Annotated in this window: 40 protein-coding genes and 3 pseudogenes; 22 read left to right on the forward strand and 21 right to left on the reverse strand. The window is 70.5% G+C overall.

Features of this window, described 5'->3' with window-relative positions; all coding sequences use genetic code 11:
- Positions 1 to 201: 201 nt before the first annotated feature.
- The 5 genes from DKT69_RS09650 to DKT69_RS09670 form a co-directional block, all read right to left on the reverse strand.
- Positions 202 to 663 carry an SAM-dependent methyltransferase gene (locus DKT69_RS09650; protein ID WP_109801243.1) on the reverse strand — a complete coding sequence of 154 codons (462 nt, stop codon included), beginning with the start codon at positions 661 to 663 and terminating at the stop codon, positions 202 to 204.
- 74 nt (positions 664 to 737) lie between these two features.
- The gene (locus tag DKT69_RS09655; RefSeq protein ID WP_109801244.1) at positions 738 to 1,211 is read right to left on the reverse strand and encodes a hypothetical protein; all 474 of its coding nucleotides are present in this window, start codon (positions 1,209 to 1,211) and stop codon (positions 738 to 740) included.
- A gap of 35 nt (positions 1,212 to 1,246) precedes the next feature.
- Positions 1,247 to 2,092 carry an ABC transporter permease gene (locus DKT69_RS09660; protein WP_109801245.1) on the reverse strand — a complete coding sequence of 282 codons (846 nt, stop codon included), beginning with the start codon at positions 2,090 to 2,092 and terminating at the stop codon, positions 1,247 to 1,249.
- Positions 2,089 to 3,099, reverse strand: coding sequence for an ATP-binding cassette domain-containing protein (locus DKT69_RS09665; protein ID WP_109801246.1), 1,011 nt, complete (start codon positions 3,097 to 3,099; stop codon positions 2,089 to 2,091). Before DKT69_RS09665 ends, DKT69_RS09660 begins: the two co-directional genes overlap by 4 nt.
- Positions 3,089 to 3,364, reverse strand: a complete 276-nt coding sequence (locus tag DKT69_RS09670) for an antibiotic biosynthesis monooxygenase (protein WP_236647450.1) — start codon at positions 3,362 to 3,364, stop codon at positions 3,089 to 3,091. The genes DKT69_RS09665 and DKT69_RS09670 overlap by 11 nt, the downstream gene beginning before the upstream one ends.
- A gap of 75 nt (positions 3,365 to 3,439) precedes the next feature.
- Here DKT69_RS09670 and DKT69_RS09675 point away from each other — a divergent pair, with 75 nt between their 5' ends.
- Positions 3,440 to 4,072 carry a TetR/AcrR family transcriptional regulator gene (locus DKT69_RS09675; RefSeq protein ID WP_109801248.1) on the forward strand — a complete coding sequence of 211 codons (633 nt, stop codon included), beginning with the start codon at positions 3,440 to 3,442 and terminating at the stop codon, positions 4,070 to 4,072.
- Between the two features lie 4 nt (positions 4,073 to 4,076).
- Here DKT69_RS09675 and DKT69_RS41000 read toward each other — a convergent pair whose 3' ends face one another.
- From DKT69_RS41000 to DKT69_RS09690, 3 genes and pseudogenes are all read right to left on the reverse strand, one after another.
- Positions 4,077 to 4,589, reverse strand: a complete 513-nt coding sequence (locus DKT69_RS41000) for an HAD-IA family hydrolase (protein ID WP_109801249.1) — start codon at positions 4,587 to 4,589, stop codon at positions 4,077 to 4,079.
- A 273-nt stretch (positions 4,590 to 4,862) separates the two neighbouring features.
- The gene (locus tag DKT69_RS09685; protein WP_109801250.1) at positions 4,863 to 5,330 is read right to left on the reverse strand and encodes a hypothetical protein; all 468 of its coding nucleotides are present in this window, start codon (positions 5,328 to 5,330) and stop codon (positions 4,863 to 4,865) included.
- 349 nt (positions 5,331 to 5,679) lie between these two features.
- Positions 5,680 to 6,099 (reverse strand): annotated as a pseudogene (locus DKT69_RS09690) (DDE-type integrase/transposase/recombinase); the annotation flags it as partial.
- Between the two features lie 16 nt (positions 6,100 to 6,115).
- On the opposite strand from DKT69_RS09690, the pseudogene DKT69_RS09695 reads away from it, so the two are divergent.
- Positions 6,116 to 6,310: pseudogene (locus tag DKT69_RS09695) on the forward strand (transposase); the annotation flags it as partial.
- A gap of 80 nt (positions 6,311 to 6,390) precedes the next feature.
- Here DKT69_RS09695 and DKT69_RS09700 read toward each other — a convergent pair.
- From DKT69_RS09700 to DKT69_RS09715, 4 genes are all read right to left on the reverse strand, one after another.
- The gene (locus tag DKT69_RS09700) at positions 6,391 to 6,843 is read right to left on the reverse strand and encodes a ribosomal maturation YjgA family protein (RefSeq protein ID WP_109801252.1); all 453 of its coding nucleotides are present in this window, start codon (positions 6,841 to 6,843) and stop codon (positions 6,391 to 6,393) included.
- A 60-nt stretch (positions 6,844 to 6,903) separates the two neighbouring features.
- Entirely contained in the window at positions 6,904 to 7,362 is a 459-nt protein-coding gene (locus tag DKT69_RS09705) for a hypothetical protein (RefSeq protein WP_109801253.1), read from the reverse strand.
- 343 nt (positions 7,363 to 7,705) lie between these two features.
- On the reverse strand, positions 7,706 to 8,140 hold the full coding sequence (locus DKT69_RS09710) for a hypothetical protein (RefSeq protein ID WP_109801254.1): 435 nt from the start codon (positions 8,138 to 8,140) through the stop codon (positions 7,706 to 7,708).
- 169 nt (positions 8,141 to 8,309) lie between these two features.
- A complete protein-coding gene (locus DKT69_RS09715) occupies positions 8,310 to 8,612 on the reverse strand; it encodes a hypothetical protein (RefSeq protein WP_201749559.1) in 303 nt (100 codons plus the stop codon).
- Positions 8,613 to 8,865: 253 nt separating this feature from the next.
- Here DKT69_RS09715 and DKT69_RS38895 point away from each other — a divergent pair, with 253 nt between their 5' ends.
- Together DKT69_RS38895 and DKT69_RS39625 are read left to right on the forward strand one after the other, a co-directional pair.
- Positions 8,866 to 9,015 carry a hypothetical protein gene (locus DKT69_RS38895; RefSeq protein ID WP_201749560.1) on the forward strand — a complete coding sequence of 50 codons (150 nt, stop codon included), beginning with the start codon at positions 8,866 to 8,868 and terminating at the stop codon, positions 9,013 to 9,015.
- A 249-nt stretch (positions 9,016 to 9,264) separates the two neighbouring features.
- Complete coding sequence (locus DKT69_RS39625; protein WP_236647468.1) at positions 9,265 to 10,770, forward strand: ricin-type beta-trefoil lectin domain protein; 1,506 nt, start codon at positions 9,265 to 9,267, stop codon at positions 10,768 to 10,770.
- A gap of 190 nt (positions 10,771 to 10,960) precedes the next feature.
- On the opposite strand, the gene DKT69_RS38225 is transcribed toward DKT69_RS39625, so the two are convergent.
- A complete protein-coding gene (locus DKT69_RS38225) occupies positions 10,961 to 11,119 on the reverse strand; it encodes a type 2 periplasmic-binding domain-containing protein (protein WP_161557790.1) in 159 nt (52 codons plus the stop codon).
- A gap of 696 nt (positions 11,120 to 11,815) precedes the next feature.
- Between DKT69_RS38225 and DKT69_RS09725 the strand changes: the two genes are divergently transcribed.
- Positions 11,816 to 13,900 carry an NPCBM/NEW2 domain-containing protein gene (locus tag DKT69_RS09725; RefSeq protein ID WP_201749561.1) on the forward strand — a complete coding sequence of 695 codons (2,085 nt, stop codon included), beginning with the start codon at positions 11,816 to 11,818 and terminating at the stop codon, positions 13,898 to 13,900.
- Positions 13,901 to 14,253: 353 nt separating this feature from the next.
- Here the strand turns inward: DKT69_RS09725 and DKT69_RS09730 are convergent, their stop codons facing one another.
- Genes DKT69_RS09730 through DKT69_RS09745 form a run of 4 tightly spaced genes read right to left on the reverse strand, consistent with a single transcriptional unit; the run spans position 14,254 to position 19,452 of the window.
- Complete coding sequence (locus DKT69_RS09730) at positions 14,254 to 16,407, reverse strand: alpha-galactosidase (RefSeq protein ID WP_236647476.1); 2,154 nt, start codon at positions 16,405 to 16,407, stop codon at positions 14,254 to 14,256.
- Positions 16,404 to 17,228: a carbohydrate ABC transporter permease gene (locus tag DKT69_RS09735; protein WP_236647486.1), complete on the reverse strand. Its 825-nt coding sequence runs from the start codon at positions 17,226 to 17,228 to the stop codon at positions 16,404 to 16,406. The genes DKT69_RS09730 and DKT69_RS09735 overlap by 4 nt, the downstream gene beginning before the upstream one ends.
- Positions 17,225 to 18,160 (reverse strand): carbohydrate ABC transporter permease, encoded by a 936-nt coding sequence (locus DKT69_RS09740; RefSeq protein ID WP_109801257.1) that lies wholly within the window; start codon positions 18,158 to 18,160, stop codon positions 17,225 to 17,227. Before DKT69_RS09740 ends, DKT69_RS09735 begins: the two co-directional genes overlap by 4 nt.
- A complete protein-coding gene (locus DKT69_RS09745) occupies positions 18,160 to 19,452 on the reverse strand; it encodes an ABC transporter substrate-binding protein (RefSeq protein ID WP_109801258.1) in 1,293 nt (430 codons plus the stop codon). The genes DKT69_RS09740 and DKT69_RS09745 overlap by 1 nt, the downstream gene beginning before the upstream one ends.
- Before the next feature lie 162 nt (positions 19,453 to 19,614).
- On the opposite strand from DKT69_RS09745, the gene DKT69_RS09750 reads away from it, so the two are divergent.
- The 15 genes and pseudogenes from DKT69_RS09750 (at position 19,615) to DKT69_RS39635 (ending at position 35,712) form a co-directional block, all read left to right on the forward strand.
- On the forward strand, positions 19,615 to 20,361 hold the full coding sequence (locus tag DKT69_RS09750) for an SDR family NAD(P)-dependent oxidoreductase (protein ID WP_109801278.1): 747 nt from the start codon (positions 19,615 to 19,617) through the stop codon (positions 20,359 to 20,361).
- 36 nt (positions 20,362 to 20,397) lie between these two features.
- Entirely contained in the window at positions 20,398 to 21,108 is a 711-nt protein-coding gene (locus tag DKT69_RS09755; protein WP_109801259.1) for a FadR/GntR family transcriptional regulator, read from the forward strand.
- On the forward strand, positions 21,105 to 22,250 hold the full coding sequence (dgoD, locus tag DKT69_RS09760; protein ID WP_109801260.1) for a galactonate dehydratase: 1,146 nt from the start codon (positions 21,105 to 21,107) through the stop codon (positions 22,248 to 22,250). The genes DKT69_RS09755 and dgoD overlap by 4 nt, the downstream gene beginning before the upstream one ends.
- Positions 22,244 to 23,128, forward strand: a complete 885-nt coding sequence (locus tag DKT69_RS09765; RefSeq protein WP_109801261.1) for a hypothetical protein — start codon at positions 22,244 to 22,246, stop codon at positions 23,126 to 23,128. Before dgoD ends, DKT69_RS09765 begins: the two co-directional genes overlap by 7 nt.
- Positions 23,125 to 23,751, forward strand: a complete 627-nt coding sequence (locus DKT69_RS09770) for a bifunctional 4-hydroxy-2-oxoglutarate aldolase/2-dehydro-3-deoxy-phosphogluconate aldolase (protein WP_109801262.1) — start codon at positions 23,125 to 23,127, stop codon at positions 23,749 to 23,751. Before DKT69_RS09765 ends, DKT69_RS09770 begins: the two co-directional genes overlap by 4 nt.
- Entirely contained in the window at positions 23,748 to 24,689 is a 942-nt protein-coding gene (locus DKT69_RS09775) for a sugar kinase (protein ID WP_109801263.1), read from the forward strand. Before DKT69_RS09770 ends, DKT69_RS09775 begins: the two co-directional genes overlap by 4 nt.
- Positions 24,690 to 24,707: 18 nt before the next feature.
- On the forward strand, positions 24,708 to 25,610 hold the full coding sequence (locus DKT69_RS09780; RefSeq protein ID WP_236647488.1) for an SMP-30/gluconolactonase/LRE family protein: 903 nt from the start codon (positions 24,708 to 24,710) through the stop codon (positions 25,608 to 25,610).
- Positions 25,611 to 25,828: 218 nt separating this feature from the next.
- Positions 25,829 to 27,034, forward strand: a complete 1,206-nt coding sequence (locus tag DKT69_RS09785) for a low temperature requirement protein A (protein WP_161557791.1) — start codon at positions 25,829 to 25,831, stop codon at positions 27,032 to 27,034.
- Between the two features lie 114 nt (positions 27,035 to 27,148).
- Positions 27,149 to 27,425, forward strand: a pseudogene (locus DKT69_RS39630) (IS3 family transposase); the annotation flags it as partial.
- A 161-nt stretch (positions 27,426 to 27,586) separates the two neighbouring features.
- Positions 27,587 to 28,564, forward strand: coding sequence for a LacI family DNA-binding transcriptional regulator (locus tag DKT69_RS09790; RefSeq protein WP_236647489.1), 978 nt, complete (start codon positions 27,587 to 27,589; stop codon positions 28,562 to 28,564).
- Between the two features lie 133 nt (positions 28,565 to 28,697).
- On the forward strand, positions 28,698 to 31,841 hold the full coding sequence (locus DKT69_RS09795) for a GH92 family glycosyl hydrolase (protein WP_109801279.1): 3,144 nt from the start codon (positions 28,698 to 28,700) through the stop codon (positions 31,839 to 31,841).
- Positions 31,842 to 31,913: 72 nt separating this feature from the next.
- Entirely contained in the window at positions 31,914 to 32,135 is a 222-nt protein-coding gene (locus tag DKT69_RS09800) for a hypothetical protein (protein WP_146231020.1), read from the forward strand.
- A 377-nt stretch (positions 32,136 to 32,512) separates the two neighbouring features.
- Positions 32,513 to 34,336 carry a glycosyltransferase family 2 protein gene (locus DKT69_RS09805; protein ID WP_109801268.1) on the forward strand — a complete coding sequence of 608 codons (1,824 nt, stop codon included), beginning with the start codon at positions 32,513 to 32,515 and terminating at the stop codon, positions 34,334 to 34,336.
- Positions 34,337 to 34,372: 36 nt separating this feature from the next.
- Positions 34,373 to 35,479, forward strand: coding sequence for a UDP-glucose 4-epimerase GalE (gene galE / locus DKT69_RS09810; protein WP_109801269.1), 1,107 nt, complete (start codon positions 34,373 to 34,375; stop codon positions 35,477 to 35,479).
- 86 nt (positions 35,480 to 35,565) lie between these two features.
- Positions 35,566 to 35,712 carry a hypothetical protein gene (locus DKT69_RS39635; protein ID WP_236647491.1) on the forward strand — a complete coding sequence of 49 codons (147 nt, stop codon included), beginning with the start codon at positions 35,566 to 35,568 and terminating at the stop codon, positions 35,710 to 35,712.
- A gap of 212 nt (positions 35,713 to 35,924) precedes the next feature.
- Here the strand turns inward: DKT69_RS39635 and DKT69_RS09820 are convergent, their stop codons facing one another.
- Positions 35,925 to 36,218, reverse strand: coding sequence for a helix-turn-helix domain-containing protein (locus DKT69_RS09820; protein ID WP_109801270.1), 294 nt, complete (start codon positions 36,216 to 36,218; stop codon positions 35,925 to 35,927).
- A 76-nt stretch (positions 36,219 to 36,294) separates the two neighbouring features.
- Here DKT69_RS09820 and map point away from each other — a divergent pair, with 76 nt between their 5' ends.
- Positions 36,295 to 37,113, forward strand: a complete 819-nt coding sequence (gene map, locus DKT69_RS09825; protein ID WP_109801271.1) for a type I methionyl aminopeptidase — start codon at positions 36,295 to 36,297, stop codon at positions 37,111 to 37,113.
- Between the two features lie 144 nt (positions 37,114 to 37,257).
- Here the strand turns inward: map and DKT69_RS09830 are convergent, their stop codons facing one another.
- The 3 genes from DKT69_RS09830 to DKT69_RS09840 form a co-directional block, all read right to left on the reverse strand.
- Positions 37,258 to 38,799 (reverse strand): right-handed parallel beta-helix repeat-containing protein, encoded by a 1,542-nt coding sequence (locus tag DKT69_RS09830; RefSeq protein WP_161557792.1) that lies wholly within the window; start codon positions 38,797 to 38,799, stop codon positions 37,258 to 37,260.
- Between the two features lie 451 nt (positions 38,800 to 39,250).
- On the reverse strand, positions 39,251 to 40,084 hold the full coding sequence (locus DKT69_RS09835; RefSeq protein ID WP_109801273.1) for a helix-turn-helix transcriptional regulator: 834 nt from the start codon (positions 40,082 to 40,084) through the stop codon (positions 39,251 to 39,253).
- A 297-nt stretch (positions 40,085 to 40,381) separates the two neighbouring features.
- Positions 40,382 to 41,347: an SDR family NAD(P)-dependent oxidoreductase gene (locus DKT69_RS09840; RefSeq protein ID WP_109801274.1), complete on the reverse strand. Its 966-nt coding sequence runs from the start codon at positions 41,345 to 41,347 to the stop codon at positions 40,382 to 40,384.
- A gap of 87 nt (positions 41,348 to 41,434) precedes the next feature.
- Between DKT69_RS09840 and DKT69_RS09845 the strand changes: the two genes are divergently transcribed.
- Positions 41,435 to 42,038: cupin domain-containing protein (locus tag DKT69_RS09845; protein ID WP_109801275.1), on the forward strand; the 604-nt coding region annotated here is incomplete at its 3' end.

Consider the following 42,038-nt stretch of genomic DNA (forward strand, 5'->3'; position numbering starts at 1 on the left):
GCTCTCCGTCGTCCCGGGCCTGACACCGCCACCATCCCGGAAGGCGAGGTCACCATGAGACGCGTCCGACCATGGGCCGGCGGCGCAGCCGCGGGCCCTGCTGAGGGTCACGAGCTGATTGGGGCGGCGCCCGCCGTCGCAGGACCGCAACAAGGGCGAGAATGACCTGCGCCAGCTCCGGATGTCGGTGGTAGCGCGAGATTACGGCAGGAAGTATTCGGCCATGAGCCGACCGACCCATTGCGGCTGCCGAACGTCGGTGGGCTGGAATTCGATCATGGTGGGTTTGATGTCGATGACCGGTGTGCCCGATATCGCGTCGAGTCCGAGCACCTCGAGTTCCCGGCTGTTCACGGAGGTGATCCGGCAGGTGGTCATGCCGAGGCGGTTGGGACGCCGCGGTCCGCGATCCGCGAACATCCCTACTTCCGGCAGATCGGCCCGGCCGCGTGGTCGCCGCGGCCGGTAGTCCGGCCGTTCCGTCGTCCGGTCGAACACGAAGAAGACGTCGACGTGGGAGAAGTCGGCCAGGCCGAGCAGGCATTCGTCACCGAACCGTTCGTCGACGACGATGGTGCTGGTCACCGCTCCCCAATGGTCTGTCACTGCGCTGTCCGTGCGGTCGTTGCGCACAGTGCCGATGGGGTTCATGACGAAATGCATAGTTCACCTTCCGGGCGTGAACCACCGGCGGCTTGCGGCCGGCGGCTGGGCAGATGGTCCTGTCCGAGCTGCGGTCAGGTACGGATGGAACGGTCGGTCCGGTGGACCTCGACGCTCGAGGTTGCCGACGCCAGCCGCCGACCGTCTCGAATGTTGAATGACATCAGCGCGAGGTTGATCGCGCCGGCGGCCAACTCGACCGCCTGCACCGTGTAGAGGAGCGTGCCGAACTCACCACGTGATGCGAGTCCGTCGAGGTAGAGCGCGGCGGGGACCAGGACCAACAGCCCGATACCCGCGATGAACAGCATGCGGCGCTTCTTGGCGACGATCCCGGGGTTGGTCGCGCTGCCGGCCGTCGCGGATCCGGTCAGCCCGGCGATCCCCAGTGCGGGGACGAGGACGAAGAGTCCCCAGACGACGGCCTGCCTGGTGTCAGCGATCTGGTGGTGCGACCCGAGCAGCACCGCGAGGACGGTCGAGAGCCAGAACGCCAGGATCGTCACGAAGCCCGTCGCTGCCGCGATCACGTGCAGGCGCTTGATCATGGGGTACTCCTAACTGATGGCCTGCGGCGGCTGGGTCAGGTTCGGGTGCGGTACAGATGCATGGTCAGCGGCCCGAAGACCGCCACGAGCAGGCCGGAGGCGATGAGGACCCCGCCGATCTGACCAGCCTGGGCCGTGCCGTGCATGAGGCCGCGTACCGCGTCCACGAGCAGGCTGACCGGATTGACCTCGACGAACGTCCGCAGCCAACCGGGCATGGTCTGCGGGTCGACGAAGACGTTGCTGGCGAAGGTGAGAGGGAACTGGACGAGGAAGCTCACTGCGCTGATGGCGCTCGGTGTGCGCAGGACGAGCCCGAGCGACGCCCAGACCCAGGACAGGCCGAAGGCGAACGCGAGGACGAGGGCGATCGCCAGCAGCACGCCGATGACGCCGCCGTCGGGCCGGAAGCCCATGGCCAGTCCCAGGGCGACGACCAGTCCTGCGGCGAGCAGGTTGCGGGCGGCGTCGCTGATCAGGCCGCCCACGATGAGGGCCGGGCGCCAGATCGGCATCGAGCGGAAGCGGTCGATGACGCCACTGGTGATGTCGGTCTTCAGGTTGACGCCCGCGTACACGGTGATGAGCAGCACGGCGAAGACCATGGTGCCGGGGAGGAGGAACTGGAGGTACTCGCGGGTCGAGCCGGCCATGGCTCCGCCGAACAGGTACGTGAACATGACCGTGAACAGGATCGGGATCATGATCGCGTCCGCGAGCTGTTCCGGGACGTGCTTGATCTTCAGCAAGGCCCGGCGGGCGAACGTCAGTGACGCGGACAGGGCACTCGTCCGAGGCGGCCGTGGACGGGTCGACAGGGCGTCGCGGAGGGCCCGATCGGGCGAGCCCGGCGCGTGATGTGTGGTCGATGCTGTGGTCATGGTGCCTGCTCCTGGTGGGCGTCGGTGCCGGCCTGCGCCGGTTGCCCGGTGAGGGCGAGGAAGACCTCGTCGAGGCTGGGCTGGCCGAGTGCGAACGTGGTGACGTCGATTCCGGCGCGGGCCAGGCCGGCCAAGGCGAGCGAGGCGCGCCCGGGACCGTCGACACGGGCGGACAGCGCGTCGTCGTCGGGTCCGGTCTGGACCGTGGTGCCGAGGACGTCGGTCAGCAGCCGTTCGGCCTCGGGCCGGTGGGCCGGGTCGAATACGCGGACCTGGACGGTTCCCGCCCCCACCGAGGCCTTGAGCTGGGCGGGTGTGCCCTCCGCGATGATCCGGCCGTGGTCGATGACGGCGAGCCGGTCGGCGAGCTGGTCGGCCTCGTCGAGGTACTGCGTAGTGAGCAGCACCGTGGTGCCCTCGTCGGTAAGGGCCCGCACGATGTCCCACACCTGGTTACGGCTGCGCGGATCCAGGCCCGTGGTCGGTTCGTCGAGGAACAGCAGATCCGGGGTGACGATGATGCTCGCGGCGATGTCGAGCCGCCGGCGCATGCCTCCCGAGTACGTCTTGACGGTTCGGCCGCCCGCCTCGGTGAGGCCGAAGCCGTCCAGCAGTTCGTCGGCTCGGGCCCCGGCCTGGGTCCTGCCGAGGCCGAGCAGCCGGGCGAGGATCATGAGGTTCTCGGATCCCGTCAGCTCCTCGTCGATCGAGGCGAACTGACCGGTCAGGCTTATCCGTTCGCGTACGCGGTCGGCCTCGCGGACGACGTCGTGGCCGAACACCCGCGCGGTTCCGCCGTCAGGTTGCAGCAGGGTGGCCAGTACGCGGATGGTCGTGGTCTTGCCTGCCCCGTTCGGGCCGAGGAAGCCGAACACGCCGCCGGTGGGTACGACGAGGTCGACCCCGTCGACGGCGCGGGCGGTGCGGAAGGCCTTGACCAGACCGGTGGCTTCGATCGCAGGTTCGGTCCGTACGCCGTCGGTCGGCGTGGACAGGTCACCGCTCATCGACGATCTCCATCTGCTCCACGGTGACGTCCCTGGCCAGGGCGAACGCCGCGGTCGACTCGGGCCGGGTCGGCGCGATCTCGCGGGCCGTCTGGAGCCCCTCGGCGGACTCCCACCGCCAGATCCCGATCCAGGTCTCGTCATCGAGCTTCCCGAGCCGCGCCTCGGCGAGTCCGGGCACCGCCGACCTGACGGCGGAGACCAGTGCGGCGTGCCTGACCCGCAACTCCTCCGCATCGGCGGGATCGATCGTGAACCGGGTCATCGTTACAACAGGCATCTCTGGAGCCTTTCGCTAGAGGCGTTCACTAGTGACGACTTCTAGAGGTACGCTATTGCGGTGACCGATGTCAAGCGAGTGAACAAGCGGACCCAGAAGGCCGCGGAGACCCGGAGATGCATCCTGGAGGCCGCCCGTGGTCTGTTCGTCGACCATGGGTACGGCGCGACCAACATGCAGGATGTCGCCGCGCGCGCGGGTGTGGCCGTGCAGACGATCTACTTCGTCTTCGGCAACAAGCGGTCGCTACTGAAGGAGCTCGTCGACGTGACCATCGCCGGGGACGACGAGCCGGTCGCGACGATGAACCGACCGTGGTTTCGTGACGCCCTGGCAGCGGCGACCGCCGACGCCCAGCTAAGGGCACACGTCCGGGGCACCCGCGAGATCTTGGAACGGGTCGCGGTGATCACGAAGATGGTCGCCACGGCTGCCGCGACCGACGCTGACGTCGCGCAGCTCTGGCCACATGGCGAGAACCCCAGGTTCGAGGTGCACACAGCCGCCGCGAAGGCCCTGGTCGCCAAGCCGGGAGCGCGCCCGGGAGTCTCCACCGAAACCGCCGCCGATCTCCTGTACGCCCTACTGAGCACCGAGCTCTACCTGCTGTTCGTGCGTGACCGCGGCTGGTCACCCGAGCAATGGGAACAGTGGACCTACAACACCCTGCGTCCCCAGCTCTGCTCCACCTAGACGGTCATCGCGAGGCACCTGCGGCGCGACCTCCCGCTGACGGAACTCTGCCGGGCGTGCTGCAGGCATTCGGACCACCACATGCCGGCGTGCTGGTGGTCGCGAAGCCAGTGGACGCGGGACGCCGCTCAGGGTGGGCCGGTGCGGTTGGCGGACAGGACCCGCTCGAGTTTCTCGGGCTGTGGAATCTGACGGCATGCCAGCCTGATGCGCGCGCGGCCGCGACGTTCACGGGACTGTCGTCGATGAAGAGGGTGTCGCCGCCCTTGGCGCCGAGGTGCGCGGCGACTGCGCTGAAGGCGGCGAGGTCAGAGGCGCCGTCCAGTCGCAACCTGACAGCCTTACGGATCACTTCATCAGGACCGAGGCGGCAATCTCGGCCGTGGTGTGGGGCGTGTCGCGACCCGGCACCACCGGTGCCAGCACCGATACCCTCGACGGCCAGGTAGTCAACCTGGACGGCTCTGCCTGACGAGTTGAGGGGTTCGGACACACGCACGTCGAGGTCGCCCCGCACCGGCGGCCTTCGCGACTTTGGAAGCCAGGGCGGGGAGAGACCTCACCAGGAGGAAGCCCCGAGGATCGCTCGCCGACCGACTCCGGCGGCGCCGGCTCCGTGCTGATCCGGCCGCTCGACGCGCGTGTCCCGCCGGACCCGGACTGCGACCAAGAGGTCTGGGACGAACAGGTCCGTCAGCACAAGCATCATCGATATTTGCAGCTATGAAGCCCGTCGCCGGAGCCGCCAGTAACGGGCTTCTCCTCTGTTGCCCCTTGACTCTGACCGGTTTCAGTCGATGCGCAGGCTCACCAGCGCGCCGGTCAGCTCCTGTTCGGCGTACTGGCGGGGGTCCCGGTCGGCGACCATGACCAGGTAGGCGTCCTGCCCGGTCGGCACCCCGCGGACGGAGAACCACAATCGGCAGGTGCCGTCGGTGAGCGCGCGCGGGTCGGTCAGCCTCCCGGCGGCCAACCCGCCTGTGGTCGTGATGAGCACCGGGGCACCGTCGACGACGTCGGCGTGGGCGCCCGTGCCGGCGCAGCCGCCGTGGTCGTCCCTGGTGAAGGACGCGCCGTCGCCGAGCACCACCGCGCCGGAGACCACGAAGGTGCCCGTGGTGGGCCGGCTCGCAGCGGCGCCGGTGCGCGGTCCGCTGTTGTTGAGGAACATGGTGAGGGCGAGTGCGAGCCCCGCGGCGGCGCCGGCCCACGTCCAGAGCGGGCGCCGTGAGGTCGGCTCCGGGTGCAACGGCTGCATGGGCTCCCCTGCGCGGTCAGGCCCGCCGGTGTCGGGCGGGACGGTCGGGGGGAAGTGTCGTCGAAGATCGTTTATCTTCGCAACCCCGTTCGCGGGGTGCCGCCGCGGACGGGGACCTGGAAGAACCACCTCATCCCGGTCGACCTCCTGATTTCAACAGCGGCCGCGCGGTCCCTAGGGTTGCGAGGTGAGTCAGGGCGGCGAGCATGACGTGGAGCAACCCTTGGCCGGGGGTCGTTTGACGGTTGGTGTGGTGCGGGGTGGAGACACGGTGCGCGCCCGGCCCCGCCTGCGGGGACTGTTGCATTACCGGTTCGGTAGACACGGTGAATCGCGCTGGGAGCGCTGGTTAGATCGCCTGGGCCAGCTCGGTGAAAGCCTCGGCCACCCGAGTGGCGGGTGGGGAATCGATGGCGAGTTCGTAGTGTCCGCGGCGGAGGTTCTGGACGAAGGCATGCCCTGCGATGATTGTTTGAGCTGTTCGGTCGTTGCGTAGCCCTCGCATCGGTTTGAGTCGGTGCTTGAGCTGGCCGTGGTCGGATTCGATCGGATTGTTCGCATACTGCTCGACGTGGTGCCACGCCTGTGGGATCAGCTCGTCGAGCACGCCGGGATGGATCGCAGCCGCGTCGGTGATCACCTCGGACGGCGTCACCTTCACCGTCGCCAGTACTCGCCGGAAGAACCGCCGGGCTGCGGCGGCGTCACGGCGGGCGGAGACGAGCACGTCGATGACCTGGCCGTGCTGGTCGATGGCCCGGTACACGTAACCTGGCCCCCGGGTACGCCGGCGGCCGGTCGACCAGATCGCCATCGTCGACGGCACCCTCATCCCTACCCGGGACCACCGTCTCGCCGCACCGAGCAAGAACTACCGCTACTCGACGAACCTGCAGGTCGCCATCGACGCCAGCACCCGCCTCGTCATCGCCATCAGCGAGCCGCAGCCGGGCAACCGCAACGACACCATCGTCTACCGCACCAGACGGCGTGGTGCATGGGAAGGGCGACACTCCTGCCACCAGTGAGCCGCGAGGTGCCGGGTCAGCTCCGATGGCAGCTACGGACGGGTGTCAACCGGGAGGGCTGCCGGTGGCGGGACGACGTCGCGCGGTGGTCGCGACGCGGGGCGGGTCCGGGCGCGCAGCAGGTGGTGCAGCACCACCAGGGGAGCCACGCCGGCCGGGTACCAGGCCAGGTCGACCGGGTCGAACTGCACACCCAGCGCCAGCCTCGCCGCCAGGCTCCGCGCCGACAGCTCGGCCGGCACCCCGGTCAGCTGCGCGCACTCCACCACCCAGCAGAAGACGGTGGCGACCGTCCCGGCCGGCACCGGCGCCATCCGCGGCCACAGGAACAGCACCCCGGCCCAGACCATCGACGCGTACAGCCCAGTGCCGGAGTACTGCCGCAGTGCCCCGTCGTCGACGACGCGGATCAGCAGTGCGAGGCCCAGGAACAGCAGCGCGGCCACTGGCATGAGCAGCCGCACCGTACGGGCCGTGATCGACATTCTGGCGACGGTAGCCACCCCACCAACGGTACGGGCCGAGCGTCGACTCCGGTCCGGCGGTTACAGCGGCACGAGCCCGGCGGCCAGGTCCGCGGCGGACACCAGCGTCCACGGTGCCCCGGACCGCCCTGCGAGCAGCAGGGCGGTCGAGCCGTCGGCCACCTCGCCGTCGAGGAGCACCCCCAGCCGGTCCTGGTCCACCGTCGCGACGAACATCTTCGCCGCCCGGGGCAGCGGCGACACGCCCTCCCCGGCGTCGCGGGTCGCCGCCGCCCGGACCGCGGCCACGGCCTCCGCGCCGCGGCCGACCGGCACCTGCGTGGTGGTGTCGTCGGCGTGCGCGACGACGATCCGGTCGACCCGCGCCGAGGCGTGCCAGGCGGCGAGGTCCAGCACGGTCGGGCGGGTGCCGGCGCCGAAGTGTTCCCACACGTCGGCGGCGAGTCGGCCGAGCCGCGCGCCGTACCCGCCGACGTTGTGGCCGTACCCGGCGATCGGCAAACTCGCGTCGATCCACATCACCTCGCCGGCGCGGCTCCACTTGATGCCGCCGCAATCGGCTGGCTGACGGTGGGCGTGGTCAATGACGACTCGGTCCTACGTTCAGGTGAACCGATCATCCGGTGGTGAATAGATGATCAAGGGCCGGTCTGGGGTGTTCTCCGGCGTGAGACGAACCCGCTTTCCTAGCTGACGGCTGATGTTGCGCAGGAAGCAGCACAGGATGTCCAGCTGGTGCTGCCCCTGCAGCTGCGTGCGGTCGAAGTCGAACCCGCAACTGCCGCCGACCAGGCGTTACGGTGCGTCACCAGCGGCCAGTAAGTGAACACCTGCTCCGGCCGACGATTGTGCGCCGGAGGCGCTAGGCCCAGGGTGGGATGTATCGGCCCACGTAGTCGCGAGCGCGGGGGAGCGGGTCATGCCAATACTGGTTCGGCATGCGGTGGTGGTGCTTCTCGCAGAACTCGGCGAGACTTTCCATGATCTTGATGCGCTCTAGCGGGTGGCCTTCGAAGTCTGTGTTGACCATCAGCAACTGCGGCTCGGGATTCCAGCCCGAGTGGTCGAGCGCCCAGCCATCCCAGATCGCGTAGGTGTGAAAGACCTGCCGGTCGCCCGCGAAGCGCAAGGCCGCTATCTCGATCGGCCGGTCTGGGTAGGAATCTCGGCAGACCCAGGCGAGGATGTGACACGCTCCGGCAGCGAAGAAGGCTTGGTCCGTCCGTTCCCATGCGACGCGCTGGTCTGATCGCTCGATCGCCGTCCGACGGAACGCTCCCGCTGCTTTGGCTGCCACAACCCCGGACGTTAGTGGATGGCCCGACGCATCCGCTCGCGCCGCCGGCCGCGGCGGTCGGTAGCGGTGGAGCTTTGCCGGGCATGCGGGTCAGCGACCGGCCGGACGGTCTGGCGCCCGCCGGTTGCCTGCAACAAGTGGTACTCGACGATCCGCAGCCGCTGCCGGGCTACCGCTGCTTCCTTCCCGCGGATCCCTTCGCGGTGCCCCGTACGCGCCCTTCGGTGCGGTTGCGCAGCTGGACCACGGCCATGATGTGCAGGGTCCCGACGTCTGCCAGCAGCCGGGCTGCGCCTGAGGGGCCGATCGCGTGCAGGTCCATCAGGGCGGAGTTGCGGGCGACCACCAGCTCCTTGAGGTCCTTCTCCGCGGCCTTGTTTCTCTTGTCGATGCCCTCGAGTTCACCATGGGCTCGACGGCGAGGCGGCGTCTGGTTTTGCCCACGATGTCCCTGGGTCTGATGGTCGCGCACGTGCCTGCCGTGCGGGCAGAAACTGCTTTGCCCCGCCTGGGAACAGCTCCAGCAGCAGCCGGTGCACCGGTTGATGGTCTGCGTGCGCGGCCCAGCTCGTCGCGACGGTCGACCAGCATCCCCATCACCGTCTCACCGTCATGCAGCAGGCGGTGGGCGAGTACGCCCGGCCCGGCGACTGGTCGATCCAGCGCCGGCCGGGCGGTACGGCGCAGCCCCCGACAATGGGAAGGCCCCCGGCAACAACGTCAAGGTGTCGATCGCGATCGGCGGCGGGAACGACGGCAACGACTCCGCGATCGAGGCAGCCGCATCCCGCCCCAAGGCGCTTCGCGGCAGCCCATCCATGGCGGATGCCCTCGCTCCAGACATTGATATTGATCGACTCTATCGCAATAATTAACTTCCTTAACAGCTTGCTCCGCAGTCTCGGCCGAGCTCCCGCCACCGACCGACGGGCCAACCCGCTACGGCCCAACCCGGTGACCAGCCTGCCGCCTCGGCGGACCGTCCCGCATCGACCGCTCTGCACGGAAAGGACCAGGACATGGCGCGACAATTGGCCGGGGCCGCTTCCTCTCGGCCCCGCATCCGGTTGGCCGCGGCGCTCGCCGCGGCCACGCTCGTCATACCCGCGAGCCTGACGGTCAGCATGCCCGCGGCATCCGCGGCCGTCGTGGGGGCCATCACCGGGTATGGCGGCAAGTGTGTCGACGTCGCCGGGGCGAACCCGGCCAACGGCACCCAGGTGCAGCTCTTCACCTGCAACGGCACTGCGGCGCAACAGTGGACCGTCGCCGACGACGGCACGATGCGGGCGCTCGGCAAGTGCCTCGACGTGGCCGCAGCCGGCACCGCCAACGGCGCCAAGGTGCAGATCTACGACTGCAACGGCACCGGCGCACAGCAGTGGTCGTACGCGAGCGGACAATTGATGAACCCGGCCTCCGGCAAGTGCCTCGACGCGACCGGCCCGAGCTCGGCCGACGGCACCTCGCTGCAGATCTGGACCTGTACCGGCGCCGCCAACCAGAGCTGGACGCTGCCCACCGGCGATGGCACCCCACCCCCCTCGGGCGGGTTCACGCACCCCGGGGTACTGGTCAGCCGCAGCCAGCTCGACTTCGTCCGGTCCCGGGTGCAGGCCGGCGCGCAGCCCTGGGCCTCGGCCTACAACCAGATGATGAGTAGCTGGTACGCCAACCTGTCGCGAAACCCGGCGCCCCGCTCGGTCGTCGAGTGTGGCTCCTACTCCAACCCCAACTACGGCTGCACCGACGAGCGCGAAGACGCCATCGCCGCATACACCACCGCGCTCGCCTGGTACCTCACCGGGGACGGCCGGTACGCCCAGAAGTCGATACAGATCATGGACGCCTGGTCGGCGACGATCACTTCACACACCGGCAGCAACGCCCCGTTGCAGACCGGCTGGGCGGGTTCGGTCTGGCCCCGGGCCGCGGAGATCATCCGGTACACGTACGGCAGTTGGCCCAACGCCACCCGGTTCACCACCATGCTGCGCAACGTCTACCTGCCGGTGGTCCGCAACGGCTCCAACAGCAACGGCAACTGGGAGCTGAGCATGATGGAGGCCGCGGTCGGCATCTCTGTCTTCCTGGATGACCAGGCCAGCTACGACGCGGCGGTCACCCGCTACCTCAACCGCACCCGGGCCTTCATCTACCTGCCCAGTGACGGCACCCTGCCGTACACGGTGCCTGGCAGCGGGCTGGACACCAGCAGCGAGATCATTAACTACTGGCACGGCCAGTCGACCTTCGTCGCCGGCCTCGCCCAGGAGACCTGCCGCGACTTCACCCACACCGGCTACGGGATCTCCGCCATCTCGCACATTGCGGAGACCTCCCGGATTCAGGGACGGGACCTGTATCCGCAGGTCGGTGAGCGGTTGCGGCACGCCCTTGGCTTCCACTCGAAGTACCAGCTCGGCGAGCCGGCACCCTCCTGGCTCTGCGGCGGCAGTCTCAACCGGGGTCTCGGGCCGATCACCGAGGTCGGCTACAACGCGATGGCCAACCGCCTCGGTTACGCGATGGCCAACACCCAGACCCTGACCATGCAGCAGCGCCCCGCCGGCAGCAACAACCTCTTCGTCGCCTGGGAGACCCTGACCCACGGCGACAACCCGTCCTGACCACGCCGCCAGGGCCAGCCGCCGTCATACCGCCGGCGGCGGCCCGACCCGCCCATTCCGATCCGGCCCGGCGTGACCCGGCTCCGCGCCGGGCCACACCGGCAGGCCGGAACCGACTCCGTCTGCGCCGGTGCTGAGCCGGACCCGGTAAGGCGTACGCGTCGGCGCCACCGGCGCGGGCCGGGGCCGGTCAGGTGGCGAGGGCGAACAGATCCCGGGCGGGCCCCGTGAGCTGTAGCCCGGCCGCCCAGACTGCACGCGGGTCGCGGCGCAGCGGCAGCCCCACGAAGGGTACGGCGACGAGTGTCGCGGCGGTCAGCTCGGCGGTGACGGCCAGCGAGCTGAGCATGGCCGGCCACTGCCGGCAGCGACCGCGTGTTTGATCGCGGTGGCGGGGAGAGCTGCAACAACGGCGTGGCGATCTCGGTGAGGCCCTGCTGGTCCTGGGGCGTGCCCTGCCGAAATCACTGCGCGCTGCTGGCGACCCTCGCCACCAGTCGCCTGGCAGCCGAAGACCACCCGCACGCACACTTCGCCCCGCTTCCCTCCCTGGGTTCTGTCTCTGTCTTCGCCGCCCTACGGTCCTCCCCACCTGGTCATGGGGGGTCATGGGTCGGATGTGGACGGGGCTCAGGCGGCAGAGAAATAATAATTTAGGAATTAATATTGACAGCTTGCGGTAGCCAGGGGCAAGATCCCGGAAACAAACCTCAGGAGCACGGGCATGACTGGTCTGGCAGCCGATCGGGGGCCGTCCGCAACGGACTCGGAGTGTCCGGTCGCCGCGACCCTCATCGACGGCTGCGTCACCTCCACGTCAGACATTTCCAGCCTCCCGCTGAAGGTGTCCGACTCGAGCAGGACCGTCGCGCGCGCGGCACCGGCCGCAGATCGCGCGGTGCCGCTCCAGGCTTTCCGTGCCGGTGGGCTGGCCGCCCAGCGGCACGGAGGCGAGGTCCAGCCGGAGCACGAGCAGGTCCAGAAGGTGGCCGGCACGGAGCTCGACGCGGCGCCCCCCCATTCCTCGGCAGCGAAGGAATCCGATGTGAAACGACTTGTACCCACCGCCCTGCTCGCCGTCACGGTTAGTCTCTTGACCGCATCCACACCCGCTCACGCCGGCCCGGCGGCCGGCACTGTCGGTGGCGCGGAGTCAGCAGCTCAGCAGCTGCTCAGCCCGACGCCGTACCAGGGCTGGAACACCTACTTCGGCCTCGGCGGCAACTTCTTCGCGGAGTCGGTGAAGGAGGTCGCCGACGCCCTGGTCTCCCGCGGCCTGGCTCGGGCCGGCTACGACATCGTCTGGCTCGACGGCGGCTGGCAGGACCCGGAGCCGCGGACGGCCGCCGGCGACCTGCAGGCCGACCGGACCCGTTTCCCGAACGGGTTGAAGCCGCTGGTTGACTACATCCACGCCAAGGGCCTGAGGGCGGGCATCTACACCGACGCCGGACCGTACATTCCCGGCAAGTGCGGACTCGGCAGCGGCGGCTACTACCAGCGCGATGCGGACCAGTTCGCCGCCTGGGAGTTCGACGCGGTGAAGGTGGACTTCCTCTGCGGAATCGCCGCGAACCTCGACCCGAAGACCGTCTACACCGAGTTCGCCCGGGCGCTGCGGAACAACGCCAGCGGCCGTCCGATCATCTTCAACCTGTGCAACCCGGTGACCTCGCCCGACTGGGGCATGTACCCGGAGGAGCAGCAGTCGACGTACTCCTGGACGTACGCACCGGAGATCGCGCAGTCCTGGCGGACCTACACCGACGTGGGCTTCGTCGGGGACATCAAGTTCAAGGACGTGCTGCGCAACTACGACGCGAACGCGCGGCATCCTGAGGTTGCCGGGCCCGGCCACTACAACGACCCGGACTACCTCGCCCCGGGACTCGGGATGACCGACGAGGAGTTCCGGACCCAGATGACTCTGTGGGCGGCGGCCGCGGCGCCGCTGGTGATCGGTAGCGACGTACGCAAGCTGAGCCAGACCTCCGTCGACATCCTCACCGACCCCGACATGCTGGCGATCAACCAGGACGCCGCCGGTGTCCAGGCCGTCCGGGTCGGCCCGGCGGGCACCACGGAGACGTGGGTGAAGCGCCTGGCCGACGGCGACCGGGCCGTGGTGCTGCTCAACCGCGGCGAGAGCCCGAAGGTGCTGACCACGACGGCCGCCTCGGTCGGCCTGTCCGGGGCGCGGTTCACCGTCGAGAACGCCTGGACCGATCAGATCACCGAGAGCGCCGGCACGATCAGCGCCGCTGTTCCGGCCCACGGCGCCGCATTGTTCCGGGTCGGCCCGGCCGCGGGCGTACCGGGTGTGCCGCACGTGACCGCCGGCCTGCCGCAGGTGACGCGGGTCGGCGCCGACCCGGTGCCGGACGGCTACGTGCCGATGGTCGCCGGTGGCGACGAGGCGCGGGTCGAGGTGGTCGTCCGCAACGACGGGCTGCGGCCGGTGTTCGCGCCGCAGGTCGGATTGGCAACGCCCGCCGGCTGGACGGTCCGCCCGTTGAGCAAGGCGCCGAGCGAACTGCTTCCCGGCCGCGCCGCCACCTTCGCCTTTGCGGTGGCGCTGCCGCCCTCGGCCGAACCCGGTGCCGCGTCCCTGACCGCCACCACGTCCTACGAGGTGCTCGGGCACGGACGGCTGCGGCAGACGACGGTCTCGGCGGTGGTGGTGGCGCCGGCGCCGCCGGACGGCGAGGTGGTGTTGTCGCATCACCAGTGGGTCAGCGCCACCAGCGGCTGGATGAGCCCGACGGTCGACCTCAGTGTCGGTGGTTGGTCGCCGATCAGCATGCTCGGCCAGGTGTACCCGATCGGCATCGGCGTAGCCTCGCCGTCCACGGTCCGGTACTACGTCGGCAAGGAGTGCAGCCGGCTGACCGCGGTCGTCGGTCTGGACGACGCGGTGCGCAACGTCGGACCGGAGGGGGCGACCGCGACCTTCCAGGTGATCGGCGACGGCCAGGTGCTGTTCGACACCGGCGTGCTGACCCGTGACGACATCCGTCAGGTCGACGTCGACCTGACCGGCGTCCGGGTGCTCGACCTGGTGGTCGGGGACGCGGGCGACGGGGGCTACAACGACCGGGCCAACTGGGCCGGCCTGAACGCCACCTGCTGAACCGGAAACAGTCGCACCCAGGTGACCTCATCTGGGTGCGACTGCTTTCTCCAGGTCGATCACCCGCGGGAACGAGGCCTCCCGGTCCGTGCTCACGTCGCTGCCACGAGCGGCGGCTCTGGACCCCCCGGCGACACCATCGCCGCCCGGTACACACGTGCCGTTCCGGCACCGGTTCAGGGCGCGCTTCGGCCGGCGGGGGCGGGCCTACGCGTGATCGTCCCGCAGGTCCCCGCTCCGGCAGGTCCGCGGGGTGTGGCCCGGCAGGCCCGCCGCCCGACGCCGAGAGCGTGGGGCGGCGGGGTCACCGATCGGATCAGGTGGTTGCGGTTCCCGGCCCGGCCAATGGGCCGTCAGGCTCGGCGCAGGACGAACAGTTCCGCGTCGTGGTCCGCGGTCCACCGCACCGGCAGGCCGACGGCGGTGAGGTGGCTGCCGGAGTAGGTGTTGTCGCCGTGCCGCCAGGTGTCGTCGGTAGCCAGGCCGCGCAGCGGCAGCCGGACCGGCCGGGACGGCAGCAGGCCATGGCCGTCGAGCCGGCCGGTGTGCCAGGCGAGGACGACGACGCTTTCGCCGTCCGGCGCGGTGTACTGCACGGCGCAGCGCGGCTGGTCGGGCCCGCCGATCAGGTGCACCTCGCCGTGCGTGATCACCTCGCGGATCTGCTTGTACCGGCCGATCCAGCTGGCCGCCTCGGCCCGCTGTCGGGGCGTCCAGTGCCGGATGTCCGCACCGATGCCGAGCACGCCGGCCATCGCGAGCACGAACCGGAACGCCAGCGAGCGGGGCCGCTGGTCGAACAGCCCGACCGCGTCGGTCACCCACGAAGAGAGCAGGTGCGGGGCGTTGGCGTGCAGGAAGCCGTGCTGGATGGCGAGCCGGTCCAGCGGTCCGGTGTTGTCACTCGGCCAGAAGACGTCCGCGTGGGCGGCCATGGCGAGGTCGGTACGGGCGCCGCCAGCGGCGCACGCCTCGATCGTCACGTGCGGGTGGTCCCGCCGCAGGGCGGCGTAGATCCGGTGCACGTTGGCGACGTGGGCGCCGTCGAGGTCCAGCCGGGTGGCCGCGCCGGGCCGGCCGGACTCGGTGCGCGGCCGGTTGAAGTCCCACTTCAGATACCCGATGTCGTGCCGGCGGAGCAGGCCGTCCAGCGTGGAGTGGACGAACTCGGCGGCCTCGGGGCGGCCGAGGTCGAGCAGGTACTGGTTGCGGATCGGGGTGATCGGCCGGTCGTCGATCGCGTAGACCCAGTCGGGATGCTCGGCGTACAGGCGCGACGCCGGGCTGATCGACTCCGGTTCGACCCAGAGCCCGAAGGTGAGGCCGAGGGCGCGGATCTGGGCGATGAAGGCGTCGAAACCGGCCGGGAACTTGACCGGGTCCGGGGTCCAGTCGCCCAGCCCGCCACGGTCGTCGTGCCGCCCGATGAACCAGCCGTCGTCGACGACGAAGGTCTCCACGCCGAGCTCCGCCGCGATCCGGGCCAGCGCCAGCTGGTTGTCGGCGTCGACGGCGAACTCGGTCGCCTCCCACGAGTTGTAGAGCACCGGCCGGGCCCGGTCGAGCCGGTCGCCGGCGAGCTGCCGCTGGTAGCGGTGCCAGGCCTGGGCCAGTCCGGCCAGCCCGGCGTCGCTGTGGGCGCCGGCGACCACCGGCAGGGTGATCCCGCCGCCCGCGGGCAGGTCCAGCCCACCGTCGACCAGACGGCGGCCGACCCGGACCCGGGTCAGCCCGCCGGTGTCCGGCTCCGCGACGATCTGCCACGAGCCGGTCCAGGCCAGCGCCACACCCCAGGTGGGACCGTCGGGTTCGGCCCGGTCCTGGACCGCGAGCCACGGTACGAAGCTGTGCCCCGGCACCCCCTGTGAGCTGCCGATGGAGAACTGCCCGTGGCCGAGGTCGAGGTGCGCGAGCTGGAACTCCTGCGCCCACTGGCCCCACTGGTAGCTCACCCGGGCACCGTGCGGCGTCGGCACGCAGAACCCGGCAGAGCCGGCCCGGGCCAGGCGCAGCGGAGCCTCGCCGGTGTTGGTGAGCTCCACCCACCGCTCCACCACGTCGGTGCCGGCCGGGATCCGGTAGCAGTGTGCCGCGCGCAACCCGGTCACCGGGTCGGCGAAGGTCACCCGAAGCTGACCGCCGTCGGTCTCCGCCTGCTGGTAGCGCCAGGAGACCCGCCGGTCGCCGGTCGCCGTCTCGACGACCAGGTCGGCGCCCGTGAACGGGCGGACCGCGTCGGTCGCGTACTCCACCGGCGCGAAGTCCCCGGCGGTGAGGAAGGGTGTCGGGCCGGTGTAGCTGGCCGGCGACGGTCCGTGCGCCACGCCCGGCGGACCCCAGCTGACCAGTTCCAGCCACCGGCCGTGCCCGGGTACGACGACGGTGTACTCGGTGGCCACGCCACGCAGCGTCCACGGGCCGGCGAGCGGGGCCGTGTCCTCACCCGCGTCGGTCGCGTTCCGCACCGCAGCGCGTTCGTAGATGTTGCCGGTGGCCGGGTCGCTCACTTGACTGCTCCGAGCGCCAGGCCGGAGACGAAGTGCCGCTGGAAGCGCAGGAACACCAGCAGCGTCGGTACCGCCGCGATGACCGTGCCGGCGGCGATGACGTTCCACGACGAGACGAACTGGCCCTGCAACCCGAGCAGGGCGGGGGTCACCGGCATCTTGTCGTCGGTGCGCAGCACGGTGATCGCCCAGAGCAGGTCGTTGAAGATCCAGGTGAAGGAGAGCGCGCCCAGCGCGGCGAGCGCCGGACGGGTCAACGGGAGGATCACCCGGGCGAAGATCTGCCCCGGTCCGGCCCCGTCGATCGTGGCGGCCTCCTGCATTTCGCCCGGCAGGTCCCGCATGAAGCCATGCAGCACGAACGTGTAGAAGCCCAGCCCGAAGCCCACCTGCACCGCGATCAGCGCGGCCAGGGTGTCGTACAGGCCGGTCAGTTCGCTGAACTTGCTGACCGGGATCAGCAGGATCTGCGGCGGCAGCAGGTTCCCGGCGAGCATGAGCAGCAGGATCACCCGTCGGCCGGGGATCCGGTAGCGGCTGAGCGCGAACGCCGCCAGCGCCGCCAGTACCAGGCTGAGGGCGACAGCGGGCACGGTGACCAGCAGGCTGTTGATCAGGGCGCGCAGCTCACCGCCGTCGGTCCAGGCCTGCCGGTAGGTGTCCAGGGTGAACGAGTGTGGCAGGCTGCCCACCCCGTGCGCCGCGATGTCGTCGAAGGTCCTCGTCGACATGGCGACGACCCAGAGGATCGGGCCGAGCCACAGCAGGGCCAGCAGGCTCATGCCGGTGTGGAAAGCGCCGGTGCGCAGTGCGCGGATCATGCGTCCTCCCGGAACGCGCGGACGAGGTAACCGAGGATGACCGCGAGCGCGAGTATGAAGATCACCACTGCGATGGCGGAGCCGTAGCCCAGCCGCAGGCTCTGGAAGGCGGCCGAGTACATGTAGGTGCTCAGCAGCTCGGACGAGTGGTAGGGCCCGCCGTGGGTCAACGCCCACACGATGTCGAACGAACGCAGCGAGTCGATCACGATGACCGAGAGCACCACCGCGTTGACGCCGCGCAGCTGAGGGATGGTCACGTGCCGGAGCCGCTGCCGGGCGTTGGCGCCGTCCATCCGGGCCGCCTCGTGCAGCGCGGGGTCGATCGCCTTCAGCCCGGCCAGGTAGAGCACCATGACGTAGCCGATCTGCCGCCACAGGGCGGGCAGGATCACCGCGTAGAGCGCGGTCTGCGGGTCGGCGAGCCAGGGCCGGATCAGCTGCTCCAGGCCGACCGCGCGCAGCAACTGGTCGGCCAGCCCGTCGGGCTGGTAGAAGACCCGCCAGACCAGCGCCGTCACCACCAGGCTGAAGACCACCGGGGTGAACAGCGCGGCGCGGTAGAAGCCGACCCCGCGCCGCTCGCGTTGCAGCAGCAGCGCCATCCCGAACCCGCCGAGGACCGACAGCCCGCCGAAGAGCACCAGCCAGATGACGGTGTTGACCAGCGCACCCCGGAAGACCGCGTCGCCGGCCAGCTCCGTGTAGTTGCCGAAACCGATGAACGTGGGCGGTTCGAGGCCGTCCCACCGGGTGAGCGAGAAGTAGAAGCCCTGCAGGGCGGGCCAGAACACCCAGATGCTCTCGACCGCGAAGGGCACGAGGACGAACGCCACCAGCAGCGGCGACGGCCGGTTGGCCCGGCGCCGCCGCTGCTTGGGCGTTGGTCCCGCCGCCGAGGTGCGGAAGGTGGCTGGTGCGAGCGTCGACATCAGCCCTTGAAGACCTTCTCGGCGCCGGCCTGCCACTCGCGCAGGATCGCGTCGATCTGGTCGGGCTTGTCGATGAACTTCGTGAGCGCGGTGTCCGCGGTCGGCTGCAACGCGTCGCTGGAGTCGCGGTTGAAGAACTGGGTGAGTTCCTTGGCGTTGTCCAGCATCGCCTTGCCCTTGACGACCAGCGGGCTGTCGGCGGCCTTCGCCTTCGGGTGCGCGGGCAGGACGATGCCGGAGCTGCTCTGGATGTACGTCTCCTGCGCCTGCACCGAGGCCAGGTAGGTCAGCAGCGCCTTGGTGCCGGCCGGGTTCGCCGTCTTCGCGCTGGCGAAGAAGCCGTCGGTGGGCGCCTCCTCGGCGACCGGCACCGCCGGGTCGATGATCGGGAACTGGAAGAAGTCGAGGTCGCCGAGGGCGTCCTTCGGGGCGGCGTCGGCGAAGAAGGTGCCGATGAGGAACATCCCGGTCTTGTTCGCCAGCAGCGCCGTGGTCGCCTCCTGGAACGGGTAGGCCTTGCCCTTCGGGTCGAAGTAGGGCAGCACCTCGCGCCACCGCGCGAAGACCGCCTTGACCTTCGGGTCGTCGAAGCGCTGCTTGCCGGCGAGGAGTTCCCGGTGGAACGGGGCGCCGTTGATCCGGATGTTCAGGTAGTCGAACCAGGCCGAGGCGACCCAGGGGGTGTCGCCCAGGCCGATGCCGATCGGCGCGACGCCCTTGCTCTTCAGCGTCTGGCAGAGCGTGATGAACTCGGCCCAGGTCTTCGGCTCCTGCACGCCCCACTTGGCGAAGTTGGACTTGCGGTAGAAGAAGCCCCACCAGTAGTTGGTCATCGGCACGAAGATCTGCTTGCCGGTCGGGTCGGTGGAGATGTTCCGCAGCGACTGGGGGTAGTCGCCCAGCCCCTGCCAGACGTCGGAGACGTCGAGCAGGAGATTCTTGCTGGCGTAGTTGTTGGCGACCGAGCCGGCGTACCAGGTGTAGAGGTCCGGCGGGTTCGCGGAGGTCAGATAGGTCGGCAGCTGCGTGCGGTAGGTCTCGGAGGCGATGGTGTTCACCGTCGCCCTGCCGCTGCCCTGCTTGTTGAAGTTCTCGATGATCTTCTCCATCGCCGCCTTCGCCTGCGGCGAGGAGAGGTTCGACTGGAGGCTGATCGCGCCGGACGCCTTGTCCGCCGGGCCACTGGCGGAGCTGGCGCACGCGCTCAGCAACGAGCTGGCGCCGAGCGCGCCGACGCCGGCGAGGCCGAGGTGCCCAAGGAATCGGCGGCGACTGGGGTCGAAGTCGCTCACGGGGGTGGTCCCTTCCTCAGTGACACGATGCGTGACAACGCGGTTGTGTCAGTCATGTGAACGGTGTGGCCAGAAGGTTGCATCCGCCGCCCGCAGCTGTCAAGATGTATTACTAATTAATGATTAGATCTTCGAGGTTTCGGCGGACGGATGATCCACCACATGCGACGACTAGCGGGCAGGACCGCGCTGGTCACCGGGGCGCTCGGCGGGATAGGCGCGGCCACCGCCCGGCGGCTCGCGGCGGAGGGTGCGGCCGTCGGCCTGATGGACGTACGCGATCCCGCGCCGCTCGCCGAGGAGCTCGCCGCCGCGGGCGGTCGGGCGGTTCCCGTCGTCGCCGATGTTTCCGACGAGGCCGACTGGACCGCCGCCGTGGCAACGGTGCGACGCGCGTTCGGGCCGGTCGACATCCTGGTCAGCAACGCCTACGCCGTGGAGGCGGCCCCCGCCCACGAGACCAGCCGACGGTCCTGGGATCACCAGCTCGCGGTCAACCTCACCGGCGCCTTTCTCGGGGTGCGGGCCTGCCTGGACGATCTCCGCGCCGGTCGCGGCGCGGTGGTGGTGGTCTCCTCGGTGCATGCGCTGGTGGGCCTGCCCGGGCGGCCGGCCTACGCCGCCGCCAAGGGCGGTCTGGTCGCGCTCGGCCGGCAACTCGCCGTCGAGTACGGGCCGGACGTCCGGGTGAACACCGTGCTGCCGGGGCCGATTCTCACCCCGGCCTGGGAGGAGGTGTCCGAAGCGGACCGACAGCGGAGCGTCGCGGCGACGGTCGCCAGGCGGTTCGGCACGCCGGACGAGGTGGCGGCCGCCGTGGCCTTCCTCGCCTCGCCGGACGCCGGCTACATCACCGGCGCGAGCCTGGTGGTGGACGGCGGCTGGACCGCGGTGAAAGCCTCGGCCTGACCGATCGATACAGACGAGCGATAGGTGCGAAGAGCATTGACAACGTACGCACGCCGCGGCCTGCACGGGCAGACCGTCGAGGTCATCGCGCGCCGAATCCTCGCCGGAGAGATCGCCCCCGGCGCGACGCTGGACATCACCGCACTCCAGGCGGAGCTCGACGTCAGCCTCACCGCGCTGCGGGAGGCGCTCAAGGTGCTCGCCGCCAAGGGCATCGTGGACGCCCGGCAGAAGCGCGGCACGTTCGTCCGCCCCCGCGCGGACTGGAACCTGCTCGACGGTGACGTGATCCGTTGGCAGTTCGCCGAGGGCGCCGATCCGCGGCTGCTCGACAAGCTGCACGAGGTCCGCAGCATCATCGAACCGGCTGCCGTCCGGCTGGCGGCCGGCCGGGCCACCGACGACGACCTGGCCGCGCTGGACGGCGCGCTGGACGAGATGGCCGCCGCGAAGGGCCGTCCGGCCGCCGCGGTCGCCGCCGACCTGAGCTTCCACCGCGCGCTGCTCGCCGCCACGCACAACGAGTTGCTGGAGCGCATGGAGGTGGTCATGGAGACCGGCCTCGCCGAACGCGACCGCCTGGTGCACGGCGGCGAACCGCACGACGACCCGGTGCCGAGCCACCGGGCCGTGGTGGACGCGATCCGGGCGCGGGACGCCACCGCGGCCGAGACCGCCATGCGGGGACTGCTGGAGAAGGCGGTGCGCGACGTCGAGAAGGTACGCGGGCAGAAGGGCAACCGGTGAAGATCGACCGAATCGAGACCTTCCTCGTCGCACCACGGTGGCTGTTCTGCCGGGTGGAGACCGACGAGGGGCTGGTCGGCTGGGGCGAGCCCGTGGTGGAGGGGCGCGCCGAGGTGGTCCGCAGCGCCGTCGAGGTGCTGGCGGAGTACCTGATCGGCGAGGACCCCCTCCGGATCGAGCAGCACTGGCAGATCCTCACCAAGGGCGGCTTCTACCGCGGCGGGCCCGTGCTGTCCAGCGCCGTCGCCGGTCTCGACCAGGCTCTCTGGGACATCGCCGGGCAGGCGTACGGCGCCCCGGTGCACGCCCTGCTCGGCGGTCCGGTCCGCGACCGGGTCCGGGTCTACTCCTGGATCGGCGGTGACGAGCCCGGCGAGGTCGCCGAGGCGGCCGCCGCGCAGGCCGCCGCCGGACTCACCGCGATCAAGATGAACGCCTGCGGTCGGCTCTCCGCGATTCCCACCCCCGCCGAGGTGGACGCCGTCGTCAGCCGCGTCGCCGCCGCCCGCGAGGTGCTCGGCGACAACCGCGACATCGCGCTGGACTTTCACGGCCGGGCCAGCGCCGCCGCCGTGCGTCGCATCCTGCCCGAGATTGCCGCCCTGCGACCGCTCTTCGTGGAAGAGCCGGTCCTCGCCGAACAGGCCCACCACCTGCACGACATCGTCACCGCCTCCCCGGTCCCGGTGGCCACCGGCGAGCGGCTGTACGGTCGCGCCGAATTCCTCGGACCGTTGCAGGCCGGCGTAGCGGTGGTCCAACCGGACCTCTCCCACGCCGGCGGCATCTCCGAGGTCCGCCGGATCGCCGCCCTCGCCGAAACGTACGGTGCCGTGCTCGCCCCGCACTGTCCGCTCGGGCCGATCGCGCTCGCCGCCAGCCTCCAGGTGGCCCTCGCGACACCGAACTTCCTCATCCAGGAGCAGAGCATCGGCATCCACTACCACGCCGGCTCTGAACTCCTCGACTACGTGGTCGACCCGGCGCCGTTCCAGTTCGTCGACGGGCACATCAACCGGTTCGAGGCGCCCGGCCTGGGCATCACGGTCGACGAGGCGGCGGTCCGCGCCGCCGCGCGGACCGGGCACGCCTGGCGCAACCCGGTCTGGCGCCACGACGACGGCTCCTTCGCCGAATGGTGAGCGCCGACGACCGGCTGCCGGAGACCCCCGCGACGGAGATCCCGGTGCCGCTGCGCGTCGGCTCGGACCACCGCCATGGTGGCCGGTGGACGACCCTGCGCGGTGGCGGCCGGGAGTGGCTCTGGCGGCGGCCGGACACCGGCCGGGACGGGGTGCTGGCCGGTGATCCGTTCGTCGACGCGGGCGGCCTGGAGGAGTGCCTGCCGACGGTGCGCGGCCGACCCGACCACGGCGACGTCTGGTCCCGGCCCTGGCGCACCACCGGCCCGGGGGCCGCGACCATCGAGCGCCCGGACTTCACCTTGACCCGGCGGCTCACCGACCGGTCCGGCGTGGTGGTCGCCGACTACCGCCTCCAGGCCGATCCCGGTTACCGCTTCATCTGGGCGGCCCACGCCCTGCTCGACGTTTCCCCCACCGCCCGGCTGGAGGCGCCTGCCGGCACCCCGACCCGGCTCTACCCGGAAGCCGCCGCGCTGCTGCCCGCCGGCCCGTGGCCGGCCGGCCACCCGTGGCTGTCCGGGACGTGGCCCACGCCGGCCGGACTGCCGCTGGACCAGCTCGGCCCCGACGACGGCACCGCGGTCGGCGCGGTGCTGCTCGGCTGCCCGACCGTGCGGGTGAACGACGGCGCCGACCTGCTCACCCTGCACCTCGACTGTGACGGCCAACCCCGTTCCACCGCGCTCTGGCGCAACCTGCGCGGCTGGCCCACCGACGGTCCCTACCGCAGCATCGGCGTCGAACCCCTGCTCGGCGGCACCTTCGACCTCGCCGAAGCCGGACCCGACGACGCCGCCGAAGTCCCACCGAGCGGCGAGGTCACCTGGCGGTTGACCCTCTCCGCACACCGATCATCCGGAGGCCGTCCCCGATGAACCTGCTCGACTCCCTGCGGACCCACCGGCTGCTGGCGATCGTCCGTGGCCCGGACCCGGCGGCGGCACTGGCCTCGGTGCTGACCCTGGCCGACGCCGGCATCGCCCTGATCGAGGTGTCGCTGACCGGCGCCGGCGCGCTGGACACGATCCGCCGGGCCCGCGCCGCGCTCGGCGCCGACGCCCGACTGGGCGCCGGCACGGTGCTCAGTGCCGAGGATGCCCAGCGGGCCGCCGACGCCGGCGCCACCTTCCTGGTCACCCCGGCGCTCGCACCGAGCATCGCCGAGGCGGGCCGGCTGGGGCTGCCGGTGCTCGCCGGCGCGCTGACCCCCAGCGAGGTGGTACAGGCCGACGCGAGCGGGGCCGCCGCGGTCAAGCTGTTCCCCGCCGCCTCGCTCGGCGGGCCCGCCTACCTGGGTGCGTTGCGGGACCCGTTCCCGCGGACCGCGTTCGTGCCGGTCGGCGGCGTCGACGCGGACAGCGCGCGGGCGTACCTCGACCGGGGCGCGACCGCGGTCGGGGTCGGCTCACCGCTGCTCGGCGACGCCGTGCGCGGCGGAGACCTGGGTGCGTTGCGGGACCGGGCCGCCGCCTTCCGCGCCGGGGTGGCGCCGTCGTGACCGACGTGCTCACCCTCGGTGAGACCATGGCGGCCTTCCGGGCCTCGGCTCCACTGCGGCTGGGCGGCCCGGTCCAGCTCTCCGTGGCCGGCGCCGAGTCGACCGTGGCGATCGGCCTGGCGCGACTCGGGCACCGCGCCCGCTGGATCGGTGTCACCGGGGCGGACGAACCGGGCGAGCTGATCCGGCGCACACTGCGCGCCGAGGGCGTCGACCTGACCCTGGCCCGGGTCGACCCGGACGCCCCGACCGGACTGATCCTCTTCGAGTCCCGGGTGGGCGACATCAGCCGGGTCACCTACCACCGGACCGGATCGGCCGGTTCCCGGCTGGCCGCGTCGGACCTGACCGCCGCCTTCACCGGTGCCGGGGCGCCACCCCGCGTCCTGCACGTCACCGGCATCACCTGCGCGCTGGGTTCCGGGCCGTACGAGGCCGTCAGGACGGCGGTGACCCGGGCCCGGGCCGCCGGGACCCTGGTCTGTCTGGACGTGAACCACCGGCGGCGGCTGTGGTCGTCGACCGAGGCCGCCGCGGCGCTGCGCCCGCTGCTGCCGTCGATCGACCTCGTGGTCGCCTCCGACGACGAGTTGGGCGTCCTCACCGACGCGGCCGATCCGGTCCGCGCCCTGCGCGACGCCGGCGTACGGGAGGTGGTGGTCAAGCACGGCGCGGGTGGCGCCACCAGTCACAGCGACCTCGGCAGCGTGCACCGGCCGGCCCGGCAGGTGCCGGTCGTCGACACCGTCGGTGCGGGCGACGCCTTCGTGGCCGGTCTGCTCTCCGGTCTGCTCGACGGCGCCGAGGTCGACGCCCGGCTCGACCGGGCGGTCACCACCGGCGCCTTCGCGGTCGCCACCCAGGGCGACTGGGAGGGCCTGCCCACCCGGGCCGAGCTGGCGCTGCTCGACCACGCGCCCGGCGGCGCCGTCCGCTGACGACCGAGAGGAGACCTGGTGTTTTCCGAACCGACCCCCTGGAGCAGTGACCGCCTCGAGCTGGGGGAGGGCGCTCGCTGGGTGGCTGGCAGGCTCGTGCTCGTCGACCTCCTCGGCGGACGGCTCCTGGAGACCACCGGCGACACCCCCGCGCCGCTGCGCGAAGTGTGCAAGGTGGACGGCCCGCTGGGTGCGGTGGCCGCCATCGCCGGGCGGCCCGGCAACTGGCTGGCCGTGGTCGGCACCGGGGTGGCGGTGCTGGAGGGCGCCGGCGGCTCACGACTCGTCGCGGACCTCGAGGGAAAGAACCCGGCCCGGGCCCGGATGAACGACGCGGTGGCCGATCCGCATGGCCGGTTCTGGGCGGGAAGCATGGCGTACGACGCCACCCCGGGCGCGGGGGCCCTCTACCGCCTGCCGGTCGACGGCCCGCCCGAGGCGGCGGTGACCGGGCTGACCATCACCAACGGGCCCGCCTTCGACGCGACCGGCGCCGTCATGTACCTGGCGGACACCCCGCTCGGTCAGGTGGACCGGTTCACGGTGGACCCGGCCACCGGCGCCCTGTCCGCCCGGGAACCGTTCCTGCGCCTGTCGCCCGGGGAGGGCGTCCCGGACGGGATGACCGTCGACGCCGCGGGGCATCTCTGGGTGGCGCTCTGGGGCGGCCACGCGGTCCGCCGCTACCGACCCGACGGGCGCCTGGACCGCGAGATCCGCCTTGCCGCGGCCCAGCCCACCAGCGTCTGCCTCGGCGGCCCCGACCTGCGCCGGCTCTTCGTCACCACCGCCGCCCTGGGGTTGGCGCCCCGCGGCCCCGTCGACGGTGCGCTACTCGCCGTCGACGTGGAGGTCGCCGGCCTGCCCGCCGCATCGGCTGCTCCTCCATCGGGTCCGTCAGCAACGGTAGCGGTGCCGTAGCGGCGGCAGCGGAACAGCAGTCACCGACTTCGTCTCGTCGTTGCGGTTAATTCGGCCAAATTGGCCATCCGAGGTACCCGCCCGCGATGAGCTCGACGCCCAGAAGGCTCGGCCACCCGCCTTCCCGAGCACCTCGCGGGCGCAACACCAGGTTAGGCCACCACCCCCGTGGTACGACTGACGTGCTGACGCCGCAAAGCCGACAGGACGGGCGTATCGTGACCGCAGGCAACACGGGCGACCTACTGCGGGACCACGCCGAACCGCAGCGCGCGACCTACGTCGAACTCTTCTTCGACGTGATCCTCGTGTTCGCGCTGACCCGCCTCTCGCACACCCTGTTCCACAACCTCACCTGGCTCGGTGCCCTGCACACGGTGATCCTGCTCGCCGCGTTCTGGTGGGTGTGGGTCTTCACCGCCTGGACCACGAACCGTCTCAACCCCGCCCGACCCGCGATCCAGCTCGTGATCATCCCCATCATGCTCGGTACCTTGATCATGGCGGGTGCGGTGCCCACGGCGTTCGGAGAGAACGGCATGATCTTCGCCGCCACCTACGTCGTCATCCAGGTCGGCCGCGCCCTCTTCGTCACGGTCGCGCTGCACGGTCGGGAGGTGGCGATCGGCACCCTGCAGCAGCTCATCTGGTTCTGTCTGTCCGGAGTGCTGTGGATCGTGGGCGCACTTACCGAGGACATCACCCGGGTGGTGATCTGGCTCGCCGCGGCGGCCCTCGGCTACACCATGAGCCGGCTGGACTTCCGGCTACCCAAACTCGGCCCAGCCCGGATCGCCACCCAGACGGTCAACGCGGAGCACCTCGCCGAACGCTACCAGCAGATCATGATCGTCGCGTTCGGCGAGACGGTCCTGGCCTCGGGCGGGCAGTTCGCCGCGTTCGGCTTCGGACGAGACCGGGTGACCGCGTTCGTACTGGCGTTCGCCATCACCACACTGCTGTGGCGGATCTACTTCTACCGGGCGGGCCTAGTGCTCCCGGCCGTGATCGCCACCAGCACCGCCCCCGCCGTCTTCAGCCGGTCCGCCTCCTACGCCCACCTGCTCATGGCCGGCGGCATCGTGCTCAGCTCGGTCGGCGACGAAATCATCATCACCCACCCGTTCGCCGAACCCAACCTGGTCTGGTCCGCCGTCATCCTCTGCGGACCGGCCATCTACCTGGCCGGCCGCGCCCGGCTCGACTACCTGTCCTTCAGCCGCATCGCCTATTCCCGAGTGACCGGGCTGCTGCTCCTAGTCGCGCTAGCGCCCGTGGTCGCCTTCCTGCCACCGATCCTGATCGCCGTCGTAGCCATCGTCATCCTCACCGCGATCGCCACCTCGGACACCATTTCCTGGCGATTCCGCCCCAGCAAGCCAACCCCGCCACCACCACCCCACGGGCGGTATCTACGCCCATAGCCTCCCGCCGCCCGGTCGCCGTCGATCCCGCCGACATATCGCTTGCGTCCTCGACGGCATCGAAAGCGAGCGCGAGCCGGGCACCACCGGCGCGATCGCCCCCACCCCTCGTCGCGGGAGTTGCGGAAGCGGAACAAGCTGCTCGAGCAGGAGAACGAGATCCTGCGCCGGCGGCGGCGTTCTTCACCCGGGAGATCGCCCCAAAATGACCTACCCGCTGGGCTGCCACCTGGCCGCGGACGGCATCCCCGTCGCGGTGACCTGCCGGGTCCTGGGCTTCACCCCGCAGGCCTTTCACGCTTGGGGCAAAGATCCGGTGTCGCAGCGGGACTGGGACGGCGCGCATCTGATCAACGCCCTGGGCATCCACCACGACGATCCGGCGTTCGGCTCGGATAGCGGTAGCCAGTTCCGGTCCCGCAAGTTCGTGAGGTGCGCACCACCACCTCGGCACGGGCGTGGTCTGGAGGCACGGCGGCAGGGTTGCCGCTCGATGTCATAATCTCGGGCATGCCCGTTGGTCGTACCGCTGGTCGGCCGAGCCTGAGGCAGGTGGCCGCACTGTCCGGGGTGTCGGTCAAGACGGCTTCCCGCGCGCTCAGCGACGAGCCGCGAGTCGCCGCGGAAACCCGGCTGCGGGTGCGGAACGCCGCCGACCAGCTCGGCTACCGACTGAACGGGGTGGCCCGGGAGCTGCGTCGGGGCGCCAACACCTCGACACTGGTCGGCCTGCTCATCGGTGACCTGGCCAACCCGTTCTACTCCCGCCTGGCCAGTGGCCTCGAACGCGAACTGCGCATGCACGGTCTGCAATTGGTCATCGCGAGTACCGACGAGGACTCGGACTGGGAACGCCGACTCGCCGACGCCCTGCTGGAGCGGCGGGTCCGGGCGTTGGTGATCGCCTCCAGTGCCACCGAGCACGGCTATCTCGAGGCCGAACACCGCCACGGCATCCCCTTCGTGTTCGTGGACCGACCCCCGGTCGACCTCGCTGCGGATGCGGTCCTGTTGGACAACCACGGTGGTGCCCGGCAGGCCGGCGCGCACCTGATCGCGGCCGGGCACCGGCGGATCGGGGTGGTGGGGGACCTGCCTGGGTTGAGCACCCACCGGGACCGGTTGGCGGGATTCGCCGAGGTGATGGAGGCCGCCGGGCTTGCGGACTGGGCCGGGTACCTCGTGGAGAGCGCGCACGACGTGGACGCCGCCGAGCGGGCGGTGCACCAGCTGCTGAGCCGCATCCCCGCGCCGACCGCCCTGTTCACCATGAACAACCGGATCACCAGCGGAGCTCTGCGGGCGCTGCGCGGTCACCCGGCATCACCGGCCCTGGTCGGCTTCGACGACCTGGACCTCGGTGAGGTGCTGGGTGTGAGTGTCATCGTGCACGACCCGGAGGAGATGGGACGCCAGGCGGCGCAGCTGCTGCTGGCCCGGATCGACGGCGACCGTGGACCGGCCCGGCGGGTGGTGCTGCCGACCCGGCTGCTCGCCCGTGGCTCGGGTGAGCGCCCCCCTGCGGGTTGACCGGACGCGGGCTGAGCCCGTCGGCTTCTCATTGACACCTGCCTCTTGAAAGGTCTACACAGGAATTCGACAGCGTTCAATGACAACGTTGTCACTGAGGCTGCCACCCGTGCACCCCAAGGAGGTACCGGACATGTTCCGACCAGGCCCGTCCCGTCTGCTCGGCCTGCTGGCCGCCACCGCCGTCGCCGGCACATCCCTGCTCGCCGTCGCCTCACCCGCCCAAGCCGCGCCGCTCAACCTCACCCAGTACGTCAACCCGTTCATCGGCACCGACGACAGCAGCGCCCCCAACCCCGTCCCAGGTGGCGCCGGTGGCAGCACCGTTCCCGGCCCGGTGCAGCCCTTCGGGATGGTGCAGCTCAGCCCGGACACGCCCACCGCCTCGCCGTCCGGTTACCGGTACAGCGACGCCCAGATCGAGGAGTTCAGCCTCACCCACTTCAACGGTGCCGGCTGCGCGAACAACGAGGACCTCGGCATCCTGCCGATGACCGGCGCCATCGGCACCTCACCCGGCACCGCCTGGACGTCCTACCGCGCCACCCAGAACAAGAGCCAGGAACAGGCCGGCCCCGGCTTCTACCAGGCGGTGCTCAGCAACTACGGCAACACCCGCGTGGAGGCCTCGGCCACCACCCGCACCGCCGCCCTGCGCCTGACCTACCCGTCGACCAACACGGCGCGGGTCCTGATCAACACCAGTCGCAGCGCCACCGGCAGCCGGAGCGGCTCGATCACGATCAGCGGCTCCACCGTGACCGGTAGCGTCACCGGAGGTGGCTTCTGCGGCAACTCCAAGACCTACCAGATCTTCTACCGGATGGAGTTCGACCGCGCCCCGACCGGCGTCGGCACCTGGCTGGGCGGCACCGTCAGCGCCGGCTCCACCACCACCAGCGGCACGAACGCCGGCGGATACCTGACCTTCGACACGTCCACCAACCCGGTCGTGCAGGTCAGGGTCGGCATCTCGTTCGTCAGCCAGGCCGGCGCCCAGGCCAACCTCGCCGCCGAGCAGTCAAACTTCGACTTCGACGCGGTGCGCTCCCGCGCCGACGCCGAGTGGAACGCGATCCTCAACCGGGTGCAGGTCACCGGCGGATCCGCCGCCGACCTGCAGAAGTTCTACACCGCGCTCTACCGCGTCTTCATCAACCCCAACGTGTCCAACGACGTCAACGGGCAGTACCGCGGCTTCGACAACGCCATCCACACCGCCGGCCACACCGTCTACCAGAACTACTCCGGCTGGGACATCTACCGCTCCTGGGCGGCGCTGATCGCGTTCATCGCGCCGGCCGAGGCGACCGACATCGCCAAGTCCATGGTGCTCGACGGCCAACAGGGTGGCCTGCTGCCCAAGTGGTCGCACAACACCAACGAAGCCTTCGTCATGACCGGCGACCCCGGGCCGATCATCGTGGACACTCTCTACCAGTTCGGCGCCCGCGGTTTCGACACCGCCGCCGCCCTGGCGCTGATGAAGAAGAGCTCCAACGGCGGCACCATGCAGGGCAGCCCCATCCGCGGCCGGCAGAGCGGCTACGTCCAGCGCCAGTACATCGACGGCGACCCCTCCGACTCGCTGGAGTACTCGGCGAGCGACTTCGCCGTCGCCCAGTTCGCCCGGGCCCTCGGCGACACCGCCACGTACGACACCCACATGGCGCGCGCCCAATGGTGGCGCAACGTCTTCAACACCGAGTCGGGCTACATCCACCCGCGCAACGCCGACGGCACCTGGCCGTGGCCGCTCGACCCCGCCAGCCAGTCCAACTACGTCGAGGGCAACGCCTCGCAGTACACCTGGATGGTGCCCTACAACTTCACCGGCCTGATCAACCTGCTGGGCGGGCGGCAGACCGCGCTCCAACGGCTGGACCACCACTTCACCCAGACCAACGGTGGCCAGTCGCAGCCGTACTTCTACATCGGCAACGAGCCGGAGCACGGGGTGCCGTGGGCGTACCACTTCGCGGCCGCGCCGGCCGGCACCAGCGCCGCGGTCCGGCGGGTGATGAACGAGTCGTTCACCACCGGGGCCGGCGGCCTGCCCGGCAACGACGACCTCGGCGCCACCTCCGCGTGGTTTGTCTGGTCCGCGCTCGGGATGTATCCGCCGACACCGGGCGCGGACACCCTGGCCCTGCACGGCCCGCTGTTCCCGTCGATCCTGGTCGACCGGCCGGCCGGTGACCTCCAGATCAACGCCGCCAGCGCCGGGCAGGGCAACCAGTACGTCCAGAACCTGTCGGTCAACGGCACATCGACCCAGCGCGCCTGGTTGCGGTACGGCGACCTCGCCGGCGGGGCGACGCTGTCGTACACGATGGGCGGCTCGCCGTCGTCGTGGGGCACCAACCCCGCCGATGTGCCGCCGTCGTTCACCGACGGGTTCACCCCGTCGCCCGCCGCTCCCGACCTGGGCCCCAACCTGGCCGCCGGCAAACCGGCGACGGGCTCGACCCCGTGCGCCGCGACCGAAGGCCCGGAGAAGGCGTTCGACGGCCGGCTCGGCAGCACCAGCAAGTGGTGTTCCCTCGCTGCCGGCACGAAAATCCTCCAGGTCGACCTCGGGACGAACCAGACCGTCGGGTCCTTCGTCGTCAAGCACGCCGGACTCGGTGCCGAGAACACCGGCTGGAACACCGGCGGCTTCACCATCCAGACCAGCACCGACGGCAGCACCTGGACGACCCGGGCGACGGTGTCCGGCAACCGGTCCAGCCGCACGTACCACCCGATGTCCGCGGCGACGGCCCGCTACGTCCGCCTGAACGTCAGCACCCCGACCAACAACGGGAACACCGCGGCCCGGATCGACGAGTTCGAGGTGTACGGCGGCAGCGGCCCGACCAACCTGGCGCTCAACCGGCCGGCCACCGCCGACTCGCAGTGCGCCAGCACGGAGGGGCCGGAGAAGGCCGTCAACGGCAGCACCACCGGCGGCACCTCCGACAAGTGGTGCTCGGGTGGTGCGACCAAGTTCCTCCGCATCGACCTGGGCGGCACCCACCCCATCCAGACGGTCACCGTTTACCACGCCGGCGCCGGTGGCGAGGACCGCGCCTGGAACACCCGGGACTTCGACGTGCAGGTGTCCGCGGACGGCTCCACCTGGACGAGTGCCGCGCAGGTCCGGGGCAACACCGCTGACGTCACCAACACGCCGGTCACGGCCACCGGTAGGTACCTGCGGCTGAACATTCTCACCCCGACGCAGACCACCGATGCGGCGGCCCGCCTCTACGAGGTGGAGGTCTACGGCACCTGAGGTGTGCCACTCGCCGCCCGGCCAGGGCGGTGGGCCGCCGGCCGTGGGCGGGGGGACGCCCACGCGGTCCGGGTGCGTCACCATGAGCGACGCCGGTTCAGCGCCGGGGACCGGCGTCGCGCCATCCTGCTCGCCGAGGCCGGTCCCCGACTATGGCGGGCCGGTCGCGCCCGGCGTGCCGGCCGGCGCGCGGAGCTGGAGCGGATCATCGCCCACCCACACCCGGAGGTACGCCCCGACGCGGTGCGCCGGCTGGCCGTCCTGGTAAGGCCTCCGACCGGGCGCCCGGTCTGACGCCGATCCCAGCGAAGAGGCTGATGCCCCGGCGGCGTGAGGTAGCCACCCCCTGGCGATGTCCGTTATGCGCAAATCCCCAGCGCCTGCGAGGTTGCCGCCGCTAGCATCGTTTTAGTCGGTTTTGCGCTGGCCGAGACTGCCCCCGTCGGACGGAACTGGAACCACTCAGCGTTATGGCATCGACAATCATCGATCTAGATACGGGGACCGCAAGTGCACGTGCAGACTTCGGGGAATCGACGAGCCGCCGGGCCTCGTCGGGCGGACGCACCCGGTAGGGAACACTCCGGTCGGCACTACCGTCTCGGCGAGGACGTCCGGCGATCGGGGAGACCGCCGGAGATCTGGGCCGGGCAGCGGGCACGGACCGCGGCATGAGCGCGCCGGCTCCGCCAGCATTCGAGGCGCTCGAAACCGAGATCCGGAACCTCTCGGGCGGCAATGTCCTACACGCCGGGCCCGGTGGACCGACCCTCGCGCCCTTCCGGCACCTGCGCGCCACCCGGCCATCCACCTTCGTATCGACCCTGCGCCGGCGCGACCGGGTGGCCGTCGCCGGGTTGACCGCCGGTTGGGCGACCTCCTTCGTGGCCTTCTGGTTGTGGTGGTGGCAACCCGAGCACCGCGTCGGCTGGGCGGGACTGGCCCTGAACAGTCTGCTTCTGCTGTATCTGACCGGGCTGCCCGCCTACTACCTCCTCGCCGTCTCGCGATTGCGGCAGGTCAATCCCGCGCTCCGGGTGCCGCGGCTGCGGGTGGCCTTTGTGGTGACCCGCGCACCGGCAGAACCCTGGTCGCTCGCCCACCGCACCCTCACCGCGATGCTGGCCCAGCAGTTTCCCTACCCGTACGACGTCTGGCTCTGCGACGAGGAGCCGTCCGAGCAGGCCCTGCGATGGTGCGCCGCGAACGGGGTCCGGGTGGCCAGTCGAAGTGGCGTGGCCGCCTACCACCGGGCGACCTGGCCTCGCCGTACCCGCTGCAAAGAAGGCAACCTCGCCTACTTCTACGACCACTGGGGTTACTGGGACTACGACACCGTCGCCCAGCTCGACTGCGACCACGTGCCCCAACCAACCTATCTTGCCGCGATCACGCGACCGTTCGCCGATCCCGCCATCGGCTACGTCGCCGCACCGAGCGTCTGTGACGCCAACAGCGCGAACTCGTGGTCGGCGCGGGGACGGCTGCACCGCGAGGCGACCTATCACGGCCCGGTTCAGCTAGGCCTCAACCGCGGCCTCGCTCCCTTGTGCATCGGCTCGCACTACGCCGTACGGACGAAGGCGCTGCGCGACATCGGCGGTCTCGGCCCCGAACTGGCCGAGGACTTCTCCACGACGTTCCTGCTCACCTCCGCCGGCTGGCACGGCGCCTTCGCCATCGACGCCGAGGCGCACGGCGACGGCCCGCTCACCGTCGCCGATATGCTGATCCAGGAGTTCCAGTGGTCGCGCAGCCTCACCATGCTGCTCTACGACCTCGCGCCGGATCACCTGCGGCGGATGGGCGCCGCCTTGCGGCTGCGCTTCGCGTTTCAGCTGTACTACTACCCGCTACTGGCGATCGTGACCGTCGTCGGCCTCGCCCTGCCGCCGTTCGCGGTGGTCACCGGGCTGCCGTGGGTCAACGTCAACTATTTGGAATTCCTGGCCCGCCTGCTTGTGGTATCGCTGTGGCTGCCCCTACTGACCTTGCTGCTACGCCGGCGCGGGCTGTTACGCCCCCGATCCGTGCCCGTCGTGAGCTGGGAAGGTGTCCTGTTCGCCCTGACCCGCTGGCCGTACGTCGTCTGGGGCGTCCTAGCCGCGACGCGGCTGAACGTGCGGCCCAGGCAGGTCTCGTTCAAGGTCACCCCCAAGGCACGCACCGGCCTGGAGCCACTCCCCGCCCGACTCGTCCTGCCCTATGCGGTGATCACCGTGGCGCTGTCCGCGGCCGCCCTGCTCGGCGAGCGGTCGACACACACTCCGGGGTACGTCTTCCTCTGCATTCTCGGCGCACTCTGCTACGCGGTGGCCGGCCTCGCGGTACCCGCCCTGCATGTGGTGGAGGCAGCCCGGGCCGCCCGGCTGCGCGTACGGTCAGCCGTCCCGACCGCCGCCGGACCCCTGCTCGTCGGCGTCGTGGCGCTCCTCCCGCTCGCGGCGGCCATCGCCAACTATGCCGGCCCCGCGGTGCCGCTCTTTACCCGATAACGCCCCGATGCGCGGACGCACCGGAAGGAGATCCTCATGTCTGGTCCGAAGACTGTCCTGGTGACCGGCGGCGCCGGCTTCATCGGCAGCCACACCTGCGTCGAGTTGCTCGAGCATGGCTACGAGGTGTGCATTGTCGACAACTACTCCAACAGCTCACCAGCGGCACCGGCCCGGGTCGAGAAGGTGGCGGGCCGCCCCCTGCTGAGGGTCTACGAGGCCGACGTACGTGATCACCAGGCGCTCTCGGCGATCTTTGCGGAGAACACCATCGATGCGGTCATCCACTTCGCCGGGAGGAAGGCTGTCGGCGAATCGGTGTGGATCCCCGTCGACTACTACGACACGAACGTCGGTGGCACGACGAGCCTGCTGCGAAGCATGCGGGAAAACGGCGTACACCGCCTGGTCTTCTCCTCATCGTGTTCCATCTACGGGGAGGCGGCGCGGATCCCGATCGACGAGCAGGCCCCGCCACGGCCGACGAATCCGTACGCCAGATCGAAATGGATGTGCGAACAGATCATCGCCGACGCCTGCCGGCAGCACCCGGAGCTGGCGGCCTATTCGCTGCGATACTTCAACCCGGTTGGCGCACATCCCAGCGGGTTGCTCGGCGAGGACCCCCGCGGCATCCCGCAGAACGTCATGCCCTATCTGATGCAGGTCGCAATCGGCAGGCTCGAACGGCTGAGCATCTTCGGCCGCGACTACGCCACCGCGGACGGTACGGCGGTGCGCGACTACATACATGTCATGGACGTCGCCCAGGCGCACCGCATCGCACTGGAGCGTCTCGACGAGGTGACGGGACTGGACATCCTCAATCTCGGCACTGGCGTGGGGACGTCAGTCCTGGAGCTCGTACGGGCGGTCAGCGCGACCTGTGGAAAGTCCCTACCGTACGACATCGTCGAACGGCGGCAAGGTGATGTAGCCAGACTAGTTGCCGACCCTGGCGCGGCGGCCCGGAAGTGGGGCTGGCGCACGACCCGGAACCTCGCCGCGATGTGCCGGGACGCGTGGCGGTTCCAGCTGCTGAATCCCGCCGGATTCGACGACGACCTGACGGGGCGGCCCGCCATCCCAACGGCGCGATCGCTCGATACGCCGGACCCGATGACAAGGACTCGGGCGAACTAGCGCGGTCACCATGAACGTTCACCGGGTTTGATGGATCACGCGGTTCTCGGTCATGGGCGGCCCAGCGTTGTTGGCGTTCGCCGCGGATGCGGGCGCGTTCGCGGCAGCGAATCTCTGCCGGCAACGGGGCGAAAGGCTACCGCTACTACGACTGGGCGTTCATCACCCTGCCGCAGGCCACCGACGAGCACGCAGCACTGGCTGCTGATCCGCCGCAACCGCACCACCGGTGAGCCGCCGCAACAGCCGTCACCACCAGCAGCCCGGACGGCCTGATCGCGATCACTGTCAACGAACTACGCCGGCTCTTCCACGCCCTGATCATCGACCCGGCACGGCGGGCCGCCGACGTCATCGCCTGGTCCCTCTTCCGACGCAGGCATCACGCTGCCGCCAAGACAGCCATTACCTCGGCAAGCCCTCACGGAACCCTGAAACGGATCTCCTACTGGAGTACTTGGGCGGCTGGCCTCCCGGACGCCTGGCGGATGGGCATGTCGGCCAGCCAGACGTCGGCCAGGTCGCTGAGGGGGACGTCGAGGGCGTGGCTGAGGCAGACCACAGTGCCGAACGCGGGTGCGGGAAGGCGGCCCGCCTCGATCTTGCGCAGCGTCTCGGGGGAGATGCCGGCTGCCAGGGCCACCTCGACGAGGCTGCGGCCGGCCCGCGCGGCCCGGAGGGCGGCTCCGAGGCGCTGGCCCGCTGCGATCTGTTCGGCGGTGAGTGGTTGGCGAACCATGCCAGCAGGATATCCCTCCGGAGCAGCCCCGACCTGGCGTGGTATAAAAATACCGCATACGGAGAGGGAGGCTGTCGTGATCGAGCTCAAGTCCGCCGAGGAGATCGGCCGGATGGCGGTGACCGGCCAGTTCGTCGGCGAGCTGCTCGCCGAGCTGAGCGGTGTCGCCGCAGTCGGCGTCAACCTGATAGACCTCGAACACCACGCCCGCCGCCGGATCAAGGAACGTGGTGCCGAATCCTGCTACTGGGACTACGCCCCTTCGTTCGGCCGCGGCCCGTTCCGCAACGTGCTGTGCCTGTCGGTCAACGACGCGGTGCTGCACGGCCTGCCGCACGACTATGTTTTGCGGGACGGTGACCTGCTCAGCATCGACATGGCGGCCGGCATCGACGGCTGGGTCGCCGACTCCGCGCTCTCCGTCATCGTCGGCACCCCCGACCCGGCCGACCTGAAGCTGATCGAGGCCACCGAGGTCGCACTGGAGGCCGGCATCACCGCCGCCCAGCCCGGCGGCCGCCTCGGCGACATCTCCGCCGCGATCGGCGAGGTCGCTTACTCCTACGGCTACGGCGTCAACGCCGAGTTCGGCGGCCACGGCATCGGCCGCACCATGCACGAGGCCCCGCACGTCCCCAACAACGGCCGCGCCCGCCGCGGCATGAAACTCGACCCCGGCCTCACCATCGCCATCGAGCCCTGGTTCTGCCGCTCCACCGACAAAATCAAGTTCGACAACGACGGCTGGACGATCCGCTCCGCCGACGGCTCCCGCACCGCCCACTCCGAACACACAGTCGCCATCACGGCTTCCGGCCCCCAGGTCCTGACCCGCCGCCCCACTCACGGCGCCACCTCGGCCGACCCCACCAAAAAGTCCGCCACAGCCTCCTGACCCACTGCCCGCCTTAGGACGTGACTCAGGGCGTTCCAGGGAGGGGCCTGCCGCAGCTTCCTGAGCAAGTCCCAGCCGCACGCCTCAGCCCACCGCCACACCGCCACAGCAGGTCAAAACGGATCTCCTTCTGGAGCACTAGAACTAGGCGGCGGGCTGGATGGCCCCGACGGTGCCGGCCCCGACGAGCGGCCGACCCAGGAAATCCACCGGTCCCGGATCGACATTGAAACGCGACCGGAGGTTGAGGGCGCGGCCGGCCAGTGGCGAATCACGGCGCGGCGTGAGCGCTTGCGCCCGTTGGGCCGGGGAGCCGGAGCGATCGGCCGTCACGAAACGCGGGTCTGCGCTCGATCCGCCGACCTTCGCCCCGAGGCGTTCCTGCCCGGTAGCCGCGCGCCAATCTCCCATATTGGCATAGGACGCGCCGGCCCACGAAACGGCCCAGGTTCCCGATTCGGCGAAGAAGTTGTTGCCCTGCAACAAGACATCGGCCGTCGAGAAGTCATCGGCGATCACCAGGTTGGTCCCGCCCGAGACAATCAGGTTGTTGCGCAGGACGACGTTGGACAAGCCACGAAAGAAATTCTGCAAGCGGATGGCCGCGGGGGCCCAGCCCTCCGCCTCCATCACCACGGTGTTGTGGTAGACCTCGGCGTTGTTAACCGACCCGGCCAGATGGATACCCGCGTACTCCGGCAGCTTGCGGGCGTCGTTGATACTTATGTTGAAACGGACGATGTTGCCGGTGTGCGCGGCATTGAGTTGGCCGCTGTAGAGCAGGTACCCGGCGCCGTCGTTGTCGTAGGACAGGTTGTACTGCAGGACTGACGAGGACACGTTCTGGTCCATGTCGAAGCCACCGCCGTCCTTCTGGCCGGCCGTGTGGTTGCGGAATGAGACGTTGCGCTCCATGACCACGGCGGTCGAATCCCAGGTCCAAATGCCGACCGGCCCTTCGGGCGCCGCGGCCGACCTCCCATTGTCGTGCGCGCTGGACCGCTCGATGCGCCCGCCTCGCACACTTCCGAGCGCGATTCCGCTTCCCGTGTGGCTAAAGTGATTGGTCGGGTCTCCCGCATTGTGGTGCACCTCGACATCCGACACGACGACGTCTTCGTGGGCATAGCGCGGCGCCGCGGCGTCGAAGCGAGGTCCGAAGCTGATCAGCCCATTCTCCGTGTTGCCGTGCAGGTTGGCAGCACGGATCCGTACGCCACGAAAGCCGGTAGAATTCGGGCCAGCTCCGATCTGTATTCCGTTCTTGAATCCGCTCACCTCGACCCCGGAAATGTCCACGTGGTCGAGTTTCCGGCCGTCGGTCAGGTCGGAGTAAAGCTCGATCCCGCCGGTGGTCTTGTTGTCCGCCCCGCCGCCGACGATCACCAGGTCCCGAATCTCGACGCCGGCTGTGTTGTGCACCCTGATCCCCGCGCCGCCGGCGGCCTCGATCGTGGCACGGCCGGCGCCGTATGTGTCGACGACGACCGGATTTGCCGCGTCACCCGCATCACCGGGCCCGAAGGTCAGGCTCCCACGGAAGTGCGCACCCCCTTCGAGTAGGAGTTTGTCTCCCGGCTTGAAGGCGAAGGCGGCGGCCTTGTCCAGCGATCGCCATGCTGTGGCGGGCGACGAGCCGTCGAGGGAATCGTCCCCGGTTGGGCTGACATGGTACGTGTTGATCATGGGTGGAGCGGCTACCCGATTCGACCTAAGCTCGAGAACATGCGCAAGCATGGGGAGGAACACCGCCAGCGCCAGCACCAGCACCGCGACGATTCGCCGACGTGAACGCCGGGTGGCTGGCGGCCCTGACAGGTCCGCCGGCAGATCAACCTCACTCTGTTGCCCATTTGTACCAGCTATCAAGGACTCCTACCGCCCTCTCCCAACCCGACACACCGCCCCAAACATCCCCTATCTGTACTTTAGGCCACTTTGGTGCCTACCTGCGGGACGTCTCGTAACCCGACGTACGCCCCTTGGAAACGATCACGGTGGATGTCCCGGTGCGGGCGCCGCAACGCTCGGCGTAGTCGCCGCACTCCTGGCCCTGTGCCGCCTGCACGAACGACTGTCCAGGAGCCGATGAGCCGGGCGCGGCCCGGACCCACCCGTCGGAGCGCACCACCACGGGTCAGACGCGCTGGTCGCCGATGACGGAAAGTAGTTGCAGCTTCTCGTAGCTCTCCGAGCCGGGCGCGGCGGTGAATACCAGCAGCATCTGGGACTCGTCCGGGTCCACCAGGGTCTGGCAGTGCAGTTCCAGGTCGCCGACCTCGGGGTGCCGGAAGCGTTTCGGCGGGCAGTACGCCCCCTGCACAGGGTGCTCCCGCCACAGCTCCGCGAACTCCGGGCTGGCGGCCAGCAGGGCGTCCACGATCGCCGCGGCGCGGGACCCCCGGCCGTCGCGGGCGTAGGCGGCGTGCAGGTGCGCGGCGATGAGCCGGCTGTGGATGGGGTGGTCTTCATCCGGGTGCCGCAGCCGTGCGACCGGGTCGGTGAACCAGCGGTGGTGCAGACTGCGCGCCAGCCCGCTGTACCGGGTCTCGTCGCCGAGCAGGGCGACCGCCGGCGCGGTCTGCGTCAGGGTCTCGCCCAGGTGGTTCACCACCTGCGCCGGGGTGTCCTGGAGCCGGTCGAGGATCCGCATCATCCCCGGGTTGACGTGGTCGGCCCGGACGGCGCGGTGTGGGACGGCGTAGCCAGCGAGCTGGAACAGGTGGTCACGCTCGGCCAGGGTGAGCCGCAGGCCGCGGGCCAACGCGGCGAGCAGCTGCTCGGAGGGGTGCGGGCCCCGCTGCTGCTCCAGCCGGCTGTAGTAGTCGGTGGACATGTCGCTGAGCGCCGCGACCTCCTCCCGCCGCAGCCCTCCGGTGCGCCGGCGTCGGCCCCGGGGCAGCCCGACGTCCTCCGGCTGCAACGCCTCGCGACGGGTGCGGAGGAAGCCGGCGAGTTGGGCGCGGTCCATGGCGTTCCTCCTCCCACCGGGCGGTGGATCGGCGTGCGGTGGGCACCGGAAGCGGCGCCCGCATCTCCTCACAACAGGTGATCTCGGCGCCGGTGTTCCGCCGCCCCACCCACCGTCCCGCGGCGGGTGGGGCGGATCCAGGGTCGGCCGGTCCCTGGCTCAGCCGGGCCGGGTCGAGCGGCGGGTCAGCCGGGCCGAATGGGCCAGCTACCGCAGGGAGCGGGCGGAGGGTTACCCGGCCCGGGCGTTGACGCGGGGGCGCACGGCGCCGCAGGCGAGGTGGCGCGCGCCGCACGCTCAGCGGGAGGTCAAGACCTGCTCGGCGTAGGCCCAGAGCCAGTCGGCGGCGACCGGGTCCACCGCGTGCTCGGCCACCCCCGCGGCGGGGTCCGGGCCGCCCGGTACCACCTCCGCCTCCTGGTTGTCCTCGAAGTACCGGCCGGTCACGCCCTCGAGCAGCGGTGACGCCGCCAACAGCACGGAGGTCGCGGCACCCTGCGCCGGGCTCTTGTAGTACGACGGCGTGATGAGGTTGCCCGCCTCGTCCATCGCCCCGAACGCGCGCATCGTGTCGTCGTCCAGGTGCCGTTGCAGGTTCGTGTGGATGTACCCCGGGGCGAGGGCGTTGGCGGTGATCCCGTCCGCGGCCCACCGTCGGGCGATGCCGACGACGAGCAGGACGCCCGCGGTCTTCGACTGGCTGTACGCGGTCCACGGGTCGTACGGGCGTCTCGCGAACTGCGGGTCGTCGAAGTCGACCCCGGCCCGCAGCTGGGCGCCGGAACTGACCACCACCACCCGGGCCGAGCCGGCGGCCCGGAGCCTGTCGTGCAGGCCCCGGACGAGCGCGAAATGGCCCAGGTAGTTGGTGGCGAGCTGGATTTCCCAGCCCTCGGCGGTCAGCCGCCGGTCCGGGACCGCCATGATCCCGGCGTTGGCGACCAGGGCGTGCAGCGGGCCCTGCCAGCCGGCGACGAAGGCGTCGACCGAGGTGAGGTCGGCCAGGTCGAGCGCGGCCGCCCGGACGCTGCCCGCGCCCGGTCCGGCAAACTCCTCGACCAGCCCCGCGGCCCGGTCAGGGTCGCGGGTGGCCACCGTCACCTCCGCCCCCGCGCGCGCAAGGGCGCGGACGGTTTCGGCGCCGATGCCGGAGGCACCGCCGGTGACGATCATCCGGCGTCCGGTGAGGTCGACGCCGTCGAGAATCTCCGCGGCGGTGGCGCGGGCGGTGAACGGGGTGGTCAGGCGTGCGGTGGCTGTCATGCCGGCAACGCTACGAGCGCCCCACCTGGACTGCCTATAGTCTGGACTCCGTCACTCTTTAGCGTACGTCCAGAGGAGGGGGTGCCCGTGGACCCGTTGGAGGACGTGCTGTCCCTGCTCGACGCGACGGGTCACGTGTCCGCCGCTATGTCCGCCGGTGGGCGTTGGGCGGTCCGGTTTCCGCCACCCGCCGGGCTCAAGTTCAACGCCGTCCGGCGGGGCAGCTGCTGGCTGGAAGTGGACGACGTGCCGGATCCCGTCCACCTTGCGGAGGGCGACTGCTACCTGTTGACCCGGCCCGTCGCGTTCACTCTCGCCAGCGACCTGAATGTGCCGGCCGAACCGGCGCATCCCCTCTTCGCGGCGGCCGTCGACGGCGTGGCCCGCGCCGGCGATGGCGACGAGGTGTTCCTCATCGGCGGTGCGTTCTCCTTCACCGGGCGGGCCCGCGCGCTGCTGCTCGACAGCCTGCCGCCGGTCCTCCATGTCCCGGCCGGCACGCCCGAGGCCGCCACCGTGCGCTGGGCGGTCGGCGAGATCGACGCCGAGCTGGGGCGCCGACCGACGGGGGCCACCGTGGTCGCCGAGCACCTCGCGATGGTCATGCTGATCCGGATTCTGCGCGTGCACCTCGCCCACGATCCCGACCGGAGCTCGGGCTGGCTGGCCGGGCTGGCCGATCCGACCGTCG

Origin of the sequence: Micromonospora sicca (assembly GCF_003172935.1) — a bacterium.
GTDB classification, from domain to species: Bacteria; Actinomycetota; Actinomycetes; order Mycobacteriales; family Micromonosporaceae; genus Micromonospora; species Micromonospora sicca.

Bases quoted from the DNA above. Each gene is read 5' to 3' on its own strand.
- DKT69_RS09650 (WP_109801243.1), bottom strand. From the start codon at position 663: ATGCATTTCGTCATGAACCCCATCGGCACTGTGCGCAACGACCGCACG.
- DKT69_RS09655 (WP_109801244.1), bottom strand. From the start codon at position 1,211: ATGATCAAGCGCCTGCACGTGATCGCGGCAGCGACGGGCTTCGTGACG.
- DKT69_RS09660 (WP_109801245.1), bottom strand. From the start codon at position 2,092: ATGACCACAGCATCGACCACACATCACGCGCCGGGCTCGCCCGATCGG.
- DKT69_RS09665 (WP_109801246.1), bottom strand. From the start codon at position 3,099: ATGAGCGGTGACCTGTCCACGCCGACCGACGGCGTACGGACCGAACCT.
- DKT69_RS09670 (WP_236647450.1), bottom strand. From the start codon at position 3,364: ATGACCCGGTTCACGATCGATCCCGCCGATGCGGAGGAGTTGCGGGTC.
- DKT69_RS09685 (WP_109801250.1), bottom strand. From the start codon at position 5,330: ATGCAGCCGTTGCACCCGGAGCCGACCTCACGGCGCCCGCTCTGGACG.
- DKT69_RS09700 (WP_109801252.1), bottom strand. From the start codon at position 6,843: ATGTCGATCACGGCCCGTACGGTGCGGCTGCTCATGCCAGTGGCCGCG.
- DKT69_RS09705 (WP_109801253.1), bottom strand. From the start codon at position 7,362: ATGTGGATCGACGCGAGTTTGCCGATCGCCGGGTACGGCCACAACGTC.
- DKT69_RS39625 (WP_236647468.1), top strand. From the start codon at position 9,265: ATGCCCGCGGCATCCGCGGCCGTCGTGGGGGCCATCACCGGGTATGGC.
- DKT69_RS38225 (WP_161557790.1), bottom strand. From the start codon at position 11,119: ATGCTCAGCTCGCTGGCCGTCACCGCCGAGCTGACCGCCGCGACACTC.
- DKT69_RS09735 (WP_236647486.1), bottom strand. From the start codon at position 17,228: ATGATCCGCGCACTGCGCACCGGCGCTTTCCACACCGGCATGAGCCTG.
- DKT69_RS09740 (WP_109801257.1), bottom strand. From the start codon at position 18,160: ATGTCGACGCTCGCACCAGCCACCTTCCGCACCTCGGCGGCGGGACCA.
- DKT69_RS09750 (WP_109801278.1), top strand. From the start codon at position 19,615: ATGCGACGACTAGCGGGCAGGACCGCGCTGGTCACCGGGGCGCTCGGC.
- DKT69_RS09765 (WP_109801261.1), top strand. From the start codon at position 22,244: ATGGTGAGCGCCGACGACCGGCTGCCGGAGACCCCCGCGACGGAGATC.
- DKT69_RS09770 (WP_109801262.1), top strand. From the start codon at position 23,125: ATGAACCTGCTCGACTCCCTGCGGACCCACCGGCTGCTGGCGATCGTC.
- DKT69_RS09795 (WP_109801279.1), top strand. From the start codon at position 28,698: ATGTTCCGACCAGGCCCGTCCCGTCTGCTCGGCCTGCTGGCCGCCACC.
- DKT69_RS09805 (WP_109801268.1), top strand. From the start codon at position 32,513: ATGAGCGCGCCGGCTCCGCCAGCATTCGAGGCGCTCGAAACCGAGATC.
- galE (WP_109801269.1), top strand. From the start codon at position 34,373: ATGTCTGGTCCGAAGACTGTCCTGGTGACCGGCGGCGCCGGCTTCATC.
- DKT69_RS39635 (WP_236647491.1), top strand. From the start codon at position 35,566: ATGCGGGCGCGTTCGCGGCAGCGAATCTCTGCCGGCAACGGGGCGAAA.
- DKT69_RS09820 (WP_109801270.1), bottom strand. From the start codon at position 36,218: ATGGTTCGCCAACCACTCACCGCCGAACAGATCGCAGCGGGCCAGCGC.
- DKT69_RS09830 (WP_161557792.1), bottom strand. From the start codon at position 38,799: ATGATCAACACGTACCATGTCAGCCCAACCGGGGACGATTCCCTCGAC.
- DKT69_RS09835 (WP_109801273.1), bottom strand. From the start codon at position 40,084: ATGGACCGCGCCCAACTCGCCGGCTTCCTCCGCACCCGTCGCGAGGCG.
- DKT69_RS09840 (WP_109801274.1), bottom strand. From the start codon at position 41,347: ATGACAGCCACCGCACGCCTGACCACCCCGTTCACCGCCCGCGCCACC.